This window comes from Streptomyces sp. NPDC006691 (genome assembly GCF_042869955.1).
Lineage (GTDB): Bacteria > Actinomycetota > Actinomycetes > Streptomycetales > Streptomycetaceae > Streptomyces.
In genome coordinates, this window is the sequence record NZ_JBIAGW010000019.1 from 57,672 (window position 1) to 113,393 (window position 55,722).

The 55,722-nt window shown below is 70.8% G+C and carries 51 protein-coding genes, 5 tRNA genes, 1 other RNA gene and 1 pseudogene (2 of these 58 running past the window's edge); 23 read left to right on the top strand and 35 right to left on the bottom strand.

Features of this window, described 5'->3' with window-relative positions; genetic code table 11:
* Positions 1 to 139: the beginning of a 3-oxoacyl-ACP synthase III family protein gene (locus ACFYNP_RS30920; protein ID WP_100579811.1), read on the bottom strand. It extends 848 nt beyond the left edge of the window; 139 of the gene's 987 nt are visible here — the first part of the coding sequence; it begins with the start codon at positions 137 to 139; the stop codon falls past the left edge of the window.
* A gap of 10 nt (positions 140 to 149) precedes the next feature.
* Entirely contained in the window at positions 150 to 404 is a 255-nt protein-coding gene (locus ACFYNP_RS30925) for a hypothetical protein (RefSeq protein WP_100579812.1), read from the bottom strand.
* Between the two features lie 269 nt (positions 405 to 673).
* Between ACFYNP_RS30925 and ACFYNP_RS30930 the strand changes: the two genes are divergently transcribed.
* The 6 genes from ACFYNP_RS30930 (at position 674) to ACFYNP_RS30955 (ending at position 6,815) form a co-directional block, all read left to right on the top strand.
* Positions 674 to 1,570, top strand: coding sequence for a class I SAM-dependent methyltransferase (locus ACFYNP_RS30930; protein WP_100579813.1), 897 nt, complete (start codon positions 674 to 676; stop codon positions 1,568 to 1,570).
* 10 nt (positions 1,571 to 1,580) lie between these two features.
* Entirely contained in the window at positions 1,581 to 3,176 is a 1,596-nt protein-coding gene (locus tag ACFYNP_RS30935) for a flavin-containing monooxygenase (protein WP_388790119.1), read from the top strand.
* A complete protein-coding gene (locus ACFYNP_RS30940; RefSeq protein WP_388790121.1) occupies positions 3,173 to 4,708 on the top strand; it encodes an FAD-binding protein in 1,536 nt (511 codons plus the stop codon). The genes ACFYNP_RS30935 and ACFYNP_RS30940 overlap by 4 nt, the downstream gene beginning before the upstream one ends.
* Positions 4,709 to 4,810: 102 nt before the next feature.
* Positions 4,811 to 5,284: an SRPBCC family protein gene (locus ACFYNP_RS30945; RefSeq protein ID WP_388790123.1), complete on the top strand. Its 474-nt coding sequence runs from the start codon at positions 4,811 to 4,813 to the stop codon at positions 5,282 to 5,284.
* 2 nt (positions 5,285 to 5,286) lie between these two features.
* On the top strand, positions 5,287 to 6,117 hold the full coding sequence (locus ACFYNP_RS30950; RefSeq protein WP_388419097.1) for an alpha/beta fold hydrolase: 831 nt from the start codon (positions 5,287 to 5,289) through the stop codon (positions 6,115 to 6,117).
* A gap of 11 nt (positions 6,118 to 6,128) precedes the next feature.
* Positions 6,129 to 6,815: a 4'-phosphopantetheinyl transferase gene (locus ACFYNP_RS30955; RefSeq protein WP_388790125.1), complete on the top strand. Its 687-nt coding sequence runs from the start codon at positions 6,129 to 6,131 to the stop codon at positions 6,813 to 6,815.
* Between the two features lie 56 nt (positions 6,816 to 6,871).
* On the opposite strand, the gene ACFYNP_RS30960 is transcribed toward ACFYNP_RS30955, so the two are convergent.
* The 3 genes from ACFYNP_RS30960 to ACFYNP_RS30970 all read right to left on the bottom strand — a co-directional run bounded on the left by ACFYNP_RS30960 (position 6,872) and on the right by ACFYNP_RS30970 (position 9,105).
* On the bottom strand, positions 6,872 to 7,711 hold the full coding sequence (locus ACFYNP_RS30960; protein WP_388418923.1) for a cytochrome c biogenesis CcdA family protein: 840 nt from the start codon (positions 7,709 to 7,711) through the stop codon (positions 6,872 to 6,874).
* Positions 7,708 to 8,457 (bottom strand): DsbA family protein, encoded by a 750-nt coding sequence (locus ACFYNP_RS30965; protein ID WP_388790128.1) that lies wholly within the window; start codon positions 8,455 to 8,457, stop codon positions 7,708 to 7,710. Before ACFYNP_RS30965 ends, ACFYNP_RS30960 begins: the two co-directional genes overlap by 4 nt.
* Before the next feature lie 114 nt (positions 8,458 to 8,571).
* Complete coding sequence (locus tag ACFYNP_RS30970; RefSeq protein WP_388790131.1) at positions 8,572 to 9,105, bottom strand: hypothetical protein; 534 nt, start codon at positions 9,103 to 9,105, stop codon at positions 8,572 to 8,574.
* 84 nt (positions 9,106 to 9,189) lie between these two features.
* Here ACFYNP_RS30970 and hrpA point away from each other — a divergent pair, with 84 nt between their 5' ends.
* The 3 genes from hrpA (at position 9,190) to ACFYNP_RS30985 (ending at position 13,737) form a co-directional block, all read left to right on the top strand.
* Positions 9,190 to 13,110: an ATP-dependent RNA helicase HrpA gene (gene hrpA, locus ACFYNP_RS30975; RefSeq protein ID WP_388790134.1), complete on the top strand. Its 3,921-nt coding sequence runs from the start codon at positions 9,190 to 9,192 to the stop codon at positions 13,108 to 13,110.
* A 90-nt stretch (positions 13,111 to 13,200) separates the two neighbouring features.
* A tRNA-Asp gene (locus tag ACFYNP_RS30980) sits at positions 13,201 to 13,275 on the top strand.
* A 288-nt stretch (positions 13,276 to 13,563) separates the two neighbouring features.
* Complete coding sequence (locus ACFYNP_RS30985; protein WP_199846693.1) at positions 13,564 to 13,737, top strand: DUF6274 family protein; 174 nt, start codon at positions 13,564 to 13,566, stop codon at positions 13,735 to 13,737.
* A 392-nt stretch (positions 13,738 to 14,129) separates the two neighbouring features.
* Here ACFYNP_RS30985 and bldC read toward each other — a convergent pair whose 3' ends face one another.
* Together bldC and ACFYNP_RS30995 are read right to left on the bottom strand one after the other, a co-directional pair.
* Positions 14,130 to 14,336: a developmental transcriptional regulator BldC gene (gene bldC, locus ACFYNP_RS30990; RefSeq protein ID WP_003949541.1), complete on the bottom strand. Its 207-nt coding sequence runs from the start codon at positions 14,334 to 14,336 to the stop codon at positions 14,130 to 14,132.
* A 509-nt stretch (positions 14,337 to 14,845) separates the two neighbouring features.
* Positions 14,846 to 15,688 (bottom strand): hypothetical protein, encoded by an 843-nt coding sequence (locus ACFYNP_RS30995; RefSeq protein ID WP_388790138.1) that lies wholly within the window; start codon positions 15,686 to 15,688, stop codon positions 14,846 to 14,848.
* 165 nt (positions 15,689 to 15,853) lie between these two features.
* Here ACFYNP_RS30995 and ACFYNP_RS31000 point away from each other — a divergent pair, with 165 nt between their 5' ends.
* Both ACFYNP_RS31000 and ACFYNP_RS31005 read left to right on the top strand, forming a co-directional pair.
* Positions 15,854 to 16,942 carry a Leu/Phe/Val dehydrogenase gene (locus tag ACFYNP_RS31000; protein ID WP_388790141.1) on the top strand — a complete coding sequence of 363 codons (1,089 nt, stop codon included), beginning with the start codon at positions 15,854 to 15,856 and terminating at the stop codon, positions 16,940 to 16,942.
* Positions 16,943 to 17,222: 280 nt separating this feature from the next.
* The gene (locus ACFYNP_RS31005) at positions 17,223 to 17,480 is read left to right on the top strand and encodes a DUF3073 domain-containing protein (protein ID WP_100579821.1); all 258 of its coding nucleotides are present in this window, start codon (positions 17,223 to 17,225) and stop codon (positions 17,478 to 17,480) included.
* A 107-nt stretch (positions 17,481 to 17,587) separates the two neighbouring features.
* Here ACFYNP_RS31005 and purM read toward each other — a convergent pair whose 3' ends face one another.
* Positions 17,588 to 18,658: a phosphoribosylformylglycinamidine cyclo-ligase gene (gene purM, locus ACFYNP_RS31010; RefSeq protein WP_388790143.1), complete on the bottom strand. Its 1,071-nt coding sequence runs from the start codon at positions 18,656 to 18,658 to the stop codon at positions 17,588 to 17,590.
* Positions 18,659 to 18,692: 34 nt separating this feature from the next.
* Positions 18,693 to 20,219: an amidophosphoribosyltransferase gene (gene purF, locus ACFYNP_RS31015; RefSeq protein ID WP_100579822.1), complete on the bottom strand. Its 1,527-nt coding sequence runs from the start codon at positions 20,217 to 20,219 to the stop codon at positions 18,693 to 18,695.
* A gap of 300 nt (positions 20,220 to 20,519) precedes the next feature.
* Between purF and ACFYNP_RS31020 the strand changes: the two genes are divergently transcribed.
* Together ACFYNP_RS31020 and ACFYNP_RS31025 are read left to right on the top strand one after the other, a co-directional pair.
* Positions 20,520 to 20,612 carry a putative leader peptide gene (locus tag ACFYNP_RS31020; RefSeq protein ID WP_324901219.1) on the top strand — a complete coding sequence of 31 codons (93 nt, stop codon included), beginning with the start codon at positions 20,520 to 20,522 and terminating at the stop codon, positions 20,610 to 20,612.
* Between the two features lie 140 nt (positions 20,613 to 20,752).
* Positions 20,753 to 22,168: a sulfatase gene (locus ACFYNP_RS31025; RefSeq protein WP_388790145.1), complete on the top strand. Its 1,416-nt coding sequence runs from the start codon at positions 20,753 to 20,755 to the stop codon at positions 22,166 to 22,168.
* Positions 22,169 to 22,218: 50 nt separating this feature from the next.
* Here the strand turns inward: ACFYNP_RS31025 and ACFYNP_RS31030 are convergent, their stop codons facing one another.
* Both ACFYNP_RS31030 and ACFYNP_RS31035 read right to left on the bottom strand, forming a co-directional pair.
* Positions 22,219 to 23,016: a sterol carrier family protein gene (locus ACFYNP_RS31030; protein WP_388790148.1), complete on the bottom strand. Its 798-nt coding sequence runs from the start codon at positions 23,014 to 23,016 to the stop codon at positions 22,219 to 22,221.
* A 10-nt stretch (positions 23,017 to 23,026) separates the two neighbouring features.
* Entirely contained in the window at positions 23,027 to 23,665 is a 639-nt protein-coding gene (locus ACFYNP_RS31035; protein ID WP_388418954.1) for a TetR/AcrR family transcriptional regulator, read from the bottom strand.
* A 159-nt stretch (positions 23,666 to 23,824) separates the two neighbouring features.
* Between ACFYNP_RS31035 and ACFYNP_RS31040 the strand changes: the two genes are divergently transcribed.
* Positions 23,825 to 25,303, top strand: coding sequence for an MFS transporter (locus tag ACFYNP_RS31040; RefSeq protein WP_388790269.1), 1,479 nt, complete (start codon positions 23,825 to 23,827; stop codon positions 25,301 to 25,303).
* 57 nt (positions 25,304 to 25,360) lie between these two features.
* Here ACFYNP_RS31040 and purL read toward each other — a convergent pair whose 3' ends face one another.
* Genes purL through purS form a run of 3 tightly spaced genes read right to left on the bottom strand, consistent with a single transcriptional unit; the run spans position 25,361 to position 28,544 of the window.
* Entirely contained in the window at positions 25,361 to 27,610 is a 2,250-nt protein-coding gene (purL, locus tag ACFYNP_RS31045) for a phosphoribosylformylglycinamidine synthase subunit PurL (RefSeq protein ID WP_388790151.1), read from the bottom strand.
* Positions 27,607 to 28,287: a phosphoribosylformylglycinamidine synthase subunit PurQ gene (purQ, locus tag ACFYNP_RS31050; RefSeq protein ID WP_388418959.1), complete on the bottom strand. Its 681-nt coding sequence runs from the start codon at positions 28,285 to 28,287 to the stop codon at positions 27,607 to 27,609. Before purQ ends, purL begins: the two co-directional genes overlap by 4 nt.
* Positions 28,284 to 28,544, bottom strand: coding sequence for a phosphoribosylformylglycinamidine synthase subunit PurS (gene purS, locus ACFYNP_RS31055; RefSeq protein ID WP_078966365.1), 261 nt, complete (start codon positions 28,542 to 28,544; stop codon positions 28,284 to 28,286). Before purS ends, purQ begins: the two co-directional genes overlap by 4 nt.
* A 315-nt stretch (positions 28,545 to 28,859) precedes the next feature.
* On the opposite strand from purS, the gene ACFYNP_RS31060 reads away from it, so the two are divergent.
* The 8 genes from ACFYNP_RS31060 (at position 28,860) to ACFYNP_RS31095 (ending at position 33,394) form a co-directional block, all read left to right on the top strand.
* On the top strand, positions 28,860 to 29,177 hold the full coding sequence (locus ACFYNP_RS31060) for an Lsr2 family protein (protein ID WP_388418963.1): 318 nt from the start codon (positions 28,860 to 28,862) through the stop codon (positions 29,175 to 29,177).
* A gap of 123 nt (positions 29,178 to 29,300) precedes the next feature.
* Positions 29,301 to 29,372: transfer RNA gene (locus ACFYNP_RS31065), tRNA-Gly, on the top strand.
* Positions 29,373 to 29,450: 78 nt separating this feature from the next.
* Positions 29,451 to 29,523 (top strand) — tRNA-Gly (locus ACFYNP_RS31070).
* A gap of 159 nt (positions 29,524 to 29,682) precedes the next feature.
* A complete protein-coding gene (locus ACFYNP_RS31075; protein WP_388790153.1) occupies positions 29,683 to 30,636 on the top strand; it encodes an ABC transporter ATP-binding protein in 954 nt (317 codons plus the stop codon).
* Positions 30,633 to 31,451 (top strand): ABC transporter permease, encoded by an 819-nt coding sequence (locus ACFYNP_RS31080; protein WP_388790156.1) that lies wholly within the window; start codon positions 30,633 to 30,635, stop codon positions 31,449 to 31,451. Before ACFYNP_RS31075 ends, ACFYNP_RS31080 begins: the two co-directional genes overlap by 4 nt.
* Positions 31,452 to 31,470: 19 nt before the next feature.
* Positions 31,471 to 32,688, top strand: a complete 1,218-nt coding sequence (locus ACFYNP_RS31085) for a sensor histidine kinase (protein WP_388790159.1) — start codon at positions 31,471 to 31,473, stop codon at positions 32,686 to 32,688.
* On the top strand, positions 32,685 to 33,296 hold the full coding sequence (locus ACFYNP_RS31090) for a response regulator transcription factor (protein WP_388418974.1): 612 nt from the start codon (positions 32,685 to 32,687) through the stop codon (positions 33,294 to 33,296). Before ACFYNP_RS31085 ends, ACFYNP_RS31090 begins: the two co-directional genes overlap by 4 nt.
* A gap of 22 nt (positions 33,297 to 33,318) precedes the next feature.
* A tRNA-Gly gene (locus ACFYNP_RS31095) sits at positions 33,319 to 33,394 on the top strand.
* Between the two features lie 53 nt (positions 33,395 to 33,447).
* Here ACFYNP_RS31095 and ACFYNP_RS31100 read toward each other — a convergent pair.
* The 6 genes from ACFYNP_RS31100 to ffs all read right to left on the bottom strand — a co-directional run bounded on the left by ACFYNP_RS31100 (position 33,448) and on the right by ffs (position 42,648).
* Positions 33,448 to 34,347, bottom strand: coding sequence for a phosphoribosylaminoimidazolesuccinocarboxamide synthase (locus tag ACFYNP_RS31100; protein WP_388790161.1), 900 nt, complete (start codon positions 34,345 to 34,347; stop codon positions 33,448 to 33,450).
* A 230-nt stretch (positions 34,348 to 34,577) separates the two neighbouring features.
* The gene (locus tag ACFYNP_RS31105) at positions 34,578 to 36,071 is read right to left on the bottom strand and encodes a N,N-dimethylformamidase beta subunit family domain-containing protein (protein ID WP_388418980.1); all 1,494 of its coding nucleotides are present in this window, start codon (positions 36,069 to 36,071) and stop codon (positions 34,578 to 34,580) included.
* A gap of 478 nt (positions 36,072 to 36,549) precedes the next feature.
* Positions 36,550 to 38,235 (bottom strand): hypothetical protein, encoded by a 1,686-nt coding sequence (locus tag ACFYNP_RS31110; protein ID WP_388790164.1) that lies wholly within the window; start codon positions 38,233 to 38,235, stop codon positions 36,550 to 36,552.
* Positions 38,236 to 38,798: 563 nt separating this feature from the next.
* The gene (purD, locus tag ACFYNP_RS31115) at positions 38,799 to 40,055 is read right to left on the bottom strand and encodes a phosphoribosylamine--glycine ligase (protein ID WP_388418986.1); all 1,257 of its coding nucleotides are present in this window, start codon (positions 40,053 to 40,055) and stop codon (positions 38,799 to 38,801) included.
* Positions 40,056 to 40,113: 58 nt separating this feature from the next.
* Positions 40,114 to 42,435 (bottom strand): DNA polymerase III subunit gamma and tau, encoded by a 2,322-nt coding sequence (locus ACFYNP_RS31120; RefSeq protein ID WP_388790166.1) that lies wholly within the window; start codon positions 42,433 to 42,435, stop codon positions 40,114 to 40,116.
* A gap of 118 nt (positions 42,436 to 42,553) precedes the next feature.
* An RNA gene (ffs, locus tag ACFYNP_RS31125) (signal recognition particle sRNA small type) lies at positions 42,554 to 42,648 on the bottom strand.
* Positions 42,649 to 42,720: 72 nt separating this feature from the next.
* On the opposite strand from ffs, the gene ACFYNP_RS31130 reads away from it, so the two are divergent.
* A tRNA-Ser gene (locus ACFYNP_RS31130) sits at positions 42,721 to 42,808 on the top strand.
* A gap of 147 nt (positions 42,809 to 42,955) precedes the next feature.
* Here the strand turns inward: ACFYNP_RS31130 and ACFYNP_RS31135 are convergent.
* The 15 genes and pseudogenes from ACFYNP_RS31135 to ACFYNP_RS31205 all read right to left on the bottom strand — a co-directional run.
* Positions 42,956 to 44,230, bottom strand: coding sequence for a tyrosine-type recombinase/integrase (locus tag ACFYNP_RS31135; protein ID WP_388790272.1), 1,275 nt, complete (start codon positions 44,228 to 44,230; stop codon positions 42,956 to 42,958).
* Between the two features lie 75 nt (positions 44,231 to 44,305).
* Positions 44,306 to 44,539 carry a helix-turn-helix domain-containing protein gene (locus tag ACFYNP_RS31140; RefSeq protein ID WP_388790169.1) on the bottom strand — a complete coding sequence of 78 codons (234 nt, stop codon included), beginning with the start codon at positions 44,537 to 44,539 and terminating at the stop codon, positions 44,306 to 44,308.
* A 482-nt stretch (positions 44,540 to 45,021) separates the two neighbouring features.
* Positions 45,022 to 46,497: an ATP-binding protein gene (locus ACFYNP_RS31145; RefSeq protein WP_388790172.1), complete on the bottom strand. Its 1,476-nt coding sequence runs from the start codon at positions 46,495 to 46,497 to the stop codon at positions 45,022 to 45,024.
* 2 nt (positions 46,498 to 46,499) lie between these two features.
* Entirely contained in the window at positions 46,500 to 47,336 is an 837-nt protein-coding gene (locus ACFYNP_RS31150) for a bifunctional DNA primase/polymerase (RefSeq protein ID WP_388790174.1), read from the bottom strand.
* Positions 47,333 to 47,533: pseudogene (locus ACFYNP_RS31155) on the bottom strand (DNA methylase); the annotation flags it as partial. The pseudogene ACFYNP_RS31155 and the gene ACFYNP_RS31150, both read right to left, overlap by 4 nt.
* Positions 47,534 to 47,747: 214 nt before the next feature.
* Positions 47,748 to 48,050, bottom strand: a complete 303-nt coding sequence (locus ACFYNP_RS31160; RefSeq protein ID WP_388790177.1) for a hypothetical protein — start codon at positions 48,048 to 48,050, stop codon at positions 47,748 to 47,750.
* 195 nt (positions 48,051 to 48,245) lie between these two features.
* Positions 48,246 to 48,749: a hypothetical protein gene (locus ACFYNP_RS31165; protein ID WP_388790180.1), complete on the bottom strand. Its 504-nt coding sequence runs from the start codon at positions 48,747 to 48,749 to the stop codon at positions 48,246 to 48,248.
* A 9-nt stretch (positions 48,750 to 48,758) separates the two neighbouring features.
* Positions 48,759 to 49,244 carry a hypothetical protein gene (locus tag ACFYNP_RS31170; protein WP_388790183.1) on the bottom strand — a complete coding sequence of 162 codons (486 nt, stop codon included), beginning with the start codon at positions 49,242 to 49,244 and terminating at the stop codon, positions 48,759 to 48,761.
* A 24-nt stretch (positions 49,245 to 49,268) separates the two neighbouring features.
* Complete coding sequence (locus tag ACFYNP_RS31175) at positions 49,269 to 49,460, bottom strand: hypothetical protein (protein WP_388790186.1); 192 nt, start codon at positions 49,458 to 49,460, stop codon at positions 49,269 to 49,271.
* A 211-nt stretch (positions 49,461 to 49,671) separates the two neighbouring features.
* Positions 49,672 to 51,804 carry a hypothetical protein gene (locus ACFYNP_RS31180; RefSeq protein WP_388790189.1) on the bottom strand — a complete coding sequence of 711 codons (2,133 nt, stop codon included), beginning with the start codon at positions 51,802 to 51,804 and terminating at the stop codon, positions 49,672 to 49,674.
* A 1-nt stretch (position 51,805) separates the two neighbouring features.
* Entirely contained in the window at positions 51,806 to 53,425 is a 1,620-nt protein-coding gene (locus tag ACFYNP_RS31185; protein ID WP_388790191.1) for a hypothetical protein, read from the bottom strand.
* 89 nt (positions 53,426 to 53,514) lie between these two features.
* The gene (locus tag ACFYNP_RS31190) at positions 53,515 to 53,838 is read right to left on the bottom strand and encodes a hypothetical protein (RefSeq protein ID WP_388790194.1); all 324 of its coding nucleotides are present in this window, start codon (positions 53,836 to 53,838) and stop codon (positions 53,515 to 53,517) included.
* A 15-nt stretch (positions 53,839 to 53,853) separates the two neighbouring features.
* Positions 53,854 to 54,180, bottom strand: coding sequence for a hypothetical protein (locus ACFYNP_RS31195; protein WP_388790197.1), 327 nt, complete (start codon positions 54,178 to 54,180; stop codon positions 53,854 to 53,856).
* Positions 54,177 to 55,397, bottom strand: a complete 1,221-nt coding sequence (locus ACFYNP_RS31200) for a DNA cytosine methyltransferase (protein WP_388790200.1) — start codon at positions 55,395 to 55,397, stop codon at positions 54,177 to 54,179. Before ACFYNP_RS31200 ends, ACFYNP_RS31195 begins: the two co-directional genes overlap by 4 nt.
* On the bottom strand, positions 55,394 to 55,722 hold the final stretch of the coding sequence (locus ACFYNP_RS31205) for a DUF2637 domain-containing protein (protein ID WP_388790202.1). The gene runs 571 nt beyond the window's last position; only the last 329 of its 900 coding nucleotides appear in the window; its start codon lies beyond the right edge, outside the window; it ends in the stop codon at positions 55,394 to 55,396. Before ACFYNP_RS31205 ends, ACFYNP_RS31200 begins: the two co-directional genes overlap by 4 nt.

Below are 55,722 nucleotides of genomic sequence, written 5' to 3' on the forward strand. Positions count from 1 at the left end.
CGACTGCCCGGCGTTCGCGGATGCCACAGCGGCTGACGACCCAGTGCTCGTCGACGCCGAAACGCTGGGCGAGTTCGGCGCTGGTGACGATACGTTCGGGTACCGCCATGCCCCATCCGGTGATGTCAAAGCCGGTCACGTCAGCCTCGCTACGCCTGAGCCGGGACGAGCAGGACGATCTTCGCGTACACGTCACGCAAGGTGGTCGAGTCGTCGAGGTCGGCGAAGATCGACTCGTCGGCCGGAATGTGCGGGTACTGGGTCTGGAAGCCGTACAGCCACTCCATCAGGTCCAGCGAGTCGACGTCCGTGATGTGCTGGATCGGGGCGTCGGGGCTCACCTCGGCTGCACCCGAGACGGCTTCGAGCTGGCTCGCCAGCTCTTCGATGGTGGGCAGCGACATGGGTCGGTCCTCTCGACAGTGCGTACGCGATTTCGGGAGTGATGAAATCGCCGCCCCCGCAAGGAAGACGCAAGACGCAGACGTCGCCGTCCAGGCCGCCGCCCGTCCTCCGGAGAGCCGCACGGCCGGCACGGGGGAGAGCGGCAAAGGAGCACGGACCCGGATCAGGAATTCACCCTCCGTCTTGCGCACGCCTTGCGGCGCATCCGGTTCTCTCAGACGCGAGTTCGGAAGTACGACCCGGCGGACAGTCAGAAGCGAGGATCAGGATGACAACGGTCGCCCCCAAGTCGGTAGACCCCGAGGTCGATGCGATCAGGCACCACTACGAGGTCAGCAACGATTTCTACCGGCTCCTGCTGGGCCCCACGATGATGTACTCCGGCGGTTACTGGGAACCCGACGAGGACTTGGTCGCCACCCTCGACGAGGCACAGGAACGCAAGCTCGACAAGTTCGCCGAACTCGCGAACGTGGCGTCCGGCGGCGTCAAGCGCGTTCTGGACATCGGCTGCGGCTGGGGCACCATGCTCAACCGCCTGACCACCGTGCACGGCGCGGAGCAGGCCGTCGGCCTGACCCTGTCCCGCACCCAGGAGGCCTTCATCTCGGGCCTCGGCAATCCGCGGGTCACCACGCTGGTCCAGAGCTGGGCGGACTACAAGGTCGCGGATGACAGCGAGAAGTACGACGCCGCGTTCTGCATCAACGCTCTGGAGCACTTCGTCTCCTCCGATCTACCGGCGAAGGAGCGCACGAAGCGTTACCGCTTCTTCTTCCAGCAGGTCGCGAACGCCCTGAACCCCGGGGCGAAGTTCGTGCTGCACACCATGACCGCCGAGGCGCTGCCGATGAACCGCACCCTCCTCGACGATCTGAAGTTCCTCCAGCGCTCCGAGTTCGAGGGCTGCCACATCCCGCACCTGAGCGAGCTGAGCGCCGCTGCCGAGGGCCACTTCGAGATCGACGAGATCGTCAACGAGCGCGAGTCCTTCGCGATGGCCTGCCGCGCCTGGCTCGTCCTGCTGGCCGAACGCCGGGACGAGGCCGTCGCCCTGGAGGGCGAGGAGGTCGTAGCCCGCTTCGAGCGCTACCTCGACATCTTCGCGTACACGCTTGAGGACAAGTTCTTCAACAACTTCCGCGTCACCATCACCCGCCGCTGAGGAGGCCTACATGACGAGCATTCCCGAGCCGGCCAAGGACGGCGGGGCAAGTGGGGACACCGGGACGGTTTCCGGCGGGCACGGCCCGACCCGGCATCTGCGGGTGGCGGTGATCGGCACCGGCTTCTCGGGCCTGGGCACCGCCATCCGGCTGCTGCAGTCGGGCATGGACGACTTTCTGGTGTTCGAGCGCGCCGACGAGGTCGGCGGGACATGGCGCGACAACAGTTATCCGGGCTGCGCATGCGACGTCATGTCTCACCTCTACTCGTTCTCGTTCGCCCAGAACCCGCACTGGAAATCCACCTTCGGCAAACGCGACGAGCTGTACGCGTACCTGTGCGAGACGGCCGACCGCTTCGGTGTGCGCCCGCACATCCGCTTCGGGCACGATCTCCTGGCCGCTCGTTGGGACGACGGCGAACGCCACTGGAAGATCGAGACCTCGCAGGGCGACTACACCGCACAGGTCCTGGTCACCGGTACCGGCTATCTCAGTGAGGCGGCCGTACCGGACATCAAGGGTCTGGCGGATTTCGACGGCAAGATCTTCCACTCCTCGAACTGGGACCACGCCCATGACCTCGCCGGGCGCCGGGTCGCCGTCATCGGTACGGGCGCCTCTGCCATCCAGTTCGTTCCGAAGATCCAGCCAGAGGTCGGGCACCTCGACGTCTACCAGCGCACACCTCCTTGGGTCGGGCCGAAGAACGACAAGGCCACCAGCCCTCTGCAGGCCAAGCTGCTCAGCTCGGTGCCCGGCTATCAGAACTTCAGGCGGAACTTCAACATGTGGGGCCGGGAGGTCCTGGCCTTCGTGATGGCCCGCCCGAAGGTCGCGGCGAAGATGCAGAAGATGGCGAGCGACCATCTGAAGAAGTCGGTTCCGGACGAGGCGTTGCGTGCCAAGCTCACGCCCGACTACGTCATGGCGTGCAAGCGGCTGCTCTTCTCCAACACCTGGTACCCGGCGCTCCAGCAACCCAATGTGGAGCTGGTCACCGACGGGATCGAGGAGGTCCGCGCCAAGTCCATCGTCGGCAAGGACGGGATCGAGCGCGAGGTCGACACCATCATCCTCGGCACCGGATTCCAGGCCACCGACCGACCGGTGGCGCGCCGGATCTGGGGGCGGGGCGGCGTGCAGCTGCGCGAGGCGTGGAAGGACGGCATGAGCGCACACCGCGGCACCACGATCGCCGGCTTCCCCAACCTCTTCATGCTGCTCGGCCCGAACACGACGTTGGGGCACTCCTCGCAGGTCGTGATGATCGAGGCGCAGATCGCCTACGTCCTCGACGCGCTGAAGCGGATCGAGAAGCGCGGGCTGGCCAGCGTCGAGGTCCGGCAGGAGGCGCAGGACGCCTACAACAAGGCGCTCGACTCCAGGCTCGACGGCACCGTGTGGAACGCGGGCAACTGCAAGAGCTGGTACCTGGATGCGAACGGCCGCAATCCGTCCATCTGGCCGACGTACACCTGGCGCTTCCGCAGCCAGACCAAGCGCTTCGACCTCAGCGAGTACCAGCTCGCCTCACAGGTGCGCACCGGCCAAACCCGTATCTCACCCGCAGCAAGCCATGCCGACCGAGAGGCGGGCGTATGAGCACCGTCCCCAGAATCCCCGCCGGGGACCCCGAGGGCGCCGTCGCGCCCTCGCGGCGCCGGTTCCTCGGCGGCATGGCCGCCGCGGCTGTCGTGGTCGGCTGGAACACAGTCGACCGGACATGGGCGACGGCCGCCGAGGCCGTCGGCAACGCCGACGTCGTCCGGGTGCCGAAACTGAGCGGCACGCTGGAGACGGCGCCGGCCACGGTCGAGGCCTTCGGCAAGGACTTCGGCCATCTGTGGGACGCCGCGTGCAACAGGCCGTGGGCCGTGCTGCGGCCGGGCGGGATCGACGACATTGTCGCGATCGTCAAATACGCGCAGGCCAACGGCATCAAGGTCGCGGTCAACGGACAGGGCGGTACAGGCACCGACATCGAGTCGCACTCCGTGTACGGCCAGGCCCGGGTCCCCGGTGGCATCGCCATCGACGCCAGGGGCATGTCGAAGATCCTCTCGGTCGGCGGCGACCACGCCGTGGTCGAGGCCGGTGTGACGTGGGGCCAGCTGACCGACGCCGCCCTGGCGCTGGGCAAGACCCCGCCCGCGCTGACGGACTACCTGCACCTCTCGGTCGGCGGCACCATCAGCGTCGGCGGTATAGGCGGCACCGTGCAGAGGTACGGCCTGCTGTGCGACACCGTGCAGTCCATCGACATCGTCACGGGCGACGGAAAGCTGGTCACGGCCAGCCCGTCGGTGCGGTCGGAACTGTTCAACGCGGCGCTGGCGGGTGGCGGCCAGGTCGGCATCATCGTCCGGGCAACCGTCACCCTGATCCCGGCGCCGGCCCGGGTGGTCGTCTTCAGCCTCTTCTACAACGACGTGGAGACCTATCTCGCGGACGCCGAGATGGTGACGAAGGACGGCCGGTTCGAGATCCAGGCCGGCGAGATGCTCCAGAAGCCGGACGGTTCGGGCTGGCGCTACCGGATGGAGGCCGGTGCCGCCTACGACACGACTCCGCCGAACCGCGACGCGCTGCTGGCGGGCCTGAGGGACGTGCGGACCGACGCGGTCATCGAGGATCAGACGTACCGGGCGTACGCGTTCCGGATCGACGCGGCCGAGGCGTATCTGAAGCAGGCGGGCTACTGGCCCGGGCCCAAGCCCTGGCTGAGCCTGTTCCTGCCGGCATCGAAGGTGAAGACCTTCATGAAGCAGGTCGAGCAGCAGCTGACCGCGGCCTCGCTGGGGGGCGGATACCTGCTCGTCTACCCGTACGTCACCTCGAAGATCAGGCGGCCGCTGGCGGTACAGCCGAACGAGCCGGTCGCCTACCTCTTCGACCTGCTGCGCTTCCCCGACCCGGGCGAGCCGGACATACAGGGCATGCTCGACCAGAACCGTCGCCTTTACGACACCGCGGTTGCCTTGGGCGCCAAGCGCTACCTGGTTGGCGCGATACCGAATATGACCCAGGCCGACTGGAAGGCCCACTTCGGCGACCGCTGGACGGGCTTCCGCGCAGCCAAGGCGAAGTACGACCCCAAGAACCTGTTCACTCCCGGCCAGGGCTTCTTCGCCTGACCGCGGCCCGGGTGCGGCCCGGGTGCGGCCCGACCGGACGTGAAGTCCCGGCGGAGGCTGCCCCGCGCTCCGCCCTGTTCCGTATCCACTGGAGGCTTCGGCATGACGACGTACGACCTGATCGACGAGGCGACGATCGACGCCCCGGCAGACACCGTCTGGTCGGCGCTCGTCGCCGAGTTCCGCGGTGCGAGGAAGTGGTGGGTCCCCGCCAACACGTTCACCACCCTCTCCGGCGCCCCGGACGCCGTGGGCGGCAGGGTCGGTGTGACCGTGCACACCAAGGGTGTCGACAAGGGCGGGCCGAAGCTGCGGTTCACCGCACGCACCATCGCCGTGGAGCCGGGCCGCCGTCTCAAGGTCGAGTACGTGGAGGGTGTCTTCCGGGGCACCAGCACCTTCTCTCTCGATCCCATCGCCGACGGCCGTACCCGGATCTCCATGCACTTCGACGGCAGGCCGCACGGCTGGCTCAAGCTGCTGGCCAAGGTCGCGGACCTGGGCGCGGAGCACTCCAAGGGCACCCTCGCCGCGTTCGTGTCGCTGGACCGGCAGCTGTCGGCGGTGCCGCGGTGACGATGGCCCGGGACCTCACGCGTGAGCTGACGGTCCGTACGGACGACGGCGCCGCACTCGCGGTCACCGTCCTCGCCCCGCTGGCGGGCCCGCCTTCGGAGGTCGACGTGGTGCTGGTGCACGGGTGGGCGCACGCACGCCGGGTGTGGGGCACGGTCGCGGACCGTCTGATCCGGGCAGGCCACCGCGTGGTGCTGTACGACCAGCGCGGTCACGGCGCCTCCACCCTGGGCCGTACGCCGGTCTCGGTGGAGCGTCTGGGCGCCGACCTGGCAGCCGTGCTGGCCGAGACGAGCGCGCGCGAGGCGGTGCTCGTGGGCCACTCGGGCGGCGGGTTCTCCGCTCTGTCGTACGCCTCCGCGTCGCCGGCGGCGAGCCGGCTGCGCGGGCTGGTGCTGCTGGGCACGGCGGCGCACGGCCAGGACACCCCGGACAGCGAGGTGAAGATGATGGGCAGTGCCCTGTTCACCAGGGCACTCCACCAGCCGTGGCTCGGGCGGAAACTGCTCGGCTCCACCATGGGCAAGGACGTGGATCCCGGCGTGCGGGACGTGAACCGCCAACTGTTCGCCGCGACGGCCCCCCAGGTCCGGTCGGACTTCTTCCGGTGCACCCGCGGCTGGGACGTGCGTGCGGCGCTGTCATCCGTCACGGTCCCGGCGGTCGTCCTGCACGGTGAGGCCGACAAGGTGATCGACCCGGCCCTGGCGGAGACGCTCGCGAGCGTCCTACCCGGAGCCCGCTTCGCACGGGTCCCGGGCGCGGGCCACATGCTGCCGCTGGAACGCCCGCTGCTCGCGGTCTCGGCGGTTGCCGAACTCGCCTCGCGGTGAGGTGACCGGCCGTGATCGAGGAACTCCTGCCCCCGGGCGTCATGGCGTCGGAAGCCTTCGACGACGCGGCTCCCGCTCCGCTCTTTCCGGCCGAGGCGGCCCTGATGAACGGCCGCCGGGCACGCCGGCGGGCCCAGTTCGCGACGGCCCGCGCCTGCGCCCGCCGCTGTCTTGCGGAACTCGGCCACCCGCCGGCCCCGCTGCTGCCGGGCGCGGGCGGCGCCCCCAGGTGGCCGTCGGGCGTGGTCGGCAGCATCACCCACTGCGAGGGGTACCGCGCCGCGGTGGCCGCGCCGGCCACCGCGGCGGCGGCTCTCGGTATCGACGCGGAACCGGCCGCCCCGCTTCCCACGGGTGTACTCGACCTGATCGCCTCCCCGGCAGAACTCGCCCACCTGGACGCCCTCGCGCGGGCCGATCCCTCCCTGCCCTGGGACCGTGTCTTCTTCTCCGCGAAGGAGGCCACGTACAAGGCCTGGTACCCGGCAACCGGCATCCGGCTCGGTTTCCGCGATGCCACCCTGTTCCTGTCCCCCACGGGCACCTTCGCGGCCACCCTCCGTCCTCCGGTCGCCCCGCCCGTGAGCCCGGTGTACGAGGGCCGCTGGCTGCGTTCCGACCCCCTGGTCCTGACGGCGGTCTCACGCGGAGAACGGCGCTGCTCCGCAGCTGTGCCGCCCGCGCCCCCCGAGGCATGACGCACCGCACCGCCCGGCCACGCGACAGGAGGGCGAGCCAGGCGGGGACGGGCTGGTCAGGGCTTCTCGGCAGGGCGGGTTCGTGCTCGCCGGGCCCGTACGCCCAGCGTCACCGCCGTCACGGCGACCAGAGCCGTCAGCAGCGCCCAGTCCGGTACCGCTTCGCCGACCCCCCTCGCCCACTCCTCCAGCGCGTACGAGTCGTCCACGTCCAGCAGGCCGGGCAGCGCCGTCGCCCCGTCGTACGCCAGGAACAGAGCGCCGAGGGCGATGAAGAACAGGCCCGACAGGAGGGACGTGGTGTGGAGTTCGAGGCGGCCGAGCTTCAGGACCCGGCCGCGCAGCCACGTGCGGCCGCCCAGTTCGTAGCGCTCCCACAGCAGGGCCAGGAGGAACAGCGGGACCGCCATGCCCAGGGCGTACACCGCGAACAGGAGGCCGCCGTAGACGGGGCTGCCGCTCACCGCCGCCACCGTCAGGACGCTGCCCAGGATCGGCCCCGCGCAGAACCCGGCGAGGCCGTAGACCGCACCCAGCGCGTACACGGACAGCGCGGTGGTCGGGCGGATCTTCCCGGACAGCTCGGTCATGCGGCGGCTCGCGAAGCCCATGCCCACGATCTGCGCGACGCCGAGCGCGATGATCAGCCAGCCGCCGAAGAGGACCAACTGGTCGCGGTGGCCGTAGAAGAGGCGGCCCGCATACGAGCCCGCCGCGCCCAGCGGCACCAGGGTGGTGGCCAGGCCCGCGTAGAAGATGCCGGTGCGGGCGAGCAGCTTGGTGCGGCTGGAGATCGAGTACGCGAAGAACGCCGGCAGGAGCAGCGCGCTGCACGGACTGAGCAGGGCGAGCAGCCCACCCAGGAACGCGGCGAGGTAACCGATGTTCGGGGTCACTTCTTCGCCGCCGCCTCGATGACCCGCGCGAACTCGTCCATCGGCTGGGCGCCCGCGATGGGCGTGCCGTTGATGAGGAAGGAGGGGGTGGAGCTGGCGCCGAGCGCGTACGCCTCGTCCTGGTCCTTCGTCACCGCCGCCTTCGCCGCGTCGCTGTCGAGGTCCGTCTCGAAGCGCGCCGCGTCCGGCATGCCGGCCTCCTTGGCCAGCTCCTTCAGGCGGTCGCCGCCGAACCCCTTCTCCTTGGCGCCCTTCGCGTACGCCGCCGCGTGGAACTGCCAGAACCTGCCCTGCTGCCCGGCCGCCCACGCCCCGCGTGCCGCCGCCTCCGACTCGGCGCCGAAGATCGGGAAGTTGCGCCACTCGATGCGCAGGGTGCCGTTGTCGACGTACTTCTTCACCAGCTCCGGCTCGGTGTCGCGGGCGAACTTCCCGCAGTACGAGCACTTGAAGTCGGCGTACTCGATCATCACGACGGGCGCGTCGGCGCGGCCCTGCGCCAGCGGGTCCTTCGCCTCGCGACGGGCCAGCTTCATCAGTTCGGGGTGAGCGCCCGAGCCGGCCGGATCGGAGGCGGCGGAGGAGGAGGGGGAGGCCGCCGACTCGTCGACGGTGGGCTTCGGGCCGGGGGTGCCCGCCTGGTAGGAGGCGATCCCGAGGACGGCGACGGCGGCCACCACGGCCGCCCCGATGAGGAACGGCTTGCGGGACTTGGCCTTGGCGGCGGGCTTCGTGTTCTTGGACATGCAAAGACTCCGGGTGCGTACGCCTACGTACACCCTGGCGGGCGTGCGTAAGGAAAGTGCGTAGGGAAACGCAGGGAAAGGGGACGGACGGTCGCGGGAGGGCGGACCGGCCGTCTAGACCCTGAGCACCGAGAGTTCGACGGGAGTGGGCGCGCTGAGCGTGGGCCCGCGCACGAGCGGATTGCGGTGGGCCGCGTACAGCGCGCCGAGCGATGCGGGCGCGGCACGGTCCTCCAGGACCGGGGCCTGGTCGTGCCCGGTACGGACGCGGACGGGCGCGGCGGGGTCGGAGCCCTGGTGCTTGCCGCCCTGCCGACAGCCGGGCACGCCCGAGCCGTCCGTGAAGGCGGGCGCCGACACCTTCTTCCCGGGCGGAACGGCCACGGCAGGCACATCCGGTTCGGCTTGGACGAGCGTGGCAGGCACACCCGCCTGAACGGCCACGGCAGGCACACCCGGTTCGGCCGGAGCGGCCACGGCAGGCACATCCGGCACGGCCGGGACGGGCGCGGCCAGTACCCCCGAGGCGGCCGTCACCGGCGCCGCCGGCGCCGTCGTCACCGCCCCGCACAGCGCCACCACCAGCACCCCGAGCACCAGCAGCAGCGCCGCGGTGAGGCGGCGGCGCGGGGCTCGGGAGCGGGGCATGCCCGAAATGGTACGGGGTGGGCACCGAACGGCGTCGAAATGCGTTCGCCACTCGCCCTCGGCGGGTGAGATCCTGAATCAGGTATGTCTACTTCCTTCGCCGATCTCCAGACGCTGCTCGACGGGGCCTCGCTGCGCGACGCCCACCGCCTGGGCCGCCGTCTCGAAGGCGCCCGCCGCATCCGTAAGCCCGAGGCCCGGCAGGCCGTGCTCGACGAGATCGCCGCCGAGGCCCAGAAGTCCGCCGAGCGCGTCGCCCGGCGGTCGGCCCGCATGCCCGGGGTCAGTTACCCCGAGCAGCTTCCGGTCAGCCAGAAGAGGGACGAGATCCTGGAGGCGATACGCGACCACCAGGTCGTGATCGTCGCGGGCGAGACCGGCTCCGGCAAGACCACCCAGATCCCCAAGATCTGCATGGAGCTGGGCCGCGGGGTGCGCGGCATGATCGGGCACACCCAGCCCCGCCGGATCGCGGCCCGCACGGTCGCGGACCGCATCGCCGAAGAGCTGAAGACCCCGCTCGGCGAGGCGGTCGGCTGGAAGGTCAGGTTCACCGATCAGGTGGACCAGGACGCGACCTTCGTGAAGCTGATGACCGACGGCATCCTGCTCGCCGAGATCCAGACGGACCGCGAACTGCGCGGCTACGACACGATCATCATCGACGAGGCCCACGAGCGGTCCCTCAACATCGACTTCCTGCTGGGCTATCTGGCCCAGCTGCTGCCCAGGCGCCCCGACCTGAAGGTCGTCATCACCTCGGCGACCATCGACCCCGAGCGGTTCTCGCGGCACTTCGGGGACGCCCCGATCGTCGAGGTCAGCGGCCGTACGTATCCGGTCGAGGTGCGCTACCGGCCGCTCCTCGAAGAGGACAGCGAGGACGCCGACCGCGACCAGATCACCGCGATCTGCGACGCCGTGGACGAGCTCCAGGCCGAGGGCCCCGGCGACATCCTGGTCTTCCTGTCGGGCGAGCGCGAGATCCGCGACACCGCGGACGCCCTGATCAAGAAGAACCTCCGCTCGACCGAGGTGCTCCCCCTCTACGCGCGCCTTTCGCACGCCGAGCAGCACCGCGTCTTCCAGCAGCACAGCGGCCGCCGGATCGTCCTCGCGACCAACGTCGCCGAGACCTCGCTGACCGTCCCCGGCATCAAGTACGTCATCGACCCCGGCACCGCCCGCATCTCGCGCTACAGCCACCGCACCAAGGTGCAGCGACTACCCATCGAGCCGGTCTCGCAGGCCAGCGCCAACCAGCGCAAGGGCCGCTGCGGCCGTACGTCCGACGGCATCTGCATCCGGCTCTACAGCGAGGACGACTTCCTCACCCGGCCCGAGTTCACCGACGCGGAGATCCTCCGCACCAACCTGGCGTCCGTCATCCTCCAGATGACCGCGGCCGGCCTCGGCGACATCGAGAAGTTCCCCTTCATCGACCCGCCGGACCACCGCAACATCCGCGACGGCGTCCAACTCCTCCAGGAACTGGGCGCGTTGGACCCCACGGAGAAGGACCCGAAGAAGCGCCTCACCCAACAGGGCCGCAAACTCAGCCAGTTGCCCGTCGACCCGCGCCTGGCCCGCATGGTCCTGGAGGCCGACCGCAACGGCTGTGTGCGCGAGGTCATGGTCATCGCGGCCGCGCTCTCCATCCAGGACCCGCGCGAGCGCCCCTCCGACAAGCAGACGCAGGCCGACCAGCAGCACGCCCGGTTCAAGGACGAGACCAGCGACTTCCTGGCCTACCTCAACCTGTGGCGGTACGTCCGCGAGCAGCAGAAGGAACGCGGCTCCTCCAGCTTCCGCCGGATGTGCAAGCAGGAGTACCTGAACTTCCTGCGCATCCGCGAGTGGCAGGACATCTACTCGCAGCTGCGGACCGTGGCCAAGACCATGGGCATCCACCTCAACGAGGAGGACGCGCCCGAACAGTCGGTCCACACCTCGCTGTTGGCGGGCCTGCTCTCGCACATCGGGCTCAAGGACACCGACAAGAACGAGTATCTCGGCGCCCGCAGCGCCAAGTTCGCGATCTTCCCGGGTTCGGCGCTGTTCAAGAAGCAGCCCAAGCTCGTGATGTCGGCGGAGCTCGTGGAGACCTCCCGGCTGTGGGCCCGGGTGAACGCGAAGATCGAGCCCGAGTGGATCGAGCCGCTCGCCCAGCACCTGGTCAAGCGCACCTACAGCGAGCCGCACTGGGAGAAGGACCAGGCCGCGGTGATGGCGTACGAGCGCGTGACGCTGTACGGCGTGCCGATCGTCGCCAACCGCAAGGTCAACTACGGCCGCATCGACGCCGAGGCCTCGCGCGAGCTGTTCATCCGCAACGCACTGGTCGAGGGCGACTGGCGTACGCACCACAAGTTCTTCGCGGACAACCGCAAACTCCTCACCGAGGTCGAGGAGTTGGAGCACCGCGCCCGCCGCCGCGACATCCTCGTGGACGACGAGACGCTGTTCGACTTCTACGACCGGCGGGTGCCCGACCACGTCGTGTCCGGCGCGCACTTCGACTCCTGGTGGAAGCACAAGAAGCGCGACGAGCCCGAACTCCTGGACTTCGAGCGCGAGATGCTCATCAACGAGAAGGCCGGGGCCGTCACCAAGGACGACTATCCGGACTCCTGGCGCCAGGGGCCGCTGAAGTTCCGGGTGACCTACCAGTTCGAGCCGGGCGCGGACGCGGACGGCGTGACCGTGCACGTACCGCTCCAGGTCCTGAACCAGGTCACGGACGAGGGCTTCGACTGGCAGATCCCGGGCCTGCGCGAGGAGGTCGTCACGGAGCTGATCCGCTCCCTGCCGAAGCCGATCCGCCGGCACTACGTCCCGGCGCCCAACTACGCCTCGAAGTTCCTGGACCGCGCGGTTCCGTTGCAGGAGCCGCTGCCGGTGACGCTGGCCCGGGAACTCCAGCGGATGGTCGGCGTCCCGGTCACGGCCGACGACTTCGACCTGAGCCGGGTACCGGACCACCTCAAGATCACGTTCCGGATCGTCGACGAACGGCGCCGCAAGCTGGCCGAGGACAAGGACCTGGAGGCGCTCAAGCTCCAGCTGCGCCCCAAGGCCCGTCAGGCCCTCTCCCAGGCCGCCGCGGCGACCGCGGGGCCCACGGGCGAGTCCATCGAGCGCTCGGGCCTCACGGACTGGACGATCGGCACCCTGACGAAGGTCTTCGAGACGCGTCGGGCCGGCCAGCCGGTGAAGGCCTTCCCCGCACTCGTGGACGCGGGCGAGAGCGTCTCCGTACGGCTCTTCGACACCGAGGCCGAGCAGCGGCAGGCGATGTGGCACGGCACCCGGAAGCTGATCCTGCTCAACATCCCGGTGAACCCGGCCAAGTTCGCCTCCGACAAGCTCACCAACCAGCAGAAGCTCGCCCTGTCGCGCAATCCGCACGGCTCGATCCAGGCGCTCTTCGACGACTGCGCGACGGCGGCGGCGGACAAGCTGATCGCGGACCACGGCGGCCCCGCCTGGGACGAGGAATCGTTCCGCAAGCTGTACGACAAGGTCCGCGCGGACCTGGTGGACGCCACGGTGCGCACGGTCGGCCAGGTCCAGCAGATCCTGGCGGCCTGGCAGGCCTGCGAACGCCGCCTGAAGGCCACGAACAGCCTGACCCTGGTCGCCAACGTGGCGGACGTACGCACCCAGCTGGCGGCGCTGGTGCCGCCGGGCTTCGTCACGCTCACCGGCCTCAAGCGGCTGCCCGACCTGATGCGCTACCTGGTCGCGGTGGACCGCCGGCTCCAGCAGATGCCGACGGCCGTCCAGCGCGACACCACGCGCATGGAGAAGGTGCACGAGATGCAGGACGAGTACGCCTGGCTGCTGGAGCAGTTGCCGCAGGGGCGTCCGGTGCCGCAGCCGGTCCTGGACATCCGCTGGATGATCGAGGAGCTGCGCGTGAGCTACTTCGCGCACGCGCTGGGCACGGCGTTCCCGGTCTCCGACAAGCGCATCGTGAAGGCGATCGACGCGGCGGCCCCGTAGCGCGGGCATCGCTGTGAGTGAGTTCGACCTGACCGTCTGACCTGCTGTACAGTCTCACTCGCAGCCAAGCACGAACGGGCTGCGAAACAAGGTCCTGTGGAGCAGTTTGGAGTGCTCGCCACCCTGTCAAGGTGGAGGCCGCGGGTTCAAATCCCGTCAGGACCGCAGTAGACGAGAGGCCGCATCCCATCGGGTGCGGCCTTCGTCGTTCCCCCGAGGCCGCGCCCCAGGGTGCGGCCCTTGCTGTTTGCCCCGAGGCCGCGCCCCACCGGTGCGGCCTCCGTCGTTCGCCCTCGACTTCCGCGGCGGAGCCGTCGACGGACGCCGCGCGCCGGGATCCGTCCACGAGGCCCGGGCCCCCGGGATCCGGGCCTTCTCGACGTCTTGACGGGGGCACCTGCCGCCGGTACCCCTGCAAGGGAGGGGAACGGGGGCTCCCCCAGGAGGTGGTCCGTGGCGGCTTCGGCGAGGCACGAGACGCGGGCGCTGCTGCGTGCCCATCTGTCGGCCGCTCTGGGGTACCGACACCTCACCCGGCACTGCGCCGTCTGCCACCGCCTCCTGCGGCTCGCCATGGAGGTTGCCGACCCCGTCAGGCCCGAGGACGAAAGTCCCCCCAACCGGTGACCTATGGCGGGTCGGTGACGATCCGTGCGGTGAGAGGCTCTGGAGTGAAAGTGCCTTGAGGGTGTGACGGGAGTCACGGAACGAGTTTCCGGAACCAGTGAACTTACACCCCTCATACAACGCCCCGATTTAATATGTGCAATTGCACCACCCTCGACGGTGATGCCCGGGAGCCGACGGAAGGCACCCCACCGAAGCGGCCACGGGTCGGCACGGAGGAGTTGCCGGACGTGCCGGACAAGGCCGGACATAAAAAAAATCGCGCTGGACCCGGCGGAGTCCAGCGCGATCGATGACGCGGCCCGTTGGGGCGGGCGGACGTCATGTGGAGCTATAGGCGGGCTCGGCCGGGGTGGGGGCCCCGGAAAACGCCCGGACTATTGGGGTGTTGTTCAGGCCTCGCTGCGCTGCTGCGGAATACCCGCCAGCAGTGCGCGGACCTCTGCCTCGCGGTACCGGCGGTGTCCACCCAGGGTGCGGATGGACGTGAGCTTGCCGGCCTTCGCCCAGCGGGTCACCGTCTTCGGGTCCACGCGGAACATCGTGGCGACCTCAGCCGGGGTCAACAGCGGCTCGGCATCAGGGGTGCGAGCGGTCATGAGCGGCCTCCTCGGGAGAACCGAACCTTCTCGGTTCTTTCCTCTAAATTCTGCACCTTGACCCGCGTTGCCCGAAATGGCGGACGCGAGCCGAGTCGGTTATAGGACGAACGGCTTGTCCTCGGCACTACAACTACACCATCCGTCCAGCCACGTCGGCCAAACCGATGGAATTGCCCTCCCAGGTGTTCATCAGCGACGGAAGCCGATGGACCATGCCATAGCGGACAGTCACGCCACAGTGACGATCAGTCACAGAGCGATCAGGAGTCGTCAGACCCCCCATAGCGAGCAATACCGAGCAATCCGCCCGTAGTTGGGCGGAAGGGATCCTCCCCGGACCCCTTGTCCTATTTTGGCACGAGGGTGGGGTCTGGATGCAAGGGTGAGATAAGTGCGGTCCGTCACCCTTGGGGCAAAGGCCCGGATCAGGACCTACGTCCTGCGACGACTGTTCGAGGGCTCCGGATCCGGGCTCCGGCAGCCCGGATCCGGCCGGCCGGCCGGCCTCAGTTGGCCATCCGCCGTTCCTTGACGGCCCGCCAGCGTTCCGTGAAACGCCCGTACGCCTCCTCCGCCCCGGCGTCGTCGCCGGCCCGCAGCGCGGCGATGCCCTCGGCCACATCGGCCGCCGAGCGGTCCGCCTTCAGCCGGTCCGGGGACAGGACGTGCACCAGGCCGCCGTAGTCCAGCTCGACCAGGGAGCGCGGATGGAATTCCTCCAGCCACCGCCCGACGTCCACCAGGCCCTCGGTCAGCGGCCCCTCGTCGATACGGTCCCGCACCGTGCGCAGCGCCCTCGCGAGGCGCCGCCGGGCCTGGACCATGGGCGTGCGGTAGCGCAGCACGGGCGCCTCGGCACCCTCACCCGGTGCATACTCGCGCTCTTCGTCCGAAAAGACCGTGAACCAGCTCACAGGCACGTGCCAAACACTGGTCAAGATCCAGGGCCGGGCATCCGGGTTCCGCTCCCGCCAGCGCTCGTAGTCCGCCTCGGCCTGCTGCCGCACCACCGGAGGCAGCAGCGCGTCCAGGACCGGCTCGGGGAACTGGTCCACGAGCACCTCAAGGGCCTGCCAGCCGCGCAGCCGGGTCCGCCAGGGGCACACGCACACGACCCCGTCGACCTCGGCAACGAACGCGTCGGCGCTCTCGTGCACCGGTACCGCCACGGGCGGCGTGGGCACCAAGTCGGCGAGCGCGCGCCGGAGTTCGTCCTGGGCACCCGGAGTGCGCCCGCGCTCGGCATAGCGCACCCAGTGTTCGCGCTCGGGTTCGGGAAAGGCGGCAAGGGGCTCGTACACCCGCAGGTAGGACGCGTACGGAACGATCACCGAGGACACCACCGCCATGCCCCGCATCGTCCCACGGGCGCGCCCCGCCGACCCCCGGTGGGGGTGATCCTGCGCACTGCGCCTGATCTACGGGCGCGTAGGACTTAACCTGCTCCCGAACCAGGCCTGCCACCACCCACAGGCGGGCCGTCAACCGCCGCTTCGTACTTGGGAGTCACCACCGTGACCGATGTGACCGGAGCCGATGACGTACTGCACACCCTCTTCCGCTCCGACCAGGGCGGACACGAGCAGGTCGTGCTGTGTCAGGACCGAGCCACCGGGCTCAAGGCCGTCATCGCCATCCACTCCACCGCCCTGGGCCCGGCCCTGGGCGGAACGCGCTTCTACCCGTACGCGACCGAGGCCGAGGCCGTCGCCGACGCGCTCAACCTGTCGCGCGGGATGTCGTACAAGAACGCCATGGCCGGACTCGACCACGGTGGCGGCAAGGCCGTGATCATCGGTGACCCCGAGACGATCAAGACCGAGGACCTCCTGCTCGCCTACGGCCGCTTCGTGGCCTCGCTCGGCGGGCGCTATGTGACGGCCTGCGACGTCGGCACGTACGTCGCCGACATGGACGTCGTGGCGCGCGCCTGCCAGTGGACCACCGGCCGCTCCCCCGAGAACGGCGGCGCGGGCGACTCCTCCGTGCTGACCGCCTTCGGCGTCTTCCAGGGCATGCGGGCCTCGGCCCAGCACCTGTGGGGCGACCCGACGCTGCGCGGCCGCAAGGTCGGCATCGCCGGCGTCGGCAAGGTCGGCCGCCACCTCGTGGAGCACCTGCTCAGCGACGGCGCCGAGGTCGTGATCACGGATGTGCGCGAGGAGTCGGTGCGCGCCATCACCGGCCTGCACCCCGAGGTCGCCGTCGCCGCCGACACCGAGGCGCTGATCCGCACCGAGGGCCTGGACATCTACGCGCCCTGCGCGCTCGGCGGCGCCCTGAACGACGCGAGCGTGCCGGTGCTCACCGCGAAGGTGGTGTGCGGCGCGGCCAACAACCAGCTCGCGCACCCGGGTGTGGAGAAGGACCTCGCGGACCGCGCGATCCTCTACGCACCCGATTACGTCGTGAACGCGGGCGGCGTGATCCAGGTGGCCGACGAGCTCCACGGCTTCGACTTCGACCGCTGTAAGACGAAGGCGGCGAAGATCTTCGACACGACGCTCGCCATATTTGCTCGTGCGAAGGAAGACGGCATTCCGCCGGCCGCCGCGGCCGACCGGATCGCCGAGCAGCGCATGGCGGAGGCACGTCAACACTGAGCCCCGCGGGGGTCCGTCGGCCGCGCTGAGAGACATGACTCACGCCGGTCGGCGGGTCGGGCGCCAAGAAGAGGTTAAAATCGCGGTTGACCAGCGAGGACAGGGCGCTTTGTTGGTTCTGCCAAGTGGCGCGTCATGCGGGCGGCGTACCGTATGGCCGCGGAAGCAGGTACCGTTGAAGCCCTACGGACGCGGTCTCTCCATGGAGAGTCCGTTCCGGATCATGAACGCGTGTCAAGACTCTGGGGCCGTCGAGCCCCGTCACCGAGGGGGTCGAGCCATGGGGCGCGGCCGGGCAAAGGCCAAGCAGACGAAGGTCGCCCGCCAGCTGAAGTACAGCAGCGGCGGGACTGACCTGTCGCGTCTGGCCAACGAGCTGGGCGCATCTACTCCGAACCCGACAGTGAGCCAACCGCCGAACGCGGAGCCACTGGAGGACGAGGAGGACGACCCGTATGCCCGCTATGCGGACATGTACGGGAATGACGACGACGAGGACGAAGAGTCCGGTCCGTCGTCGCAGCGCCGCGGCGCTTGACTTCGCTGATCCCGCTTTCGCAGCAACGCACGTCTTCGCTGCTCTGAGCACACCGACCCGGTCCAGGGCCTTGGCCCCGGACCGGGTTTTGTGCTGCCCGTGACGGCCTACTTCGCGTAGTCCCCGGTGAGCTCGGCGCCGTCGCGGTGATCGCCGCGCGCCAGGATCTCGCCGGCGACCCAGGCGTCCACGCCCCGGTCCGCGAGGGTCTGGAGCGCCACGTCCACCGAGGCCTCGGGGACGATCGCCATCATGCCGACGCCCATGTTGAGCGTCTTCTCCAGCTCCAGCCGCTCCACGTTCCCCGCCTTGCCGACGAGGTCGAAGACCGCACCCGGCGTCCAGGTCGAGCGGTCGACGGTGGCGTGCAGGTGGTCCGGGATCACCCGGGCCAGGTTGTTGGCGAGACCGCCGCCGGTGATGTGGCTGAACCCGTGCACCTCGGCGGTGCGGGTCAGGGCCAGGCAGTCGAGCGAGTAGATCTTGGTGGGCTCCAGGAGCTCCTCGCCGAGCGTGCGGCCGAACTCCTCGACGTGCTGGTCCAGGCTCATTCCGGCCCGGTCGAACACCACATGACGGACGAGTGAGTACCCGTTCGAGTGAAGACCGGAGGACGCCATGGCGATGACCGCGTCGCCCTCGCGCACGCGGTCGGCGCCCAGGAGCTGGTCGTACTCGACGACACCCGTGCCGGCGCCGGCCACGTCGAAGTCGTCGGGGCCGAGCAGGCCCGGGTGCTCGGCGGTCTCGCCGCCCACCAGGGCGCAGCCGGCGAGGACGCAGCCCTCGGCGATGCCCTTGACGATGGCCGCGACCCGCTCGGGGTGGACCTTGCCGACGCAGATGTAGTCGGTCATGAACAGCGGCTCGGCGCCGCACACGACCAGGTCGTCGACGACCATGCCGACGAGGTCGTGCCCGATGGTGTCGTACACGCCCATCTTGCGGGCGAGGTCGACCTTCGTGCCGACGCCGTCGGTGGCGGAGGCGAGCAGCGGGCGCTCGTAGCGCTTGAGGGCCGAGGCGTCGAAGAGTCCGGCGAATCCGCCGAGGCCGCCCAGGACCTCGGGGCGCTTCGTCTTCTTCACCCACTCCTTCATCAGTTCGACGGCGCGGTCGCCCGCCTCGATGTCGACGCCCGCGGCTGCGTAGCTGGCACCAGTGGTCTCGGATGACATGGCTCAGAGAACTTTCGTGTCGTACTGCAGGGTCTTACGGACGGCGCAGGGCGTCGGCGGCCGCGGTCGCGGCGGGGCCGGAGGCCAGCTCGGACTCCAGGAGCTGCTTGCCGAGCAGCTCGGGGTCGGGGAGCTCCATCGGGTACACGCCGTCGAAGCAGGCGCGGCAGAGGTTGTCCTTGGGGATCGTCGTCGCTTCGATCATCGCGTCGGTCGTGATGTACGAGAGCGAGTCGGCGCCCATGGACGTGCCGATCTCCTCGATGGTCATGCCGTTGGCGATCAGCTCCGCGCGGGTCGCGAAGTCGATGCCGAAGAAGCAGGGCCACTTCACCGGCGGCGACGAGATCCGGATGTGGACCTCGGCGGCGCCCGCCTCGCGGAGCATCTTCACGAGGGCGCGCTGGGTGTTGCCGCGCACGATCGAGTCGTCCACGACCACCAGGCGCTTGCCGCGGATGACTTCCTTCAGCGGGTTCAGCTTGAGCCGGATGCCGAGCTGGCGGATGGTCTGCGAGGGCTGGATGAACGTACGGCCGACATAGGCGTTCTTCACCAGGCCCGAGCCGTACGGGATGCCGCTGGCTTCCGCGTATCCGATGGCGGCGGGGGTGCCGGACTCCGGAGTCGCTATCACCAGGTCGGCCTCGACGGGCGCTTCCTTGGCGAGTTTCCGGCCCATCTCCACTCGGGAGAGGTAGACGTTGCGGCCCGCGATGTCGGTGTCCGGGCGTGCCAGGTAGACGTATTCGAAGACACAGCCCTTGGGCTTCGCTTCTGCGAATCGGGAGGTACGCAGACCGTTCTCGTCGATGGCGACGAGCTCGCCCGGCTCGATCTCGCGGACGAAGCTGGCTCCGCAGATGTCGAGCGCGGCGCTCTCGGACGCCACGACCCAGCCGCGCTCAAGGCGGCCGAGCACCAGCGGGCGGATGCCCTGCGGGTCACGGGCGCAGTACAGCGTCTGCTCGTCCATGAAGACCAGCGAGAAGGCGCCCTGGACCTGCGGGAGGACCTTGGCGGCCGACTCCTCGATGGTCAGGGGCTTGCCGTCGTCGTCCGTCTGGCCCGCGAGCAGCGCGGTGACCAGGTCGGTGTCGTTGGTGGCGGCGAGCTGGGTGGCCCGGCCGTTCTCCTTGGGCAGCTCGGCGACCATCTCCGCGAGCTGCGCGGTGTTCACCAGGTTGCCGTTGTGGCCGAGCGCGATCGAGCCGTGGGCGGTGGCCCGGAACGTCGGCTGCGCGTTCTCCCACACGGAGGCACCGGTGGTCGAGTAGCGGGCGTGACCGACCGCGATATGACCTTGGAGGGAACCTAGCGAGGTCTCGTCGAAGACCTGGGAGACGAGTCCCATGTCCTTGAAGACGAGGATCTGGGAGCCGTTGCTGACCGCGATGCCCGCGGATTCCTGGCCCCGATGTTGGAGGGCGTAGAGCCCGAAGTAAGTGAGCTTCGCGACCTCTTCACCCGGAGCCCAGACACCGAAGACGCCACAAGCGTCCTGGGGGCCCTTCTCACCGGGGAGCAGGTCGTGGTTGAGTCGTCCGTCACCACGTGGCACGCCACCGAGTGTAGGCGAGATCGACCACTGGTCCGAATTGGGGATATCGACAGCTCGGCGCCCTGACCGCTTTTGTAGCTTTCGCGCCTCGGGCGCCCCCGGCGCACACCAGCCCGCTTCGGCAGGACATCACCGCAGGTGAGCCGGGGCGCCCCGGATCCGTTCGCGGTGTTTGCGACTGCTCGCGGTGACGGATTGCGACCGGGTCATGTGTGACGGAGTTCGCTCCGGTCCGCTCCGGTCCCGCCCTTCGGGACGCTCATTGACAGGGACGTGCGCGCTGCGTGAGGCTCCTGCACCATGCAGCCTCTGAGTGACCTCGCGGTCACGCTCGTCGAGCGCCGGCACGTCGACCTGGTCCGTGTCGCCAGCGCCATCTGTCGCTGCGCGTAAGTACGCCCCAGACCCCGCCCCCCGAATCCCCGCCCGCACGGGCCGGGGCCGTGCCGACTCGGCCCCGCCCGACGGCTGGTCCGTGACGTCCTGGCGTCCCCCGGGGGCCGTTTTCCCACCTCTTCCTCTGGAGCCCTTCCGTGCCCTCGCACACCCGGAAACTGTCCCGCCGCGCCTTCGGCGGCGCGGTCGGCGCCACCGCCGCGGCCGCGGCCGTCGGCCTGCCCGCCACCGAAGCCGAAGCAGCCGAAGCCGCCGCCGGCCCGAAGGAGCGGCCGTTCCGGGCCGCTCCGGGACGGCACTCCGCGCGGCCCAACATCCTGTTCATCCTCGGCGACGACCTCGGCTGGGCCGACCTGTCGTCGTACGGGGCGCCGCACATCCGCACTCCCAACCTGGACCGCCTGGCCCGCCAGGGCGTGCGGTTCACCGACGCGTACTCCGGCTCCGCGACCTGCTCCCCGACCCGGTTCAGCCTGTACACCGGGCGCTTCCCGGGACGTACGAAGGGCGGCCTCGCCGAGCCGATCGCGGACCGCGGCGTGGGCCTCGACCCGACCCACCCCACGCTCGCGTCCCTGCTGCGCGGCGCCGGCTACGCGACCGCCCTGATCGGCAAGTGGCACTGCGGCTACCTCCCCGACTACTCGCCGACGAAGTCCGGCTGGGACGAGTTCTTCGGGAACTTCGGCGGCGCCCTGGAGTACTACTCCAAGCTGGGTCTCGCCGGGGAGTACGACCTCTACGAGGGCGACGCCGAGTACAAGGACCTGCGGTACTACACCCGGATCCTGACCGAGCGGGCGAGCGAGTACGTGCGGCGCGAGCACGACCGGCCCTGGCTGCTCAACCTCAACTTCACCACCCCGCACTGGCCCTGGATCGCCGACGGCGACACCGAGGAGAGCGCCGAGGTCGTACGCCGCATCAAGGCCGGGGAGCCGGGCGCGCTGTTCCACTACGACGGCGGCTCGGTCGAGAAGTACACCGAGATGGTGGAGGACCTCGACCGGTCGGTCGGCACGGTGCTCGACGCGCTCAGGCGCTCCGGGCGGGAGCGCGACACCCTGGTGTTCTTCGCCTCGGACAACGGCGGCGAGCGCTTCTCCTACAACTGGCCGCTGAGCGGCAACAAGGCCTCGCTCCAGGAGGGCGGCATCCGCGTCCCCACCATCGTGCGCTGGCCCTCCCGGATCGACGGCGGCCAGGTCAGCCACGTGCCGAACTTCTCGCCGGACTGGACCGCGACCCTCCTGGAGCTCGCCGGGGCGCGCCCCCACCCCGCCTATCCCCTCGACGGCACCAGCCTCGCCGGGTACCTGCTGCGCGGCGAGCGGCCCGGCGAGCGGGACCTGTTCTGGCGGGTGCGCGGGGAGCGGGCCCTGCGGCGCGGGGACTGGAAGTACTACCGGGGCCGCAGCGGCAAGGACCAGCTGTTCAACCTCGCCGCCGACCGGCGCGAGCAGGCGGACCGCGCGACGGACGACCCGGCCCGGCTCGCCCGGCTCCGCGCCGCCTGGGAGAAGACGGACGCGACGCTCCTCACGTACCCCTGAGCATCACCGGACACGCCCAAGTGCCCCTGCAATGACGCGAGTTCGGCCGGTCATGACATGACCGGCAGCACCGCCGCCAGGTCCGCCCGCTCACCGCTCGCCGCGACCTCCGCCGCGTTCAGCGCCTCGGCCCAGCCGACGCGACCGGTGGCGAGGCGGATCCAGGTGAGCGGGTCGGTCTCGACGACGTTGGGCGGGGTTCCCCGGGTGTGCTTGGGGCCCGCCACGCACTGGACGACCGCGTACGGCGGGATCCGCACCTCGACCGAGCCCCCGGGTGCCTTCACGGCGAGCGCGTCGGCGAGCAGCCGGGTGCACGCGGCGAGGGCCTGGCGGTCGTGAGGGACGTCGAGTCCGGGCAGCGCGTCGTTCAAGTCGTCGGTGTGGACGGTCAGTTCGACGGTCCGGGTCACCAGGACATCGGCGAAGGTCATCGCGCCGAACCGGGTCGGCATCAGGCGTTCGTCCGGAGTGCTCGCGAACAACTCCGCGGTATGGGTGGCGCACTGCTCGAACAGCGCGTCGAGGTCGTCGACCGAGGCCGCCAACTCCCTTGTGCCGTCGGCCACTTGCTCCGCCTTCGCGGCCGTGGCGAAAGGCCAGTCGAGCAGCGCGACCTCCTGCCTGAGCGGCTCCGCCCCGGCGAGGTACCGGTCCAGCATGCCGAGCGCCATGGTGTGGTGCACGGCCAGCTCCCGCACGCTCCAGTCCCCGAGCCGGGTGGGCCGGGCGAGCTGCTCCGGCGTGAGCGTACGGACCGCGTCGCGTACGTTGCCGAACTGGGCGAGGACGGCGGCCCGGATCTTCGCCGGGTCGTATCTGCGGGTGCGCTTCTTGGCCGGGGGCATGCGGCCGAGCCTACTGCGGGCCGGGATAGCTCCCGAGGCCGTTTTCGACCTGCGCGAACGCCCGCTCGGTGCGCTCGGCGGCATCGCCGGCGACCCCCTTGGCGGACTCCCCGGCGAGGATCCGGCGGTGGTGTTCGTTGATCAGCGCGTTGCGGGCACCGGTCAGCTGGGCGGCCGCGACGGCGGCGAGCATCGGATCGCCGCCCTCCGCCGCGAGCAGCTCGGCCAGCTCGCGCTGCGCCTCGCCGAACGCGAGCGAGGCGCGCTGGAGCAACACCGGTGTGTTCTGGATGAGCTGGCGGGCCTGGAGGGAGCGCGGGTCGTCGTTGAGGCCGATCGAGGGGTCGCGCGCCTCGACCATCTCCAGGAACTGCCGCCGCACGGCGTCCACCGCCGACTCGCCTTCGGCGCGCTCGCGCACGGCCCGTACGACATCGCCGACGTGGTTCATCATCGGCGAGGTGACCAGGTCTTCCTTGGTGCCGAAATAGTTGAAGACGGTCATCTTCGAGACATCCGCGGCGGCCGCGATCTCGGCGACGGAGACATGGTCGAAGCCGCGCTCGGTGAACAGATCCAGCGCCGTGCGCCAGATCCGCATCCCGGTCTCCCGCTTCTTGCGCTCGCGCAGGCCCTCACCAGCAGTCATGGAATCACTGTACCAGGATGAAATTTAAGCCTGGATGAAAGATTGACTCGGTATAATTTCTAGTCCATGGTGGTGCCCATGACGACGACCCTGAGCACCGCATCGGCCACGCCCGCCCCGACGACGGCCACGGCGGCGACCGAGCCCGCTGCCCCTCTGATGACCCGGACCCAGACCGTCATCGGCTTCATCGTCTGCATCGCCACGGTCCTGCTGGCCGTGCTCGACACGAACATCGTCTCGGCGGCGACCGTGCCCATCGCCCGCGATCTCGATCCGGTCCATGGAGTCGACAAGATCCCTTGGCTGATCAGCGCGTTCGCGCTCGCCTCGGCCGCGGCGCTGCCCCTGTACGGGAAGCTCTGCGACAGCCTCGGCGCGAAGAAGGTGTTCGTGGGCGCCGTCGCCTCCTTCCTGCTCGGCTCCGCGCTGTGCGGCGCCGCCCAGTCCATGACCGGACTCATCGCGGCCCGCGCCCTGCAAGGCCTCGGCGGTGGCGGCCTGATGAGCGTCACCATGGTGGTGCTCGCCCAGCTCAGGACCCCGGGCGGCGGAAGCGGCAAGGCGAGCGGCGTCGGCGGAGTCGTCGCCGGTACCGGCATGGCGGTCGGCCCCTGGATCGGCGGCACGCTCTCCGACCACGCCAACTGGCGCTGGATCTTCTACATCAACCTGCCGCTCGGCATCGCCGCGCTGATCGGCGCGATCCTCGTACTGAAGCTCCCGGTCTCCCCCGTACGCCACCGCACCGACTACCTCGGCGCGGCCCTCGCCGCCGCGTTCACCAGCAGCCTGCTGCTCGCCACCAGCTGGGGCGGCAAGGACTACGCCTGGACATCGCCCCAGATCATCGGCCTGTTCGCCGCCTGCGTCCTCACGCTCGCGCTCTTCCTGCGCCGCCAGGCCACGGCCGCCGAGCCGGTGCTTCCGCTCTCCCTGTTCAAGGTGCCCCAGCTGCGGTACGGCTTCGCGATCCAGGGGCTGCTCGGCGCCGCGATGATGGGCGCGCTCGTCTACGTCATGGTCTACCTCCAGGCGGTGCGCGGCATCGGGCCGGCCGCCGCCGGGCTCTACCTGATCCCCATGGCGATCGGCATGACCGTCGTCGGCCTCGGCGCCGGGAGGCTCACCGAGCGCGGCTGGCGGATGAAGACCTTCGTGCTGACCGGCACCATCGCCTCCGCCCTCGGCCTCGCGCTGCTCGCCACCGTCGGCGCCGGCACCTCGCTCTGGCTGATCCGCGCCGCGCTCCTGGTCATGGGCTGCGGGTTCGGCCTGCTCATAGGCCAGCTCATCCCGTACGTCCAGAACGCGGCCCCCGCCCACCAGTTGGGCATCGCCACCACCAGCATCCGGTTCTTCCAGACGCTGGGGAACGCGCTCGGCGCCGCCGTGTTCGGCACGCTGCTCAGCCGGGTGTACGAGGCGAAGGTGCCGGGCGGCTCGACCAGCGCCATCGCCCATCTGACCGGCGCCGCCCACGCCACCGCGGTGCGCGGCTTCGTCCCGGCGATGGACCTGGTCTTCCTGGTCGCGGCCGGGGTCATGGCCGTCGCCGCGGTCCTGGCCGCGCGGCTGCCCGCCGAGACCCGGCCCGTGGCCGACCACGCCGCAGAGGCCGAACTCGCCCGTGCCTGAACGCACTTCGGCCCCGTACCCCTCAACTGGGGTACGGGGCCGATGCGTTGGCGCGTACTAGGACAGGAGCGCGGGGATCGTCGCCTCGTGAGCCGTGCGCAGTTCCGCGAGGTCAAGGCTGAACTCGCCCTGGATCTCGATGGATTCACCGTCCACGACACCGATCCGGGTGGCCGGAAGGCCGCGCGCGCCGCACATGTCGGTGAACCGCAGCTCCTCCGAGCGCGGGACGGACACGATCGCGCGGCCCGCCGACTCGGAGAACAGGAAGGTGAACGCGTCGAGCCCGTCCGGGACGACCAGGCGGGCGCCGTTGCCGCCCTTGAGGCAGGACTCGGCCACCGCCTGGATCAGACCGCCGTCGGACAGGTCGTGCGCGGCGTCGATCATGCCGTCGCGCGAGCCCGAGATGAGGATCTCGCCGAGCAGCTTCTCGCGCTCCAGGTCGACCTGGGGCGGCAGACCGCCCAGGTGGTCGTGGACGACCTGGGACCAGGCCGAGCCGCCGAACTCCTCGCGGGTGTCCCCGAGGAGGTAGAGCAGCTGGCCCTCCTGGGCGAACGCGATCGGGGTGCGCCGGTTCACGTCGTCGATCACGCCGAGCACCGCGACCACCGGGGTCGGGTGGATGGCGGTCTCGCCCGTCTGGTTGTAGAGGGAGACGTTGCCGCCGGTCACCGGGGTGCCGAGCTGGAGGCAGCCGTCCGCGAGACCACGGGTGGCCTCGGCGAACTGCCACATCACGTCCGGGTCCTCGGGGGAGCCGAAGTTGAGGCAGTCCGAGATCGCGAGCGGCTTCGCGCCGGAGGCCGCCACGTTGCGGTAGGCCTCGGCGAGCGCGAGCTGGGCGCCGGTGTACGGGTCGAGCTTGGCGTACCGGCCGTTGCCGTCGGTCGCCATGGCCACGCCCAGGTTCGACTCCTCGTCGATCCGGACCATGCCCGCGTCCTCGGGCATCGCGAGCACCGTGTTGCCCTGCACGAAACGGTCGTACTGGTCGGTGATCCACGCCTTGGAGGCCTGGTTCGGGGAGCTCACGAGCTGGAGGACCTGCTCCTTGAGCTCGGCGCCGGAGCGCGGCCGCGCCAGCTTGCCGGCGTCGTCGGCCTGGAGCGCGTCCTGCCAGGAGGGGCGGGCGAAGGGGCGGTGGTAGACCGGGCCCTCGTGCGCGACCGTGCGCGGGGGCACGTCCACGATCTGCTCGCCGTGCCAGAAGATCTCCAGCTGGGATCCCTCGGTCACCTCACCGATGACGGTGGCGATGACGTCCCACTTCTCGCAGATCTCCATGAAGCGGTCGACGTGCTGCGGCTCGACGACCGCGCACATGCGTTCCTGCGACTCGCTCATGAGGATTTCCTCGGGCGAGAGCGAGGAGTCGCGCAGCGGCACGGTGTCCAGCTCGACCCGCATGCCGCCGGAACCGGCGCTCGCAAGCTCCGAGGTCGCACAGGAAAGGCCCGCGCCACCCAGGTCCTGGATGCCCGCGACGAGCTTCTCCTTGAAGATCTCCAGGGTGCACTCGATGAGGAGCTTCTCCTGGAACGGGTCGCCGACCTGGACCGCCGGACGCTTGGCCGGGCCCGTCGACTCGAAGGTCTCCGAGGCGAGCACCGAGACGCCGCCGATGCCGTCGCCGCCGGTGCGGGCGCCGTACAGGATGACCTTGTTGCCGGGACCGGACGCCTTGGCGAGGTGGATGTCCTCGTGCTTCATCACGCCGATGCAGCCGGCGTTGACCAGCGGGTTGCCCTGGTAGCACGCGTCGAAGACGACCTCGCCGCCGATGTTCGGCAGGCCCAGGCAGTTGCCGTAGCCGCCGATGCCCGCGACGACGCCGGGCAGCACGCGCTTGGTGTCGGGGTGGTCGGCCGCGCCGAAGCGCAGCGGGTCCACGACCGCGACCGGGCGGGCGCCCATGGCGAGGATGTCGCGGACGATGCCGCCGACCCCGGTGGCCGCGCCCTGGTAGGGCTCGATGTAGCTGGGGTGGTTGTGCGACTCGACCTTGAAGGTGACCGCGTACCCCTGGCCGACGTCGACGACGCCCGCGTTCTCCCCGATGCCGACCAGCATGGCGTCGTTCTCGGGGACCTTGTCGCCGAACTGCTTCAGGTGGACCTTGCTGCTCTTGTACGAGCAGTGCTCGGACCACATGACGGAGTACATGGCGAGCTCGGCGCCGGTCGGGCGGCGGCCGAGGATCTCCCGGATACGCGCGTACTCGTCCTCCTTGAGGCCGAGCTCCTTCCAGGGCTGCTCGACGTCCGGGGTCTCGGCGGCGTGCTTGACGGTGTCGAGGCTCATGCGTTGACCAGCTTCTTCAGGATCGAGGTGAAGAATCCGAGGCCGTCGGTACGCCCCGTACCGATCAGCGGCTCCACGGCGTGCTCGGGGTGCGGCATCAGGCCGACGACGTTTCCGGCGGCGTTGGTGATGCCGGCGATGTCGCGGAGCGAGCCGTTGGGGTTCAGGTCCAGGTAGCGGAAGGCGACCCGGCCCTCGGCCTCCAGCTCGTCCAGGGTGCGCTCGTCGGCGACGTAGCGGCCGTCCATGTTCTTGAGCGGAACCTGGATCTCCTGGCCGGCCTCGTAGTCGGCGGTCCAGGCCGTCTCCGCGTTCTCCACCCGCAGCTTCTGCTCGCGGCAGATGAAGTGCAGGTGGTTGTTGCGGAGCATGGCGCCGGGCAGCAGGTGCGACTCGGTGAGGATCTGGAAGCCGTTGCAGATGCCGAGGACCGGCAGGCCGGCCTTCGCCTGCTCGATGACCGTCTCCATCACCGGCGAGAACCGGGAGATGGCCCCGGCCCGCAGGTAGTCGCCGTAGCTGAACCCGCCGGCCAGGACGACGGCGTCGACCTGCTTGAGGTCCTTGTCGCGGTGCCAGAGCGAAACCGGCTCGGCGCCCGCGATGCGCACGGCCCGCAGACTGTCCCGGTCGTCGAGCGTGCCGGGGAAGGTGACAACGCCGATGCGTGCAGTCACTTGGACTGCTCCTCGACCTTGACGGTGAAGTCTTCGATGACGGTGTTGGCGAGGAAGGTCTCGGCCATCTCGTGGATGCGGGCGAGGGCGGCCTCGTCGACCGGTCCCTCCACCTCCAGCTCGAAACGCTTTCCCTGACGTACGTCGCCGATCCCCTCGAAGCCGAGACGGGGCAGTGCGCGCTGCACCGCCTGTCCCTGCGGGTCGAGGATTTCCGGCTTGAGCATGACGTCGACTACGACGCGTGCCACTGGCACTCCCGGTGTGGTGTGGTGCGAAGGCGGTTCCACCACAGTACCCGGCCGGAAAATCTACGCGGGTAGATATAGCTAAGGCCTGATCACGTTCCGGTTTCGGCGGCGACAACACGTGGGAAAAATCCCGAGAAAAAGTCGCCGAAGTCATTGCGTGGAGACACGCTGATGCAATTGGCTGGGCTTCACATTGCAATGGCTGTCGCTGTACAAAGGAATCCCAGCAAAAACAACATTGCTCCATAACAGCCGGAAGGCCGGTATCGCCGCACGTCAGACACGATGGAGTGGCGAGACCGTAGGAAGGAACCGATATCCGTGGCTCAGCGCGTAGTGGTCACACTCTCCGATGACATCGACGGCGGAGAAGCGGCGGAAACGGTCACGTTCGGCCTGGACGGAAAGGTCTACGAGATCGACCTCAATCCCGCCAATGCAAAGAAACTGCGCAAGGCGCTCGCGCCTTACGTGACGGCGGGCCGCAAGCACGCGAAGTCCGGGAAGACCTACCGGCACACCGCCGTCGCCCCCGACCCGGCGGCCGTCCGCGCCTGGGCACGCTCCAACAAGATGGACGTCCCGGCCCGCGGCCGGATCCCGAAGAAGGTCTACGAGGCCTTCGCCCAGGCGAGCTGACCTCCGGTCCGGGGCGGTCCTGCGGCCGCCCCGGGCACCGGAGTTGCAAACCCCCCCTGCTGATCAGCTAGAGTCTGGAGCACGCCGAGGGGCAAGGCCGAAAAGCCAAGTCCACCGGAGCGTGCGGGTGTAGTTCAGTAGTAGAACACCCCCCTTCCAGGGGGGAGGCGCAGTGTGCAATTCCTGTCACCCGCTCTGCACTGCCTGCCGACCACGGTTGTGGATCAGGTAGAGTAGTGCCCGCGCCGCCCAGTGAGAGCTGGTCGGAGGCATGCGGACGTGGCTCAGTTGGTAGAGCATCACCTTGCCAAGGTGAGGGTCGCGAGTTCGAATCTCGTCGTCCGCTCAGGAATCATCAAGGCCCCGGTTCATCGAACCGGGGCCTTGGTCGTATGTCCGGCCATGCCCGTACCCGGCCAAGTGCCGTTCCTCCCCTGACATTTGTCATGTGCGGCGATGACAGCGCGCACTGCCCCGGCGGCCCGGGCGGCGGAACGCTTGAGGCATGGCAGGCACAGCGAACGTGATCGAGGTCGAGGAGCTGCGGCGCACCTACGCCGGGGGCTTCGAGGCCGTTTCCGGAATCTCCTTCACCGTGGCGCGCGGCGAACTCTTCGCGCTGCTCGGCACCAACGGCGCGGGCAAGACCTCCACCGTCGAACTCCTCGAAGGACTCGCCCCGCCCAGCGGCGGCAGCGTCCGGGTGCTCGGGCACGACCCGTACACCGAACGCGGCGCGGTGCGCCCCCGTACCGGCGTGATGCTCCAGGAGGGCGGCTTCCCCGCCGAACTGACCGTCGCCGAGACCGTACGCATGTGGGCGGGCTGCACCAGCGGGGCCCGGCCCGTCACCGAGGCGCTCGAACTCGTCGACCTGGCCCGGCGGTCCCAGGTGCGGGTCAAGCAGCTCTCCGGCGGCGAGAAACGCCGGCTGGACCTGGCGCTCGCGCTGCTCGCGCGGCCCGAGGTGCTCTTCCTGGACGAGCCGACGACGGGCCTGGACGCCGAAGGGCGGCGCGAGACCTGGGAGTTGGTGCGCGCGCTGCGCGACGGCGGCACCACCGTGCTGCTCACCACCCACTACCTGGAGGAGGCCGAGGCGCTCGCCGAGCGGCTCGCGATCCTGCACGAAGGGCGGATCGCGGCGAGCGGCCGGGTCGACGAGGTCGTCGCGGCCCAGCCCTCGCACCTCTCCTTCGACCTGCCCGACGGCTACCACCTGGGCGACCTGCCGCCGCTCGACCGGCTCGGTGTCACCAGCCACGAGACGGCAGGACGCACGGTCCGCCTGAAGACCAAGGAGCTCCAACTCGCCGCCACCGAGCTGCTGTTGTGGGCCAGGGACAGCGGGGTCGAGCTGCGGGGGCTCGATGTGCGCTCGGCCTCCCTCGAAGAGGCGTTCCTGAAGATCGCGCAGGACCGGCGCGGAGCGAACACGGAAAGGGAGGCCGTCCGATGAGCACCACCCTGGACGCGGTGCGCAGCCCGGTGCTGGAGCCCGCACGGACCCTGAAGACCGCCGCCGACCGCATGAGGGCGCTCGCCCGCGCCGAACTCACTCTGCTCGGCCGCAACAAGTCCACGCTGTTCACCGTGCTGCTGCTGCCGGCCATGCTCACCGTCTCCATGTACGGGACGGTCACCAGCGTCGATCTGGGCAAGCAGGGCCTGAACGCCGGAACCGTGCTGCTGCCCGGCTCGCTCGGCTTCGCCCTGCTCTTCGCCCTGTACTCGCCACTGGTCGGCATCTACGTCGTACGCCGGGAAGAGCTCGTCCTGAAGCGGCTGCGCACCGGCGAGCTGCACGACTGGGAGATCCTGGCGGGGGCGGCGCTGCCCGCACTGCTCATCGCCCTGGCGCAGTCGGCGCTGCTCGTGGTGGGCTGCTCGGTCTGGCTGCACGTGCCGCTGCCCCGGGCGTGGTGGCTCGCGGCCGTCGGGCTCCTGCTCGGAATCGCCGTGACGGGCGCGCTCGCCGGCGCGACCGCCGCCGTCACCAGGACCGCCGAGGCCGCCCAGATCGCGGTCATGCCGCTGATGCTGGTCTCCACCGCCGGATCGGGTCTGATCGTGCCCACCGGCCTGCTTCCCGACAAGGTGGCCGCGGTGTGCGACGTGCTGCCGCTGACCCCGGTGATCCAGCTGATCAGGGGCGGCTGGACGGGCGGTGCCGGGGCCGGGGACGTACTGCGGGAGCTGCTCGTCGTGGTTGTCTGGACGCTCATCGCGGTCCTGGTCGTGCGCAAGCGCTTCCACTGGGAGCCGCGGCGCTGAGACGGGGGGGGGCGGCAGGGTGTTCGGCCGAATACACAAGTGGCACGGGCGGCAGTGGCGGGACCGCAGCAGGGTCGAGAAGGTCGAGTTCCAGAGCCGGCTGATCTGGGACCTCAGCATCTGGCTCCTCTTCCTCAGCTGGGACGTGCCGTTCGTCCTGCTCGGGCTCCGGCACGAACCACTGCCGCTGGCGCTCGGCGTGGCGACGATCGGGGCGGGCGCCGCGGCCGCGTTCCAGGGCACCCGGGTCCACCGCCGGGCGCTCGACCACTATCTGGGGCGTGGCGAGATGCCGCGCCGCGGACTGCTCGGGACCGGGGCGCTGTGCGGGCTCTCGCTCGTCCTGGTCGCGGCGCTGCGCGCGGCGCACGGCACCCCGGACGACACCCTGATGCTCGTCGTGCTGTACGTCGTGCTGCCGTTCGGCATGGCGTACTGCCTGCTGGTACCGCGCCGAAGATTCCTGCTGCGGTTCGCCCTGCTCGGCATCCCGGTCGCGGCGCTCTTCGCGGCCGTCGGAGTGTCGCAGGGGCGCGCGGTCGGCCTGGCGGTGGCGGTCGTCCTGTGCGGGCCGTGGGCCCTGACGGTGTCGCGCTGCGGCGCCTGGACGCTGTCGGTGATGTGGGAGTCGGACCGGGCCCGTGAGACCGAGGCCCGGCTGGCGGTCGCCGAGGAGCGGCTGCGCTTCGGGCGGGACATGCACGACGTGCTCGGCCGCAACCTCGCGGTCATCGCGCTCAAGGCCGAACTCGCCGTCCAGCTCGCCCAGCGCGGCCGGCCGGAGGCGGAGGCACAGATGGTGGAGGTGCAGCGCATCGCCCAGGAGTCGCAGAAAGAGGTACGCGAAGTGGTGCGCGGCTATCGGGAGGCGGACCTCGGCGTCGAGATCGAGGGCGCCCTAGGGGTCCTTGAGGCGGCCGGGATCGGCTGTGCGTACAGCGGGCCGGCCGAGGGCCTGACCGTCGAGGCGCAGTCGGCGCTCGGCTGGGTGGTGCGCGAGGCCACCACCAATGTGCTGCGGCACGGGGACGCCCGCAGTGTGGCGATCCGGCTCACCGTCGCCGACGGCACCGCGACGCTGGTCGTCGAGAACGACGGCGTGCCGGAGCGGCCGGCCACCGCCCCGGGCTCGGGCCTGGCCGGCCTGCGCGAGCGGCTCTCGGCGCTCGGCGGCACCCTGGAGGCGGGCCCGACGGGCGACGGCCTGTTCCGGCTGACCGCGGAGGTGCCCCGATGAGCCGGGTACGGGTGCTGCTCGCCGACGACGAGCATCTGATCCGGGGCGCGCTGGCGGCCCTGCTCGGCCTGGAGGACGATCTTGAGGTCGTCGCGGAGGCCGCCTCGGGCCCCGAGGCGCTCGCGATGGCCCGGGCCCACCGGCCCGATGTGGCGGTCCTGGATCTGGAGATGCCGGGCGCGGACGGTGTGATGGTGGCCACACGGATCCGGGCCGAGCTGCCGTCCTGCCGGACCATGATCGTGACCAGTCACGGGCGCCCCGGCCATCTCAAGCGGGCCCTCGCGGCGGGGGCGCGCGGCTTCGTTCCGAAGACCGTGAGCGCCCGGCGGCTCGCCGAGATCATCCGGTCGGTGCACGCCGGAAACCGTTATGTGGACCCGGAGTTGGCGGCCGACGCGATCTCCGCCGGGGACTCCCCGCTGACCGTGCGCGAGGCCGAGGTGCTCGGGTTCGCGGCCGACGGGGCGCCCGTCGCGGAGATCGCCGAGCGGGCCGCGCTGTCCCAGGGAACGGTCCGCAACTACCTCTCGTCGGCCGTCACGAAGCTGGGTGCGGAGAACCGTCATACGGCGGTGCGTCTCGCCCGCGAGCGAGGTTGGGTATAGTGGTCTCCGCGCCACGGCGCATGCGAACGTAGCTCAGCTGGTAGAGCACCACCTTGCCAAGGTGGATGTCGCGAGTTCGAACCTCGTCGTTCGCTCCATACGGAGAAGCCCCCCGGTCCTCGACCGGGGGGCTTCTCCGTGTCCGCGCCGGTTACGCCCAGCTGGTGCCGGTGAGCTGCTCGTACGCCTCGATGTACTTGCCCCGCGTCGCGTCCACGACCCGCTGCGGCAGCGCGGGCGGCGGCTGCTCGCTCCTGCGGTCCCAGCCGGAGTCCGGCGAGGTCAGCCAGTCGCGGACGTACTGCTTGTCGTAGGAGGGCTGGTCGCGGCCCGGCTCCCAGGTCGCGGCGGGCCAGAAGCGCGAGGAGTCCGGGGTGAGCACCTCGTCCGCGATGACGAGCTCCTCGCCCGCGAACCCGAACTCGAACTTGGTGTCCGCGAGGATGATGCCCTGCTCGCGCGCGATGTCACGGGCCCGGCCGTAGACGGCGAGGGTGGCCTGGCGCAGCTGGGCGGCGGTCTCCGCGCCGATCTGGCGGGCCACCTCCTCGTAGCTCACGTTCTCGTCGTGCTCGCCCACGGCCGCCTTGGTGGCGGGCGTGAAGATCGGCGCGGGCAGCTCGGACCCGTTCAGCAGCCCCTCGGGCAGCGCGAGGCCGCACACCGTGCGGGACTCGTTGTACTCGGCCAGGCCGGAGCCCGCGAGATAGCCGCGGGCCACGCACTCCACCGGGACCATGGCGAGCGACTTGCACACCAGGGTGCGGCCCGCCCAGTCGGCGGGGGCGCCGGCCGGGACCTCGCCGGAGATGACGTGGTTGGGGACCAGGTCGGCGAGCAGGTCGAACCACCACAGCGAGAGCTGGGTCAGGACCCGGCCCTTGTCGGGGATCTCGGTGGGCAGCACCCAGTCGTACGCGGACAGCCGGTCGCTGGCGACCATGACGAGGTCGCCCGCCTCGTTCCGATAGAGGTCACGCACCTTGCCCGTGTGGAGGTGGGTCAGGCCCGGCACCTGCAACGGCTCGGGCTTTTCTACGAATCCGGACACGGTTCCTCCGCGTAGGTTGATCCAGGAGCGGTTTCGATTCTCTCGCATGCGCGAGGGAGCCGACGTCACGGGTCGGACCGGGGCCGGTCCGGATCCCTGGGCCGGTCCGGATCCCTGGGTCGGCCCGGGGTTCCTGGGTCGGCCCGGGTCCCTGGCGGCACCGCCCGGGCCCCTGCGGCCCGTGGCCCGCGTCATGGCCGGCTCGCGGGCGGCCTCGCCCGCGGGCGGCCTCAGTCCCGTTTGCAGATGCGGTCGAGGAGATTGGCCGTGGCCCGCTGGATGCGGGAGTCCACATGGCCGGGCCGGTCGAGCGCCGGGGACCAGGCGAAGGTGCCCGAGGCGAAGACGAGCGCGCCGGAGGGCGCCCGGTACAGGGACGTCTCCTGGTGCCGGACGTGCTGCTCGCTGTCCCGGTACGGGGAGTGGGCGAGCAGGATGCGGTCCTGGTGCTCGGGGAGCGCGGTGCGCGGGTAGTAGCGGTCGGCCTCGCCCGCGACCAGGCCGTCGATCTCGTCGCCGTCGCCGGCACCGGTCGCCTCCCACAGCCAGTGGTCCGCGTTGCGGACGACCATGGGGTACGGCTCGGGGACGCGGCCCGCGTACTGGATGCCCAGGAGCTGCTGCTCGGGCCGGGCGATCTCGCGCCACAAGGCGGGGCGGCCGGGGCCGCGGCGCTTGCGGCAGGTCAGCAGGCGGTCCGGAACGCCGGACGGGGACGGGCCCAACTCCACTTGCCAGTAAAGGGAGTTGGCGGACAGGAAGACCAGTGAGGTGCCGCCGTCACGGGCCAGCTCCACGGCCCGGCGCATGGGGGCCGACCAGTACTCGTCGTGGCCGGGGAAGACCAGGCCGCGGTAGCGGGAGGCGTCGACGCGGCCGGCGTGCAGATCGCGGGCGTCGGCGTAGGCGAGGTCGTAGCCGTAACGCTCGGCCCAGCGGATGAAGTCGTAGGCGTGGCCCACGTGCAGCGGCAGACCCGCGCCCGCGTACGGCCGGTCGAAGGAGACGGTGATCGCCGCGTCCTCCTCGCCGAGCAGCCGGCCGTCCTCGTCCCAGGCGTGGTAGAGGCTGGCGCCGGTGCGGCCGTCCTCCGGGTAGAGGTTGTAGGCCTGCCAGGTGATGTCGGGCAGCAGCAGGAGCAGATCCGCGGGGTGGTCGTCGCGGACGGTGAACGGGATGTGCGAGCGGTAGCCGTCGGCGGTGGTCAGGACGGCGACATGGGCGCCGATCGAGGCGTGCGAGGGCACCTGGTAGCGCCAGGACTGCCACCAATGGTGACAGGAGACCGTACGGTCCGCGGTCAGCGGGGGCGGCTGGACGATCCCGGAGAGCCGGGGGCTGGTGGCGATCTTCGCGGCCCCGTCGCCGCCGTAGTGACCGATCCGGTAGACGTCGACGGTGAACTGCTGCGGGGGATCCACCGTGATGTGGAAGTCGATGGCCTCCCCGGGCGCGACGGCCCCGCTGGAGGCGAAGCCCTTGATCTGCCGGCGCACGTCGTCGGCGGTGCGCGGCCCGGTGACCCGGGCGGGGCGCGGGGCGGGGATGCCTTCCGTGGCCGGGACGTGGTCGACGTACCAGGGCACCACGTGCCCGGTGTCGTCGAAGTACGTCTCACTGCCGCGCAGCCAGGGCAGCGGGCCCTGCCCGAAGGGGTCCGAGACGGCGTGCGCGAGGGCTCCGGACTCCCAGCGCCGGATGTGTTCCGACCGTTCCACCCCCATGTCGCTCCCCTCCCTCGATCCCCCGGGGCAACAGTGATGCGACTGTGGCCCGCGGTCTGTCCGCGACCGGTCCCCAGCACATCACATAACGCACGCACTCCGTCACCGTTCGTCGCGAATTGACGTTAAGGGGAACACGACGTTCCGGATATCTAGGGCGAACTCGCCCTACTGGGAGTGCTGTTGGGGGTGGGGCGGCGGCTGCCCGGGGCGGTTTGTCCGGGGAGCGGGGCGGATCCCCGGCCGGGGGGTGGGGGGTGGTCCGGCTCGGGGAGGGGCGGATCCCTGGCCGGGGTGGCGGGGTGGTGGTCCGGCTCGGGGACGGGCGGATCCCTGGCCGGGGTGGCGGGGTGGTGGTCCGGCTCGGGGAGGGGTGGATTCCTGGCCGGGGTGGGGGCGGCCCGGTGTTCAAGGGACGGGACGGCTCCCCGGCCGGGGGCGAGGGTCCGGATCGGGGAGCGGGCGGCGGTGCGCGCCCTCAGACGAGGCGGACCGGCTTCTCCGGGCGGATGCCCACGGAGGACAGCCAGCCGCGCAGTTCGTCCGGGTCGCCCTCCTCGACGAGGGCGAGCACCGGGGACGCCAGGTCCGAGCGGCGCACCTCGTCGATGAGCAGCGAGGGGCCGTCCAGCCAGTCGAGCCCGGGCAGGGCGCCCGCCGTGTCGACCGCGGCGCAGCAGACCATCGCCGTCACGTGGTCGGCCAGCAACTCCCGTCCTGTGCGCGGCGGTTGGAGCGGAAGGAGCGGCACCGCGTCGATGCCCCAGGCCTCGGGGCCGGGCGCGGGCGGCGCGGACGCGGCCTCCTCGCCGGCCACCTCCGCCGCGATGCGGGCGGCGAGACGGTCGGCGGCCTCGCCGTCCGTCCCGGCGAGGTGGTCGATGACCCGGGCCAGGGTGGGCGCCGCGGACTCCGCGTCGCGTCGCCCGCCCAGCGTGTCCAGGACCCGGTGCAGCCGGGCGGCCTCGCTGCGCCACTTGCGGTCCACGACCTCCTCCGGATACGCGGCCCAGTCGACCGGCGCCCAGTCGGGGCCCGGCTCCGCGGGGCCCCCGTGGAACAGCCGGGCCGCGAGCAGCGAGGTCGCCTCGTCGGCGGCGCCGGGCTCCTCCAGGAGGTCGCAGGCCGGACGCTCGCCGAGCCGGGAGGTGTAGCCCTCGGCCAGCCGGTCGCGCCGGGACAGCTCGGTCAGCGCGGAGACCACGCCCGCGTCCAGACGGGAGGGCCAACGGCCCATCCGCCAGGCGGGCAGCGCGACCCGGGTCAGCAGCCGGTCCCAGCCCGCGTAGGCGAGCCCGACCTGCTCCTGGGCCACGATGCGTACCCCGTAGTCCACCGTCTGGGCGCGCTCGGAAGCGGCGACCGCGACGCCCCGCTCCATCTCGGCGGCGTGCACCCGGCACCCCCGCAGGAGCACCCGGGCGACGGTGGCGACGAAGCCGAAGGCGAGCCGGCGCACCGGGTCGAGCCCGGGCCGCGCGGCGAGGCCCACCGCCGCGTCCAGACCCCGTACGAAACGGCGGGCGGCCGCTATGTCCGGATGGGCGGAGGGGCCCGTTCCGGCGACGACCGGGGCGAGGATGGCGCGGAGCTCGCCGACGCGCATCCACCACATGAAGGGCGAGCCGATGACCAGGACCGGCGCGACCGGCGCCCGCCCGGCACGCGGGGTGCGCGGGGGATGCGGGGTGCGCGCAGTCGGCGCGGTGTCCGCATCGGCGCCGCGTATGAAGCGCGCGGGCATCGCCCCCCTCCCGGCATGCGCCGGATGGGTACGGTCCTCCAGCCAGCTGTCGCAGTCCGGAGTCAGGGCTATCGCCGAGGGCGGCGGCACATCGAGGCGCTCGGCCAAGTCTCTGACCAGGCGATACAGATCGGGGGCGGACGATTCGGCGAGATCCACCGTCGGGGAGAGGGCCGGTCTGGCCCGTACGATCACGGCTCCGACGACGGCCGCGAGCAGCAGCACCAGCAGCGCGGCGGCGGTGACCGCCCAGCACGCGGCGCCCCAGCCACTGCCCTCGATCCGGCCCTGCGCGGCGGCGACGATCAGCACGACGGCGACGGCCGCCGGCAGCAGGGCCACGGCCAGCGCCCTGCTACGGACGCGCAGCACGGCGAGAGCCCGCGAACGCGCGTGCTGCGCGCCCGCCTCTGCACCCATTCCGGTATCGGACACGGCCGGACCTCACCCCCTCTGCCCTGCGACGGCTTTGCTCACTCCCCCACTGTGGCACCGCCCACTGACATCGCAATGCCGGTGGGCCAAGTGCCGCAACGCCCTCGCCGCACCCTAGTTGGGGCCCCGGCAGGAGTCATCCCGATGGGGCGACCGTCACTCGATGGAATGGCTTTGGGTAAAGGTGCGGGTGTTCGCGGTTCGATTGGGGTCCCTTGGGATCCCTTGGGGTCCCTCGGGGTCGCGTGCGGTCATTCGGACCGCTCGGACCGCTCGGGGTGAGGACACCCGGGCGGCGCGGGCCGCTTGAGAGTGCGGGGCGCCGGGGAGGGGGGAACGCGGGCCGGGGTGGCCGAGGGCCCGAGGGTTGGGAGCGCGGGGGCCGGGGGCCTGGGGCCGGGGGCCTGGGGCCGGGGGCCTGGAACCGCTTGAGGGTGCGGGTACCCGGGCAGCACGGACGGCGTGAAGGTGATGGGCACCCGGGCAGCACAGACACCGTGAAGGTGGCGGGCACCCGGGCACCCGGGCCCCCGGGGGTCGCGACCGCGTCAGGCCCGGCCCTCGGCCGCCTCGCGGGCGATGTCCGTGCGGTGCTGCGAGCCGTCGAGGCTGATGCGGCCGACCGCCGCGTACGCCCGCTCGCGGGCCTGCGTCAGATCGTGGCCGGTCGCGGTGACCGAGAGGACCCGGCCGCCCGCGCTGACCACCGCGTCACCGTCCCGGCGGGTCCCGGCGTGCAGGACGTACGCCGTCGGCGCGTCCTGGTCCGCGACCTCGGCCAGGCCCTCGATCGGGTCGCCGGTGCGCGGCGTGGCGGGGTAGTTGTGCGAGGCGATGACCACGGTGACGGCGGCGTCGTCACGCCAGGCCAGCGGGGGCTGGACATCGAGGGTGCCGTTGGCCGAATGGAACAGGACGCCCGCGAGCGGGGTCTGGAGCCGGGCCAGGACGACCTGGGTCTCGGGGTCGCCGAAGCGCGCGTTGAACTCGATGACCCGCACCCCGCGCGAGGTGATCGCGAGGCCCGCGTACAGCAGGCCGGAGAACGGCGTGCCGCGGCGCCGCAGTTCGTCGACGGTCGGCTGGAGCACACTCTCCATGACCTCCTCGACGAGCTTCGGGTCCGCCCACGGGAGCGGTGAATAGGCGCCCATGCCACCGGTGTTGGGGCCCTCGTCGCCGTCGAGCGCGCGCTTGAAGTCCTGCGCGGGCTGGAGCGGCAGGACGGTGACGCCGTCGGTGATCGCGAAGAGGGAGACCTCGGGACCGTCGAGGAACTCCTCGATCACGACGCGCTCGCAGGCGAGCGCGTGTGCGCGGGCCGCGGCGAGATCGTCCGTGACGACGACGCCCTTGCCGGCCGCGAGACCGTCGTCCTTCACCACGTACGGGGCCCCGAAGGCGTCCAGCGCCTCGTCGATCTCCTCGGGGGTGGTGCAGACGTACGAACGGGCGGTGGGCACGCTCGCCGCCGCCATCACGTCCTTGGCGAAGGCCTTGGAGCCCTCCAGCTGCGCGGCCTCCTTCGAGGGGCCGAAGCAGGGGATGCCTGCGGCGCGCACGGCGTCGGCGACCCCGGCGACAAGGGGGGCCTCGGGCCCGACCACGACCAGCTCGCTGCCCAGCTCGACGGCGAGGCGGGCGACCGCGTCCCCGTCCATCTGGTCCACGGGGTGGAGCTCGGCGACCTCCGCGATCCCGGCGTTGCCGGGGGCGCAGTGCAGCGCCGTCACGTCGGGGTCGAGGGACAGGGAACGGCACAGGGCGTGCTCGCGAGCACCGCCGCCGATGACAAGGACCTTCACGCCGGCCAGCCTAGCCGCCGCGACGGGGTGACCCTTGTGCGGGTCACCAGGCGGACGCTCAGCCCTCGTTCGTATATTCCTCCACCACGGTCGCCCCGAGCTCGCGCACGATCAGGTCGTGCCCGGACAGCGCGTTGTCCACCAGGTCCGGATCGTCGTCCTCCGGAACATCGTCCTCCAGCCGGACCGGGGGCGGCGGAGGCTCCTCCTCGCGGGCGGGAGCGTTGGCCCGGGGCGACTGCTGCGACTGCGGTACGGGTGCGGACGCGGCCGGGGTCGCGGATGCGGACCGGGCGGCCCCCGAGGACGCCTGCGGCGGCTGGTGCTGCTGAGACTGGCTGGACTGGTCCTGCTGGGGCTGGTGTTGTTGGGGCTGCTGATGCTGCTGGGGCTGGTGGACGGGCGGGGCGGGGGGCCTGGGAGCGGCGCCGCCGAAGTTGCCCGCCGCGGGCGGGGGCTGGGTGCCGCCCGACGGGTCGATGATCGCCTCGACCTTCCACTGCACCCCGAACCGCTCGGAGAGCACACTGCGCAGCACGTCCTCGCTGCCACTGCTCGCGAAGTTGTCCCGGGCGCCGGCGTTGATGAAGCCGAGCTGCACGGTGGTGCCGTCGAAGCCGGCCACCTGCGCGTTCTGACTGAGCAGGATCCAGGTGAAGCGCCGCTTGTTCTTGACGGCCTCCAGAATGTCCGGCCACATGGTGCGCACCTGCATCGCGTTGCCCTGGCCGCCCGGGGCGGGGGCGGCGGCCTGCGCGGCCGGAGCGGGCTCCGGTGCGACCGGGGCGGGGGCGGGGGCGGGGGCGGACGCGGCGGCCGCGGTGGGCCAGGCGCCCGCCGAGGGGGCGGAGGCGGGGGCGGCGGCTCCGGGCCAGGCACCCGGGCGCTGGCCGCCGCCCTGCCCGGGCGCGGCGGCCGACGGCCAGGCCCCGGCGGGGCTCTGCTGGGCGGGCTGGGCGGGCTGCGGCTGGGCAGGCTGCGGCTGGGCGGAGGGGGCCTGCGCGGCGGGCTGGGCCGCGGGCGCGGGGGCCTGCGGCACCGGCGGAGCAGCGGGCCCCGGCTGGGCGGGCCCGCCCATCGGCCCCGGCCCCCCGGCCCCCGCGCCCCGCACCGCGGCCCGAGCTCCCTCGGGCCCGCCAGGACCGCCCTGCATCGGCGCATGCGCCTCGGGCCCGGGCACGTACCCCAGGGCGGGCCCGCCGGCGGGCGCCGCCTGGAAGTTGACCCCGCGCTCCAGCCGGTCGAGCCGCGCCTGCAACGAGCGCTCGTCGTCGTACGCGGCGGGCAGCAGCACGCGGGCACAGATCAATTCGAGCTGGAGCCGGGGCGAGGTGGCCCCGCGCATCTCGGTGAGCCCGGCGTTGACGAGGTCGGCGGCCCGGCTCAGCTCGGCCGCGCCGAACACGGAGGCCTGCGCCTGCATCCGCTCCACGACATCGGCCGGGGCGTCGATGAGCCCCTTCTCCCCCGCGTCCGGAACGGCGGCCAGGATCACCAGGTCGCGCAGCCGCTCCAGGAGGTCGGCGACGAAGCGGCGCGGGTCGTTGCCGCCCTCGATGACCCGCTCGACGACCTCGAAGGCGGCGGCCCCGTCACCCGACGCGAAGGCGTCGACCACGGAGTCGAGCAGCGAGGTGTCGGTGTAGCCGAGCAGGGCGGTGGCCATGGCGTACGTCACACCGTCGTCGGCGGCACCGGCCAGCAGCTGGTCCATGACGGACATCGAGTCCCGCACGGATCCGGCGCCGGCGCGCACGACCAGCGGCAGCACCCCGTCCTCGATGGGGATGCCCTCGTGCCCGCAGACCTCGCCGAGGTAGTCCCGCAGCGTGCCGGGCGGCACGAGGCGGAACGGATAGTGGTGCGTACGCGAGCGGATCGTCCCGATGACCTTCTCGGGCTCGGTGGTGGCGAAGATGAACTTGAGGTGCTCCGGCGGCTCCTCGACGACCTTCAGCAGGGCGTTGAAGCCGGCCGAGGTCACCATGTGGGCCTCGTCGATGATGTAGATCTTGTAGCGGCTGGACGCGGGGCCGAAGAAGGCCTTCTCGCGCAGCTCACGGGCGTCGTCCACGCCACCGTGCGAAGCCGCGTCGATCTCGATCACGTCGATGGAACCCGGACCGTTGCGCGCGAGGTCCCGGCAGGACTGGCACTCACCGCACGGGGTGGGCGTCGGCCCCTGCTCGCAGTTCAGACACCGGGCCAGGATCCGGGCGCTGGTCGTCTTGCCACAGCCGCGCGGCCCGCTGAACAGGTACGCGTGATTGACCCGGTTGTTCCGCAGCGCCTGCTGCAACGGGTCGGTGACATGCTCCTGCCCGATGACCTCGGCGAAGGACTCGGGGCGGTAGCGGCGGTACAGCGCAAGGGACGACACGCATACGAGGTTATCGGGGCCCACTGACAACCGGGCCCGCCGACAGCGCCCCGCCCCCGGCCCCCCGGCCGAACCGCCCCCGCCCGCAAGGGCCCCGGGCACCCCGCGCCGCACAAAATAAGGCGCCCCCCACGCACCCGCCAGAGCCGACCTACCCTTGCTGCCTTCCGGCCCTGGGGGAGTTCAGTCAGATAGCGCCACGTGAGGGGCTCCGCACAGGGTACCTGATCCCTGAGGTGGGAACGAGTTCGCGAGCACCCCTCAACGTCTTGTATTGTTTGCCGCGGAGGATTCGCCTAGTGGCCTAGGGCGCACGCTTGGAAAGCGTGTTGGGGGCAACCCCTCACGAGTTCGAATCTCGTATCCTCCGCCATTGCTCTCACCGGGCAATACGTCGAAGGCCCTGACCCGCTTCACGCAGGTCAGGGCCTTCGACGTGTTCCGGCAGAGGCTGGACCCGTGGGGCCTCTCGCGCTGTTCCGCGACAGGCCCTTCGTGATCTTCCGTCTCAGTTTCCGTCTCAGTTGGGGTCGTCGGACCCCTGCTCCGGGCTCTCTCCGGCTTCCTCAGCCACGCCCCAGAGGGCATCGCCGACCTGCTTGGCGACGTTCTTCAACATCGGCCCGGTGATGTGCATGTAGCGAGCCCGCATCCGTGCGGAACCTCCCGGCTCCCATCCCATGATGGCGTCCACGATCACGTCAGGAACCCCGAGCAGGAGGAGCACGGTTCCGGCAGTGTGGCGGGCGTCATGCAGCCGCCCGTCTCGTACGCCGGCGTCCTCTAGTAGCTGCTTCCACTGGTGGTAGTCGGTGTTCGGGATGAGCGGGCCGCCCGTCGGCTGCGCGAAGACGTACCCCTTGTCCTCCCACAGTTCTCCGGCTTCCTGCCGTTCCCGCGCCTGTTCCTCCCTGTGCTTGATGAGCAGCTTGATGAGCGGGCCCGGAAGCCCGATGGTGCGTCGGCCAGCGCGGGACTTGGTGTTCTTGAACTCCCGCCGGATCTGCCGGCGGTCCCGGCAGTAGCCAGCCTTTCGACCACAGGTGTCGCCGCACCCGTGCTCGTACTTCGGCCGTAGCCGGTTCTTCCGGATGCGGATGTACCCGGCGTCCAGGTAGACGTCTTCCCACATGAGTCCGAGAGCCTCGCCCTGGCGCAGTCCGAGAGCCAGGGCGATGACCCAGCGTGCGCTGTTGCGGAGCTTCGACGCCTCCACGAGGAGACTCTGAATCTCCTCGATGCTGTACGGCTCGATCTCCTCTTCTTCGAGCCGCGGGGCCTTCGCAATCTCAGCAACGTTCTTCGCGACGTGCCCGCGTCGGACCGCTTCGCTGAGCGCGACCCGGATGGTTCGGTGGACGTGATGAGCGGTCCCGGCAGCGCTGCCGTTCTTCTGCATCCGCTCGTAGAACTCCTCCAGGTGCTCCGGCTCCAACCGCTCAAGCTTGTGGGCTCCGATGCCGGGCACGAGGTGGACCCTCACGTCCACCTCGTAGCCGTCGTAGCTGTTCTCGCTGACGTACTTCTTGGCGATGTTGGTCACCCAGTGCTCAAGCCACGTCTTGACGGTCCACTGTTGCCCCGCCTTTCGTACGGTCCCCGCCTTGCGCTGCCGTTCCAACTCGCGCACAGCTTCGGTGACTTCGGCCCGCGTCTTGCGCTCGATGTGGCGGCGGTCGGGCTTGCCGTCGGGGCGGACTCCGACCGTGACACGGCCGTGCCACTTCCCGTCCTTGCCCAGGTAGATGGACGACGCCCCGTTGGGCTGCCGCGTTCGCTTCTTGTCTTCCGCCACTGGCGGGCTCCTTCGGTTGGGGCAGGAAAGCGGCCGGGACGCCACCCAGTGAGGCGGCGTCCCGGCGTGAGGTGATCAGGCGGCGCACTGCTCAGCGCGGCGATGGGCGAGGTAGGCGGCGGGGGCGTCGGCGGGGACGCGTCGGAGTCCTCCGATGGTCAGGGACTCCAGCTCTCCGGTGCGGATGAGGGCGTAGCAGGTGGTCCGGCCGATGCGTAGGCAGCGGGCGGCTTCTTCGACGGTCAGGAGAACGGGGGCCGGGTCGGCAGCCTCGGCGAGTGGTGCGATGTCCACGGTGGCGATGCTCACGGAATGGTCTCCTCTGGGACGGTCCCGTCGGGGAGTCTTGGCGGTGCCGGGGCGCGGGAGTCCGCGTGTGTCCGAGGTTTGGATTTCTGCGTCACGGCGTCACGTGCGTCATTTGGGCCTTTGGCCTGCGTCTTTGCGTGACGTGGGGCGGGCGGGGTGCGTCACCGGTGCGTCACGGCTTCGTCGTCTGTGACACGGGGCGTGACGCAGGTGACGCACGATGACGCAGACATCCGGGTTCTGCGTCACGCCTGTTCGGGCAGGTCAGGGGCCGTTTTCCGTCGGCTGTGACGCAGGTGACGCAGCCTTCCTCTACTTAGGAAAAGAGAAGGGGTGGTGTCTGTTGTGCGCGGCTCAGAGCGTGAAGAAGGAACCGCTGCGCGGCACGTCCTTCGGGCGGTGCTGCGCACCGGACAGCAAGAGGAGCACCCTGGGCGGTGTCGCCCCTGGTGCTCCTCTTGCTGTTGTGCGGTGACCTCGCGTCAGAACGCGGCGCCCTGTTGCGGGCCGGGTGCCGGGGCGGGCTCGGTCAGCTCGATGTAGCGGGCCTCGCGGGTGCGTCCCCAGTCCACGTTCAGGCCGCGAGCGGCAAGGGTGGGCTGAAGTCGCTTGAGGCGGTCGGAGAGGACCTTTCCGGTAGTCGGCCAGCCCTTCGGGAGCGGACGGCAGTCCTCGCCGCTGTAGAGGCGGGTGAGGAGGTGAAGCCACTCCGCGGAAGTCATCCGCTGTTGCTCCCCGGGCTGCATGTCGGCCGCGTACTGCAACACGGTCTGCGCGAGGAGGTCGCCCTCGATCACATCGTCGTTGAGGTCGTCCAGCCCGGCCCGGTAGGCGGGCAGCGCCCCGAGACCCATCGCGGTGTCGAGCTGCGCGCACAGGTGCGCGAAGTCCGCCATGCGCAGATCCGTCGGCGTCTCCGCCGACGCGGCGCGGACCTTGACGGTCAGGTCCAGCAGCGAGCCGAGCACGACGGGCAGGACTTGTGCGTACTCCGTCCACAGCTCCGCTTCGGTGCGCCGCACTTTCGGCCGTTCCAGCCGGAGCGGCAGGAGCCGTTCGGCGAGGTCGGGCCGGATAACGCCCACGTCGATACCGGTCAGCAGCAGCGGGCGGCGGTAGCGGGCGCGGAAGACATCGCCGTCGGTGAACAGGGCCCGCTTGACGGACTCGGCTCCCGTGACGATGCAGCACATGGCATCGGAGAGGTCCGGGGTCATGTGCGAGAGGTTGTCGAGCGCGGTGACCCATCCCGCGGCGACGGCAGCGATCAGGTTGTCCTCGTCCTTCGGGGCGCGGCGCAGGTCGCTGCTCATGCCCTCGATGATGCGGATGAGCATCCGGCCGGCCGTCGACTTCCCCGCGCCCTGCGGTCCGGTCAGGAACGGGGCGGGGACGGGAACGGACGGTTCCAGGCAGCCGACCAGCCACGCCATCGCGAGGCATTCGGTTTCGGCGTTGACGAAGTTGCACAGGCGGAACAGCAGGTCGATGCCCTTGCCGTCGGTGTTCTTCTCCGGCAGGGGGAGTTCGCCGGTGAGCTGGGTGCGCCGCCAGCACACCTCACGCGGGTCAGGGACGCGGATGTCCCAGCCGGTGGGATGGATGCGCACCGACTGCCCGTCGCTGCGCCCGAGGTCCAGCCAGGTCGCGCCGTCGAAGCCGGGGGCGACGCGGATATGCACGCTCTGGGTGGTCTCGTTGAGTGCGAGTGCTTCGATCAAGTCCAACGCCTCCTTGAGGGCGGTGCCGTTGAACACGCCGACCCCGTCTTTGAACAGGCCGACCATGAGTTCCTGGCGGTGGCTCCCCGTCGTGCCCTGGGAGCGGATGGGGCGGGCGACGGGGTGGCCGTTCTTCTGTGCATAGACGGTGCCGTCAGCGGTGCGGAAGTAGCGGAACCGCTCCTGCGCGTACTCGGCGATGACTTCGCGGCCCGGGGTCTTGTCGTCCTCGGACATGGCTACAGTCCCAACCTCGTGCGGGCGTTGTTCCACGCGTCGGCGCAGTGCCGGGGGCTCTCGCCTTTGGCCTGCGCGACGGCGAACAGCCGCGCGGTGTGGTCCTCGGTGAGGCAGCCGCACCGACCGTGCGTCGAGAGCACGGCCAAGAACGCGGCGTACACGGTTGCGTGGATGCCGCTGGACGCCCCATTGATGCGCTGCACGGCCATAGCGATGCCGCGTTCCAGGAACGCGGGCGTTCGATGCGGGCAGGCGCCCTCTGCGGCTCGTGTGGGCAGCGCGTCGATGCACTGGGCCTGGTAGGCGCTGGGCGCCCTCACGGTCAGCGCCCGCACGGCGTCCGGCAGCGCGGTGAGCGTGCCGGTGCCGTAGCCGCGCCAACGGGCGTAGGCCATGGTTGACTTGATGTCGACGCCCGGCCGGACGCCGTTCACGGAGCGCATGGCGCCCTGGTAGATCCAGTGCTCACCACGCGTCGTGGGCACAGTGCGGGTGGGTGGCAGGCTTTCGCGGGCCCAGGTCACGGCGGCCGGTGTATCGAGGTCGACCACCGTGAGCCCGGCGCCACCGGGGTGGTAGGCGACCCCGACGGCTCGATGCCACGTCCGCACCCAGGTCGGGGAACCGAGAACGTCCGGGTCGGTGGTGGCGGCGGCCCACGCGTGGCAGGGGCCGGGGCAGGCGCAGGGTCCGGCGTTCTTCATGTTCGGCCGCCCGCCGCACGCGTTCCGTGCGCAGGTCGGGCAGTTTTCGAAGGGGACTTTGCCCCGCCGCAGGGGCAGTACCGGCAGACCTGCACGGGCGAGTTCGAGCGCGGTGTTCAGGTGCTCGCTCATGCCGCCACCTCCAGCGTGCGGGACGCCAGGAACGCCCGGCCGATCAGTTCGGTGTAGGCGGGCGGGATGGCCTCGGTGAGTTCCTCGCGCACGGCCGTCCACGTGATGCCCATCGCGGCCTGAAGCTGGGGGATGGTGGGCTTGCCGCCGCCGTTGCCGTACGCGGCGACGTACGGGCCGTCGTAGAAGCGGCCGTGCACGATGAACCCGGCACGGGCGTAGCCCACGCCGGCGCCGCCGGCGCAGGAGAACAGGTCGAGCAGTAACGGCCGGGGGCCGTCTCGCCGAATGTCGGTGGGTTGCGTCATGCTGGATGCCTCCAGTTCCACTGTTGAGTTGTGCTGGACGAGGGCGGCCCGGCTTTGGCGAGACGGGGCCGCCCTCGGTTGTGTCGGGTACTACGCGGCGGTTCTACCTCGGGCGGTGTTCGACGCCGAGCTGGATGAGCCAGTCGGGCCAGAGGTCAGGGTGCGCGCGGTAAAACCAAATGGCCCGGCGGTTCCTCAGGCCCATGCCGATGGCTGTCGGGCGTGCGCTGCGGGCGCGCCCCTCGATCTCGGCGCGGAGAGGGTAGATACCTTCGTCAGAAGGGTCTGGGAGGTCGAGCCGGTAGACCAGAGAAATCACCTCTGGGCTGAGGATGAACCTCCCTCCCCGCTCAACGATGTCCGGCATCTCCTGGACGTGGAGCTTCACAGTCACGGTGTCACGCATAGGCGGCGACACCTCCTTGTCAGCCGTGGAAATGGTTGCGTTTGAAGATCGCTTTGCGGATGTTGACGGCGGGGCCGTCTCGCCGAATGTCGGTGGGTTGAGTCATGCTGGATTCCTTCAGTTCCACTGTTGAGTTGTTCTGGATGAGGGCGGCCCCGGTTCTTTGGCGAGATGCGGGGGCCGCCCTTGGCATAGCTAGTACTGGTCGCGCAGGTCGCAGAAATCGCAGTCGCAGTCGTCGTCGTGCGGGCAGTCGCAGCCGCACGGGTGGCACCGGCCGACGCAGTAGCACTGGCACATGCCCTCACCGCACGGCTGTTCGTCCTCCTCCTCACCGCTGGTGTCGTAGCCGAGCGGGCTGAGGGCCGAGTGCACCTGGTCGAGGGCGGCGGCGAGACGCTGCGCACGGCCGATCGCGACCCGCGCGAGCTGGACGGCGGAAGCTGCGGCCTTGTCGGGGTCCTTGCCGCCGTCCACGGTGAGCCGGTCAGCCTGGTGCGCGTCGGTCACGGGCTGAAGTGCCTGTGTGATGGCCTGCGGCAGCATCCGGGACAGGTGCGCGAGCGTCCCGATGAGGCTGTAGGCGTGGCTGGGGTACTGCCAGTCCTCGCCCGGCGCGCGGGTGGTGTGGTTGATGGCACGGACGGCTTCGGCAGCCTGGTTGGCCAGTACGGCCACAGGCGTGGTCTCGGTGGTCATGGCGGCCCTTCAGTGGTGGTTGATGGTGCCGTTGGCGCGGCCGAACAGGCCGGTCGCGGTGATGTTCTGCGTGATCTGGGTGGGTGCGGCCACTTTGCGGCGGGCGCCGGAGATGAGGGCGGGGACGCCGATGACGGCGGCGGCGATGAGGGCGCCGGCGGCCCAGAGGGCGTGGCTCATGGCGATCAGTCCCGGGGCTGCGTAGGAGAGCCCGATCCCGCCGGCGGCGATGCCGAAGCCGATTGTGGGGGCGAGCAGGGCGGTGGTCTTGGCCCACGCCGGCACCGGCTGCGCCGCGGTGGATGTGGGCGGCGGAGTGTGGGCGGGGGGCTGGACGTAGGCGAGGGCGCGCTGTCCGCCGGGCAGGGTCACGAGCTGGACCCCGGGTGGAATCTCCTGGGGCAGCATCACGGCTCGCGCGGGGCCGGGCTGGTAGGCGAGCGGGTCGGGGTGCAGGGCTTTGGTGGTGATCTCGTACGCAGGGTCATAGGCCACGACATGGCTCCTTCAACGAGGCCGTCAGGCGACGTGGTTGAGGGCGTTGAGGATCGCTTCACACATGCGGCGAATGGGGCCGGCGGCTCCGGTCGCGGCGGTGAAGAACCCGAACAGGAACAGCACCAGTGCGCTGAGGAAACCGACTTCGCGGTTGCGGAACAGCAGGACGGTGAGGACGCCGAAGAGGGCGACGGCGGACAGGGTGACGATCACGAGCGGCCTCCCGGGGAACGGCGGGCGGGCAGCACTCGAACCCGGGTGGCGCCCGCCGTGGCTTGTCGCGTTGCTTGTCGTCTGGCTTGTCGCTTGTCTTGTCGCCTTGCTTGTCTTGTCGCTTGTCGCCTCCCAGGTCACAAGCCGTTTAAGGCCCCCTGCGACGAGCCGTAGAGGCTTCCCGCGCGGGGGTGGTGACAAGCGACAAGGGCTAATCGTTGGAGGGTGGTTCGGGGGTGTGGTCGCGGTGGACGTAGCGGGCTTTGGTGCCCTCCCCGACGCGGACCGCGGTGCCGTCCTCGGTCCACGTCTTGAGCCAGCCGACAACGGTCTGCCGGGTGGTTCCGTGCTCATCCGCGAGCGCGCGGGCGATCGCGGATGCACCCGTGCCGTCCGGCCCGGCTGCGAACAGGGCTGCGAGGGCTGCGCGCTGTGCGGGGCTGTCCTGCTCGGTCTCGCCGCGCAGTGCGGACAGGTTCAGGCTCGGTCCGGCCGGCCGCGGGGCCGGGTCGGGTGCGGTGGCGAACTGTGCGTCGATCTCCTCCCGGAAGCGGCGCAGCAACTCGTCCTCCCGCGGCCGTCCAGGCTGCCCGGACCGTTCGGGGCCGCCGCGCAGGGCGGACAGGTTCAGCCCACCGCCGGCCGAGCCCCCGGTCGCAGGGGCCGGGTCGGCCAGGATCCCGGCGTCGGAAGGAAGGGCGCGCATCCATGCGGTGCGGTCCGCGTCCCAGCGTCGGGCGTAGGCGGGACCGGCGGCCTTCGCGGATTCGGCATCGAGGCGGGGGTGGCGGTCGGAGGTGGCGACGGTGATGTCGCGGATCTGGGAGGGCTTGATCCGCCACGCTTTGAACAGTGCGCCCGGTGATTCGGGGGTGCCCATGAACCCGGCGCCCTTGAACGGGGCTTGGTCCACGCGCAGTCCGCGGCGGCCGGGGAACATCTTGGACAGGTCCATGCCCTCGGTCTCGCCGCCGGTCAACGCGACGCGGACCTTGGCCTCGCGCCGGATCAGGAGGTTGCCCAGGACGCTGCCGGTCGCCCCGAGCGCCGTGATGACGGTCCGGCCGCCCATGGCGCGCTGCATCCGGATGAACTCGCAGATCTTGTTGGCAAGCGCCTTCAACTGCCGGTCGGTGCTGACCAGGATCTCCGCACCCTCGTCAATGACGAGCATGATCTGAGGAATCTGCGCGCTCACCGGCAACAGGTCGGTGTCCTCCCTGGCCATCAGATCCTGGTAGGCGCGCTTGCGGTGCAGCCCGATCGCGATCGCCGCGTCCAGCATGAGCATCGCTTCCTCGTAGGTCCCGGCGAGCCAGTCGATACCGGGCCGGACCGGCTGCCCGTCCGGGCTGGTCAGCTCGCCGTTGAGGGCGGGCAGGACCCAGGGCAGGCCGGCGGAACCGGCATTCAGGTCGATGACGAAGGTCAGGATGTCGGTGGCGCGGGCGAATCCTCCGAGGATGCCGTGGAGCAGGTTGGTCTTACCCGATCCGGTCGGGCCGACGACGAGCGCGCACTGTTCGCGCAGGTAGGCGCGGACCTCGTCGCCGTTGGTGCGGAACCCCCAGGGGATGCCGGTGTGGACCGACAGCGGGACGTAGTCCTCGGGGTAGGTCCGCAGCTCTGCGAGGACGTTCGCGGTGGTCACGTCCAGGATCGCCCGGCCCTGGTGGATGCCGGGGCCGAGCGCTGCGGTGCAGCCGTGCGGCAGCTTCGCATCCGCCGAAAGCTGCGGCCCGTACTGGGCGATCCGGTCGTAGGTGATGCCGCCGCGGGGTTCGAGGTCGAGGGAGTAGCCGTTGCCGGACTTCCACAGTTCGACCGCGAGGACGCGCACGGTGACGTTGCAGATCCGCTGAATCCGCTCGATCCACTCAGCAGCAATCGCCCGGCGCTCCGCCGACAGTTCGAGTGCGATCTGCCGTTCGGCCGCGGCGATGGCTTCGTCCTCACGGGCCTCTTCGTAGAGGGCGGTGGAGCGGGCGCCGGCGCCCATGCCCACGCCGATGGCAGCCAGCGACCCGAGCGCGGCCCACGAGAGCGGGCCGGTGGTCATGGCCCAGGTGGTCCAGCCTGCGCCGACCAGCCAGGAGGACGCTTTGAAGGCGAGGGTGCGGCCCGCGTTGCGGACCTTCAGCCCGGCGACGGTGTGGCCGAGTGCGCCTGCGGCGCCGACCGCGAGGGCCCAGGCGGGCGGCATGCCGGTGGCAGCTCCTGTGGTGGCGACGGCGAGGGCTCCGGTGGTGGCGGACAGGGCGCCGGTCACGGGTCCGTGACCGGCAGTCCAGTCCAGCACCGGGCCACTGTCGACACGCTTGTTGTTGGCAGTGGTGGCGGTCATGTCAGACGTTCCAGCCCTTCTCGGCTTCGGGACCGTTGCGGGGGTCTTCGTGGCGGGCGATGTCCTGTTCGTGGACGCGCTTGAACGTCGGCACCAGGTCCTCGGCCTCCTCCACGGCCTTCATCAGTGCCTGGAATACGCCGGTGAACCCCTCGGCGACTTCCTTCTCCAGCGGGAATTCGCTGTCGGAGCGTTCGGCGAGCTTCTGGAAGGTGTTGGCCACGGCCATCAGTGCCCAGGGCAGGCCGATGACCATGGAGAGGATCTCCATGCAGCCGTCCGGGTCGTACGAGCCGGCGGCCTGGTACATCTCTTCGGCTACTTCCTCGAACCGGAACCCGGACTGGCCGGGCAGGAACTCGGTCATGCGGTCCTCCACAGAAACGGGTGCTTCGGGAACGGGAGTGAGCTGGTCCGGGCGCTCGACCTGCGTGCCCAGGCCGTCGGTGGTGTCTTGGGCGGCTTCCTTGTCGGCCGCATCCTCGGCGGCGGCCAAGTCGTCGCGGATGATGTCGTCTCGCAGGAAGCGCCGCGCGGCGGCTTCCTCGGTCATCCGCCGGTAGAGGCGGCGCCCGGGATGCACCAGCCACGGCAGGCCGAGCTTCCGGCCGAGCGGGCTGGTCACGCATCCCAACAGGCCCAGGGGCAGGGCCAGAAGCGCGGCCAGGATGCGGCGGCCGTTGAAGCGGGCCGCCGAGCGGCGCAGCGCCTTCCTGGCCGCCTGACGCGCCGGTGCCTTGCGGACAGCGGAGCGCTGACCGGCCAGCGTCTTGCCGGTGTTGGCGTCGCGGCGGGCGCGCTGCTTCGCGATCGCCGCATCCCGGACCGCACGCGCCTTACGGCCCGCGCCACCGAGCATTCGGCCCGCCAGACCACCACCCCGACCCCGCGAAGTACCAGCCCCGGGACGGGTGTTTCCGCTGGTGTGGCGGGCGTTGGGCTTTGGGGCGTTACGGCGGGCATCCGCGACGGCTCGGCGGGCCGCGGTGGTCTGCGCCCGGTTCTCGCCCCGCGACCCACCGGCCGCCTTCTGGGTTCCGCGCAGCGCTTTGACCTGCGACGCCTTCCGCAGCGCGCCACCGGCCGCACCGGGCCTGTTCTTCAGTCCGGCGGCTTTGTTCAGGGAGACGGGGCCGTGCTGCTTGGCCGCCCCGGAACGCCCGAGCCCGCCCGCACCAGAGCTCCCGCGCTTCTGCCCCGGAACGCGGCCTGAACCGCCCGCCGCGCGACGCCCCGCCGAACCAGAACCGCGACCAGCAGTGTTGAGGCCGCCGGACCGGTTCCGGGTGGCGGTGTTGCGTCCAGCGGTGCGGGCCGCGGCACGACGTGCGGCCCGCATCGGGCGGGGGTTGCGGCTGCGGTAGGAGGCGACCGTGCCGAGCACGGCTGCGCCGGTCGCAGCGATTGCTGCGGCGATCGGGCCGCCCGCGATCCCGGCGGCCGCCACGACGCTCACGGTGGTGTTCGCCCCGGACAGGGCCAGCGGAACGACGGGCCAGCCGCCCGGGGTGTGCTCGATGTCCGCCGCGGTCTGAGCGGGCGTCTCGGGGGTCGGTGTGGGGTTGGGTGGGGTGTCGGTGGTGGCGGGGGCCACTACCGGTTCAGTGCTCAACTCGGTCATGCTGAACGCACTCCTTCGCGGAGTAAGCAGGACCCGGACGCGAGGCCGTCCAAAGCTGGTGTCCGGGTCCTGGCAGCGGAACGTGCAAGTCAGGGCCGGTAGTTCAGTTCGTGGCTGGGGTGCGATGCCGCGGCTTCCTGCCAGCGGCGCCGCTCGCCCGGATCGACGTGGGTGACGCTGACCTTGTAGGTGCAGTCCGCGTCGGGGCAGCGGTAGACGGTGGTGACGAGCCGGGCCGTCAGGACCTCGACCAGGTGTCCGACGCCGAGGCCGACGGCCAGGCCGCAGGGCAGGGCGAGCAGGGCCGGGACGCCGTAGCCGTTCATCAGGCGCAGTTCGACCAGCGCGCCGGCGGCCAGCATCAGGCTGGTCGTGGCCAGGCGGATGGTGCGGTGTTTGGTGGCGCTGTGCACGGTTGCTCTCCCTGCTCAGAGGTCGAAGAGTCCGGCCTGTTCGGGGGCCGGTTGGCGTTGTGCGATGCGGCGGGCTGCGATGTGGCAGTCCGGACACCAGGCACGCAACCCGGCGAGCGGCACTCGGGCGGCCATTACCGGCGACAGGGTCAGGTCGGCGGGGGCGGCGAGCAGGTGGACGGGTCCGCGGTGCTTGCTCGCATAGCCGTCGTGCTCGCGCAGGCACCGCCCCTTGCCCTTGACGTGTGCGTTGCCGCACTGGCCGGTGCACTGGCAGCGGTGGCCGGCGGCCTCCATCACGGTGTTGAAGACGGCGGCGCCCACGATGGGCTGTGACTTCATGCCGCTGCCTCCCGCCAGGTGTCGGGCTCGGCCCGGTCGAGGAGGATGCGCAGAGCGGCCACGGCCTGCGGCGGGACGACGCCATTGCCCAGTGCTTTGAGCTGTGCGGTGCGGGACAGGCCGGGGACTGCGGTGACGTGGCCCGGCTCCAGGGCCATGAGCCATTCGACGAAGACCGGGTTCAGTCGTCCCAGATCGTCAACTGGCCGGGGGGCGGGGCGGCCGATGACCTGCGCCCACCTTTCGATGGCGGCGGCGTACGGGCCCCAATCCGGTGCGCTGCCGAAGGGAGCGTCAGATCGCCCTTGCTGCCGCGCTGGTTCGGGCCGCCCTTGGTGCCGTCCGTCGCCCGAGGGGTCGGCAGGAGTTCGCCCACCTCGGCGGCAAGGCTCTTGCCGTGCGTCCCCGCTGTCTGCGAGGGCGAGCGCCTGGTCTGCCGGTTCTCGTTCGCCGATGCCCGCGGGGTGGGCAGCAGCGCACCCGCGAATGCCAGGTCCGTCAGGGTCGGTGAACTGCTCCGGGGGTTCGGTGCTGTGGCCTGTCGTGCTCCCTTGGCGTCCCCGACCAGTGGGGTCGGCAGGAGCGAGACGGCGTGGCGCAGGTTCATTCCGCCCTGTGCCGCGTGCCCCGCCCCGGTGCTCTCCGAGGTCGACGGCGTCGGCAGCAGGGAGACGGCGGTGGGAAGCTGCCCGTTCTGCCCACCGCCGCGCCAGTCCCGGGCCGCCGGAGTCGGCAGGCCACGCCCAGAAGATAAGCCGTTTGCGCTGGTGGGCGGCCTTGATGTCGCTCGCGCGTACACAGCACCAGTCCGCATCGAACCCGATGGCGGCAAGGTCGGCGAGGACGGTGTCGAATCCGAGAGAAAGGTGGCCTGCGACGTTCTCAAAGACCGCGAGGCGGGGTCGTAGAACGCCAAGGGCGCGGGCGATGTACGGCCAGATGTGCCGGTCATCCTGGATTCCCTTCCGCTTGCCGGCCGTGCTGAACGGCTGGCACGGATAGCCGCCGATGTAGATGTCGACGGGTTCCACCTCATGCCAGTCCAGGGCGGTGATATCCCCGAGGTTGGGCACTTGGGGGTGCCGGTGGGCGAGGATGCGAGCGGCGCCGGGGTCGTTGTCCGCCACCCACGCCAGCTCCCCGCCGAACACGGCCTGGACGGCGTCGTCCAGGCCGCCGTATCCGGTGCACACCGACCCGGTCCGCAGGCCGGTCATGCCGTCACCGCCTCGGCCGCCGGGCGGATCACCGGCAGGTCGGCCAGGTACGGCTCACGCGCCTTGACCCGGCTGCGGGCCGTCCGGGCGGTGGACTCCGAAGCACCCAGTCCCACGCCGCTCATGGCCGCGGTCATCCGGGTGGTGCTCGGCTGCGTGAAGTCCGTCCCGTACAGGGCGCGCACCAGTTGGTCCACCCGGTTGGGGTAGATCACCGGCATGCACAGATCGACGGCCGTCGACCGGACATCGACGGGTACCGGTTCCGGGACGACGGGCGTCAACGAGGCGTCGACGGGAGCCGCAAGAGCACGCCGCGCCCCTG

Excerpts from the sequence above, each read along its gene's own strand:
- ACFYNP_RS30945 (WP_388790123.1), top strand. The coding sequence starts at position 4,811 with ATGACGACGTACGACCTGATCGACGAGGCGACGATCGACGCCCCGGCA.
- ACFYNP_RS30950 (WP_388419097.1), top strand. The coding sequence starts at position 5,287 with ATGGCCCGGGACCTCACGCGTGAGCTGACGGTCCGTACGGACGACGGC.
- ACFYNP_RS31035 (WP_388418954.1), bottom strand. The coding sequence starts at position 23,665 with ATGACTGCTGGTGAGGGCCTGCGCGAGCGCAAGAAGCGGGAGACCGGG.
- ACFYNP_RS31165 (WP_388790180.1), bottom strand. The coding sequence starts at position 48,749 with ATGACCACCGAGACCACGCCTGTGGCCGTACTGGCCAACCAGGCTGCC.
- ACFYNP_RS31160 (WP_388790177.1), bottom strand. The coding sequence starts at position 48,050 with ATGCGTGACACCGTGACTGTGAAGCTCCACGTCCAGGAGATGCCGGAC.
- ACFYNP_RS31030 (WP_388790148.1), bottom strand. The coding sequence starts at position 23,016 with ATGCCCCCGGCCAAGAAGCGCACCCGCAGATACGACCCGGCGAAGATC.
- ACFYNP_RS31080 (WP_388790156.1), top strand. The coding sequence starts at position 30,633 with ATGAGCACCACCCTGGACGCGGTGCGCAGCCCGGTGCTGGAGCCCGCA.
- ACFYNP_RS30935 (WP_388790119.1), top strand. The coding sequence starts at position 1,581 with ATGACGAGCATTCCCGAGCCGGCCAAGGACGGCGGGGCAAGTGGGGAC.
- ACFYNP_RS31075 (WP_388790153.1), top strand. The coding sequence starts at position 29,683 with ATGGCAGGCACAGCGAACGTGATCGAGGTCGAGGAGCTGCGGCGCACC.
- hrpA (WP_388790134.1), top strand. The coding sequence starts at position 9,190 with ATGTCTACTTCCTTCGCCGATCTCCAGACGCTGCTCGACGGGGCCTCG.
- ACFYNP_RS31195 (WP_388790197.1), bottom strand. The coding sequence starts at position 54,180 with ATGAAGTCACAGCCCATCGTGGGCGCCGCCGTCTTCAACACCGTGATG.
- ACFYNP_RS30970 (WP_388790131.1), bottom strand. The coding sequence starts at position 9,105 with ATGCCCCGCTCCCGAGCCCCGCGCCGCCGCCTCACCGCGGCGCTGCTG.
- ACFYNP_RS31145 (WP_388790172.1), bottom strand. The coding sequence starts at position 46,497 with ATGTCCGAGGACGACAAGACCCCGGGCCGCGAAGTCATCGCCGAGTAC.
- ACFYNP_RS31020 (WP_324901219.1), top strand. The coding sequence starts at position 20,520 with ATGCAGCCTCTGAGTGACCTCGCGGTCACGCTCGTCGAGCGCCGGCAC.
- ACFYNP_RS31180 (WP_388790189.1), bottom strand. The coding sequence starts at position 51,804 with ATGACCGCCACCACTGCCAACAACAAGCGTGTCGACAGTGGCCCGGTG.
- ACFYNP_RS31110 (WP_388790164.1), bottom strand. The coding sequence starts at position 38,235 with ATGGGTGCAGAGGCGGGCGCGCAGCACGCGCGTTCGCGGGCTCTCGCC.
- ACFYNP_RS31185 (WP_388790191.1), bottom strand. The coding sequence starts at position 53,425 with ATGACCGAGTTGAGCACTGAACCGGTAGTGGCCCCCGCCACCACCGAC.
- ACFYNP_RS31005 (WP_100579821.1), top strand. The coding sequence starts at position 17,223 with ATGGGGCGCGGCCGGGCAAAGGCCAAGCAGACGAAGGTCGCCCGCCAG.
- ACFYNP_RS31200 (WP_388790200.1), bottom strand. The coding sequence starts at position 55,397 with ATGACCGGCCTGCGGACCGGGTCGGTGTGCACCGGATACGGCGGCCTG.
- purM (WP_388790143.1), bottom strand. The coding sequence starts at position 18,658 with ATGTCATCCGAGACCACTGGTGCCAGCTACGCAGCCGCGGGCGTCGAC.
- ACFYNP_RS31090 (WP_388418974.1), top strand. The coding sequence starts at position 32,685 with ATGAGCCGGGTACGGGTGCTGCTCGCCGACGACGAGCATCTGATCCGG.
- ACFYNP_RS31150 (WP_388790174.1), bottom strand. The coding sequence starts at position 47,336 with ATGAGCGAGCACCTGAACACCGCGCTCGAACTCGCCCGTGCAGGTCTG.
- ACFYNP_RS30940 (WP_388790121.1), top strand. The coding sequence starts at position 3,173 with ATGAGCACCGTCCCCAGAATCCCCGCCGGGGACCCCGAGGGCGCCGTC.
- ACFYNP_RS30925 (WP_100579812.1), bottom strand. The coding sequence starts at position 404 with ATGTCGCTGCCCACCATCGAAGAGCTGGCGAGCCAGCTCGAAGCCGTC.
- ACFYNP_RS31040 (WP_388790269.1), top strand. The coding sequence starts at position 23,825 with ATGACCCGGACCCAGACCGTCATCGGCTTCATCGTCTGCATCGCCACG.
- bldC (WP_003949541.1), bottom strand. The coding sequence starts at position 14,336 with ATGACCGCTCGCACCCCTGATGCCGAGCCGCTGTTGACCCCGGCTGAG.
- ACFYNP_RS30965 (WP_388790128.1), bottom strand. The coding sequence starts at position 8,457 with ATGTCCAAGAACACGAAGCCCGCCGCCAAGGCCAAGTCCCGCAAGCCG.
- ACFYNP_RS30930 (WP_100579813.1), top strand. The coding sequence starts at position 674 with ATGACAACGGTCGCCCCCAAGTCGGTAGACCCCGAGGTCGATGCGATC.
- purL (WP_388790151.1), bottom strand. The coding sequence starts at position 27,610 with ATGAGCCTCGACACCGTCAAGCACGCCGCCGAGACCCCGGACGTCGAG.
- ACFYNP_RS31105 (WP_388418980.1), bottom strand. The coding sequence starts at position 36,071 with ATGGGGGTGGAACGGTCGGAACACATCCGGCGCTGGGAGTCCGGAGCC.
- ACFYNP_RS30995 (WP_388790138.1), bottom strand. The coding sequence starts at position 15,688 with ATGGCGGTGGTGTCCTCGGTGATCGTTCCGTACGCGTCCTACCTGCGG.